Origin of the sequence: Candidatus Enterococcus moelleringii (genome assembly GCF_017377575.1) — a bacterium.
Classification (GTDB): domain Bacteria; phylum Bacillota; class Bacilli; order Lactobacillales; family Enterococcaceae; genus Enterococcus_A; species Enterococcus_A moelleringii.
In genome coordinates, this window is sequence record NZ_JAFREM010000008.1 from 57672 (window position 1) to 115342 (window position 57671).

Here is a 57671-nt window from a genome sequence, read left to right on the forward strand (position 1 = left end):
TTTGCGCAAATGCATGATTGGTCAATGTTGGAAGCAGCGCAAAATGTTGAACTAGCGAATATTTCTGGTAAAGCTGGACGCACGATTGCGGAGTTTGGTGTCATGATGAGCCAATTTCAAGAAATGGTTGTGTATTTACCAGTGACTGAGTTAGTAGATCAAGTACTGGAACGCAGCGGCTATTTAGAGGATTTGAAAAACCAAAAAACGTTGGAAGCCGAATCACGCTTAGAAAACTTGGAAGAATTCCGTACTGTAACTCAAGAGTTCGATAAACGAGATGCAGAACAAGATGACGAAGAGGCGGAAGCTCCTGAAGACAAACTGGCGATATTCTTAAATGACTTGGCCTTGGTCTCAGATCTAGATGATTACCAAGAGGATACAGCGCAAGTTACGTTAATGACTCTTCATGCAGCGAAAGGCTTAGAGTTTCCAATTGTATTTTTAATTGGAATGGAAGAAAATCTTTTTCCGCTTTCCCGATCGTTAATGGAAGAATCTGACTTAGAAGAAGAACGCCGTTTGGCCTATGTAGGAATTACTCGAGCTGAAGAAACCTTATACTTAACTAATGCATTCTCCCGCACGCTATATGGTAAGACGCAATACAATCAGCCATCTCGGTTTGTCGCAGAAATTGATGATGCACTAGTCAATCCAGAAGGCATGCAGCCGCAAAAAGCTGCAGCATCAAATCCGTTTTCAAAAGCACGACCGTTAACAGAGGCAAAATATCAGCACGCAACTCGTGAACCAGTCAGCAGCAAAACGGCTTCAGGTGGAGAAAAAGAAAGCTGGAATCCCGGCGATAAAGTGAAGCATAAAAAATGGGGAACTGGAACAGTCGTAAAAGTTTCTGGTAATGCTAACGATGTTGAGTTAGATATTGCCTTTCCACAGCAGGGTGTAAAACGCCTGCTGGCAGCATTTGCCCCGATTGAAAAAATTTAGGAGGGATCGAAGTGGAACAACTGTCATTTCAAGAAGCGCAGCAACAAGTAGAAGCGCTGCGCACCGAATTGAATCAGTATGCCTATGAATATTATGTGAACGATCAACCTTCCGTGGAAGATTATGTTTATGATAAAAAGTATCAGGAGCTAGTCAATTTAGAAACTGAATATCCTGATTTGATCACTATTGATTCACCTACTCAGCGGGTAGGGGGAAAAGTATTGGATGGTTTTGAAAAAGTCGTTCACGATACACCTTTATATAGTTTAAATGATGTTTTTAGCAAGGAAGAGCTGATTGCTTTTGACGAACGAGTAAAAAAAGCGGTAGGTCATGCGGTTTCTTATTGTTGTGAATTAAAAATTGATGGATTATCCATTTCTCTAAAATACGAAAATGGACTGTTTGTTCAAGGTGCCACTCGTGGCGACGGCAGTGTGGGTGAAAACATCACAGAAAACCTGAAAACTGTTAAGTCCATTCCAATGCGTTTAACAGAGCCTTTATCGATCGAAGTTCGCGGAGAGTGCTACATGCCTAAAACTTCTTTTGTTAAATTAAACGAACGCCGTGAAGAAGAAGGTAAAGAAGTATTTGCCAATCCTCGCAATGCGGCAGCCGGAAGTTTACGACAATTGGATTCAAAAGTGACAGCTCACCGGAATTTGAGCACCTTTTTATATACATTGGCTGATTTTGGTCCGCTAGAAGCGACTACTCAAGATCAAGCCTTAAACGAGTTAGCACGTTTAGGTTTCCGCACGAATGACGAAAGAAAATTATGCGAAACCATTGATGAAGTTTGGGAATACATTGAAGCTTTCCACGAAAAACGCAGCCAGCTTTCCTATGATATTGATGGGATCGTAGTAAAAGTAAACGAGTTCGCCTTACAAGACGAATTAGGCTTTACCGTTAAGGCGCCTCGCTGGGCCGCTGCTTACAAGTTTCCGCCAGAAGAGGCAGAAACTGTGATTGAGGATATCGAATGGACGGTTGGTCGTACAGGAGTCATCACTCCAACTGCTATTATGAATCCAGTTCGTTTGGCCGGGACGACTGTTGGTCGAGCAAGTCTGCATAACAGCGACTACATTGAAAAGAAAGATATTCGTTTGAAGGATACTGTTTTAGTCTATAAAGCTGGCGACATTATTCCAGAAGTTGCTCAGGTAATTGTCGATAAACGTCCGGAAGATAGTACACCTTATGCGATCCCGACTCACTGCCCAATTTGTAACAGTGAGCTGGTTCATTTGGATGAAGAAGTTGCTTTGCGTTGTATTAATCCTAAATGTCCTGCTCAAATCAAAGAAGGCTTGAATCATTTTGTCTCAAGAAATGCTATGAATATCGATGGATTAGGTCCTAGAGTTTTGGCTCAGATGTATGATAAGCATTTAGTAGGTGATGTAGCGGATCTGTACGCATTGGAAAAGGAACAACTTTTGACACTGGATAAGATTAAAGACAAATCGGCCGAAAATATTCTGCAGGCAATTACAGCCAGCCGTGATAATTCAGTTGAGCGACTATTATTCGGTTTAGGTATTCGTCATGTAGGGTCTAAAGCAGCGCGGATATTAGCAGAGCACTTTGGCAGTTTGCAGGATTTAAGTCAGGCGACTAAAGAAGAAATCATTGAGCTAAATACTATGGGCGAAACAATTGCTGATAGCGTGGTTACTTACTTTGAAAACGATGAAGTCCATGATCTGATGAAAGAACTAGCTGATCGTGGCGTTAATCTAGTTTATAAAGGCTTAAGAACAAGTCAGTTAGAAGAAGTCGAGTCACCATTTAAAGGTAAAACAGTGGTGTTAACTGGGAAGCTTTTTGACTACACCCGGGAAGATGCTAAAGAGAAGATCGAAAACTTAGGCGGTAAGGTTACTGGCAGTGTTTCAAAGAAAACCGATATTGTTGTTGCAGGTGAAGATGCCGGCAGTAAACTAACCAAGGCACAATCGTTAGGAATCGATGTTTGGGATGAAACACAAATGATTCAAGCGATTGAAGCTAGTCATGTGGATGAATAAAGTGAAATCAGCAGTTGACGCGGTTCATAGAAAACGAGTATTATAAAAAGGCATGTGTCTCTATAGAAAAAAGTGGGGTAAAAAAGCGTAGTTGCGAAGAAAAAATGCTCGAAAACCCGCGCATTCTGAAAGAGATATGATAAAATGATGAAAATTGGCAAAATTGCCGATAGAAAGTAGGGATAATATGGCAATCAGTGAAGAACAAGTCAAGCACGTTGCAAAGCTTGCAAAGCTTTCTTTTTCTGATGACGAACTGACCGGTTTTACCGATCAGCTTGGGAAAATCATCGATATGGTTGAACAATTAAGTGAAGCAGATACAGAAGGAGTACCATTTACTTCTAATGTAATAGACACAGTTAACGTTATGCGTGAAGACGTAGCAACTGAAGGCTGGTCACGGGATGAACTAATGAAGAACGTACCTGAAAGTGAAGATGGCTTCATTAAAGTTCCAGCAATTATTGATAACGGAGAGGCGGGTGCATAATGGAAAGATTATACGATAAAACAATCGAAGAATTACACAGCCTGCTTGTTTCAAAAGAAATCACAGCAACTGACCTAACGCAAGATACATTCAAACGCATCAATGAAACTGAAGGTGAAATGGAAGCCTTCATTACATTAAATGAAGAAAATGCAGTAGCTGCAGCTAAAGCGATTGATGAAAAAGGTATCACTGAATCTAATCCATTAGCTGGTATTCCGATCGGGATCAAAGACAACATCGTAACTAAAGGCTTGCTGACAACAGCAGCTTCAAAAATCTTGTCTAACTTCAATCCGATTTACGATGCATCGGTTATGGAAAAAGTTTACAGTTCAGACATGATCAATGTCGGTAAGTTGAACATGGATGAATTTGCTATGGGCGGCTCAACTGAAACTTCTTACTTTAAGAAAACCAAAAACGCATGGGACCATACGAAAGTTCCGGGCGGTTCTTCAGGTGGCTCAGCTGCGGCTGTTGCTGCGGGTCAAGTGCCAGTTTCTTTAGGGAGCGATACAGGCGGAAGTATTCGTCAACCTGCTGCTTTTAACGGTGTTGTAGGGATGAAACCAACTTACGGACGGGTGTCTCGTTTTGGTTTAATCGCTTTTGCTTCTTCATTGGATCAAATTGGACCGTTCACTCGGACAGTTAAAGACAATGCTTTAGCATTAAGCGCAATTAGTGGTTATGATGCGAAAGACGGCACTTCTGCTGGAGTTGAAGTACCTGATTTTGCTGCTGGTTTGACTGGCGATATCAAAGGCATGAAAATTGCTTTGCCAAAAGAATTTCTAGGTGAAGGCGTAGATGCTGGCGTTAAAGAAGCAATTCTGAAGGCTGTTGAAACCTTCAAAGCTTTAGGTGCCACTGTAGAAGAAGTCAGCCTGCCTCATTCAAAATATGGCGTACAAGTTTACTATATTATTGCCTCTTCTGAAGCAAGTTCTAACTTGCAGCGTTTTGACGGCATCCGTTATGGCTTCCGTTCAGAAAACGTACAAAGCTTAGAAGATGTGTATGTTAATACTCGAACTGAAGGCTTCGGTGAAGAAGTAAAACGTCGGATTATGCTAGGAACGTTCTCTTTATCTGCCGGCTATTACGATGCTTACTTCAAAAAAGCTGGACAAGTTCGTACCTTAATTATGCAAGACTTCCAAAAAGTATTTGCTGATTACGACTTAATCATTGGCCCAACTTCACCAACTGTCGCTTACGGTATTGGTGAAAACATCAATGATCCAATTACTATGTATCAAAGTGATATTTTAACGATTCCAGTAAACTTAGCAGGTTTGCCAGGTATGTCTATTCCTGCAGGGTTGTCTGATGGTTTACCAGTTGGGTTACAATTAATCGGTAACCACTTCGATGAATCAACTATGTACAAAGCAGCGTATGCTTTTGAACAAGCAACCGATCATCACAAGCAAAAACCAGTGATTTTAGGGGGGAACAAGTAATGAATTTAGAAACAGTCATCGGGCTTGAGGTCCACGTGGAGCTGAAAACCAACTCTAAAATCTTTTCTCCTGCACCCGCTCACTTTGGGGCAGAGGCAAATACGAATACCAACATTATTGACTGGGGTTATCCAGGTGTTTTACCAGTCATGAATAAAGCTGCAGTGGAATTTGGTATGAAAGCAGCGTTAGCTTTAAATTGCCAAGTTTCAAAAAACATGCACTTTGACCGCAAAAACTATTTCTATCCTGATAATCCCAAAGCTTATCAAATTTCTCAATTTGATGAACCAATTGGACATGACGGCTGGATTGAAATTGATGTGAACGGCAAGAAGAAAACCATCAGAATTGAACGGGTTCATTTAGAAGAAGATGCTGGTAAAAATATGCACGGTATCGGCGGTTATTCCTATGTCGATTTAAACCGTCAAGGCACTCCTTTGATCGAAATCGTATCTGAAGCAGACATGCGTTCACCGGATGAAGCTTATGCGTACCTTGAAGCGTTGCGCTCAATTATTCAATTTACTGATGTTAGTGATGTGAAATTGGAAGAAGGCTCAATGCGTTGTGATGCCAATATTTCATTACGTCCTTATGGTCAAGAAGAATTTGGAACGAAGACAGAATTGAAAAACTTGAACTCCATGAGCTTTGTACGTAAAGGCTTGGTATATGAAGTTCAGCGCCAAACGAAAGTCCTTCTTTCTGGCGGCACAATTCAACAAGAAACGCGTCGTTATGACGAATCAACTAATAAAACCATTTTGATGCGGGTTAAGGAAGGCTCAAGTGACTACCGCTACTTCCCAGAACCAGATATTCCACGCTTTGTTATTGATGATGAGTGGATTGAAAAGGTTCGTGCGGAATTGCCTGAATTACCAGCTTCGAGAAGAGAACGTTACGTGAACGAACTAGGCTTGCCTGAGTACGATTCAATGGTATTGACGCTAAGCAAAGAAATGTCTGATTTCTTTGAAAGTACCCTAAAAGAAGGCGCCGATGCTAAACAAGCATCTAACTGGTTAATGGGTGAAGTATCAGCTTACTTGAACAGTGAAAAACTTGAGTTAGCTGAAACAAAACTAACACCAACGAACTTAGCTGGAATGATCAAATTAATCAACGACGGCACAATTAGTTCTAAAATTGCTAAGAAGGTTTTCCGTGAGTTAATTGAAAACGGCGGCGACGCTAAAGAAGTGGTTGAAGCTAAAGGATTGGTTCAATTATCTGATCCGGCACAATTGTTGCCAATGATCAACGAAATTTTAGATAATAATCAACAATCAGTTGATGATTTCAAAAATGGGAAAGAGCGGGCAGTCGGCTTCCTAGTTGGTCAAATCATGAAAGCTACTAAAGGTAAAGCCAACCCTGGCGTGGTCAATAAGTTATTGCAAGAGGAATTAGCGAAACGCTAGAAGGAGTCCTATTGTGAAAAAAGCACGATTAATCTATAATCCGGTATCCGGCAAAGAAATTATGCGCAACAATCTGGCAGATATTCTAGACGCGATTGAAAAAGCAGGGTATGAAACCAGTGCTTTTGCAACAACACCGGAACCAGATTGTGCAAAAAATGAAGCAAAACGAGCGGCTGAGGCTGGTTTTGATCTAATTGTGGCAGCTGGTGGCGATGGTACGATCAATGAAGTTGTGAATGGAATTGCACCTTTGGAAAATCGTCCGAAGATGGCAATTATTCCGGCTGGAACAACCAATGACTATGCACGAGCTTTAAAAATTCCTAGAAGCAATGTAAAAGCTGCAGCTGAAGTCATTCAAAAGCAGCAGACTGTGAAAATGGACATTGGTAAAGCTCGGGATAACTATTTCATCAATATTGCGGCTGGTGGATATTTAACTGAACTGACTTATGAAGTGCCGTCTGAATTGAAAAGCATTTTCGGCTACTTGGCTTACTTAGCTAAGGGAGCTGAAATGCTGCCACGGATTAAGCCAATTAAGATGCGATTGAAGTATGAAAATGGCGAATATGAGGGAAATGCCTCCATGTTTTTCTTAGGATTGACCAACTCTATTGGCGGTTTTGAAACAATTGCCCCGGATGCTATGTTAGATGATGGGAAATTCTCATTGATTGTTGTAAAGACAGCCAATTTATTTGAAATCGTACGTTTGATTACTTTAGTTCTGAATGGTGGCAAACATGTCAACGATCCAAAAGTATTATACGTGAAAACTAATTTCTTGGAAGCATCTACCTTAGATGAAAACAAGCAAATGATGATCAATCTCGACGGCGAGTACGGCGGCGATGCACCAATGCGTTTTGAAAACTTGCATCAGCATATTGAATTTTATGCCAACACCGACGAAATTTCGAACGATGCAATTCAAGGAATTGAATTAGAAGAAAAAGAAGCCGGAGAAGAGTTAGTTAAAGAGTACCAAAAACTGGAAGAGCAAGAGGAACAAGAATAGCGACGGAAGGTATTTCTGCTTGTTAGCGGAAATACCTTTTTAAGTTGTCATTAGAAGTATTGCTTTTTCGAGGTTTATTCTATAAACTAAGCAAAGCACTTCCTTAAGGAGGAAACTATGGAAACTATTAAAAAAAATCAAACTTACACGGTCACGATCGATGATTTGACCCACGAAGGACTTGGAGTCGCTCATATTGACCGTTTTCCAATATTTATTGAAAATGCTTTGCCAGAAGAAGAAGTTGAAATCCTGATTGTTAAAACCGGGAAGAAATTTGCGTATGGTAAAGTCACAGAACGGAAAAACGAAAGTTCTCATCGGACTCCTGTTAAGGATATGGACCTATTAAGAAGCGGAATCGCTCCAATCAGCCATATGAAGTATGAGTATCAGTTGGAGTTCAAACAAGAACAAGTGAAGCGCGTAATGAACAAAATTGCTCATATGCCAGAAGTACCGGTTTTGCCGACGTTTGGCATGGAGAAGCCTTATGCTTACCGCAATAAAGCACAAATCCCAGTTAGAAAATTAGATGATCAATTAGCAACTGGTTTTTACCGCAAAAACTCCCATGAGTTGCTGCCGATTGAAGATTACTTTATCCAAGATCCAGAAATTGATAAAGCAATTTTAGTTGTTCGGGATATTTTACAGCGTTTTAAAATCAAACCTTACAATGAAGAAGAAAATACCGGCTTTATGCGTCATATCGTCATTCGCAGAGCTCATTATTCTCACGAAATGATGGTGGTTCTAGTTACTCGCACTGCAAAATTCTTCCAAGCGCATCGAATTGCTGAAGCAATCCAAAATGAATTACCAGAAGTTGTATCTGTCGTTCAAAATGTGAACAGCGAAAAGACTAACGTTATTCTGGGCAAAGAAGATATCTTGATCGCTGGTAAAGAAAGTATACAAGACCAGTTATTAGGCAAGACTTACCGTATTTCACCTCAATCTTTCTATCAGGTGAATACACAACAGGCAGAAGTTTTGTATAAAACGGCGATTGACTTTGCACAATTAACGTCAGATGATGTAGTGATCGACGCGTATTGTGGTATTGGAACAATTGGCTTGTCCTTTGCTGATAAAGTAAAACACGTTTATGGTGTAGAGGTTGTTCCTCAAGCAATTGAAGATGCTGAATTTAATGCCAAGAGCAATGGGGCAACGAATGTAACTTATCAAACAGGCAAAGCCGAAAAAGTGATGAAGCAGTGGGCTCAGCTGGGTATTCAACCAAGTGTGATTTTTGTTGATCCGCCGAGAAAAGGCTTAGCTGAAGAATTTATTGCTGCCTCTGCTGAGTTGAATCCAGATCGGATTGTTTACATTTCATGTAACCCTGCTACTTTAGCTCGGGACTTGGAACGTTTTGGCGAGCTTGGTTATCAAGCCGAAAAAGTACAGCCAGTCGATTTGTTCCCACAAACTTACCATATCGAAGCAGTTGTACTGTTAACAAAGGCGGTGTAGAAATTGAATTCAAAAGAAAAAATGATGGAATTAATCAAGAAGAAACAAGCTGGCGGCGGCAGATCAAAACAAATGGGCGCCCCTAAAAATGATCGTAAAAACATGCGTAAAGGACCAAAAATTTACAATAAGTAGTCACATAGAAAATAGAGTTGAAGGAGAATTGGATGCAAGGAATTTGGATGCAGCGTTTACTTAAACTTTATCAAAAATATGCTCAATTTATGCGTGGGCGCTACGGCAGATGGGACACGTTAAATAAGGTGCTGGTAATTACCGGTTTGGTCGTCTCGCTTTTCAGCCGATGGATTCCTTATTACATCGGAGATCTTTTAGTCATTGCTTTAGTCGGTTTAGCATTGTATCGCTTTCTATCAAAGCGAATCTATCCACGAAGCAATGAAAACCAAAAATTTTCACAGATAATCACCAAAATCAAGCAGAGGGATTTTAAGATTGACCGTACGTATCGCCAGTTTAAATGTCCCTCTTGCAAACAAAAGATGCGGGCACCTCGCGGCAAAGGTAAGATCAAAGTGACGTGTAAAAATTGTCATACTCAATTTATCAAGAAGGTCTAGTTTGGTTTACTAGGCCTTTTCTGCTATGCTGAATGAGAGGTGATGACGTGAAATTAATACTTATTCGACACGGAGAAAGCGAAGCTAACTTTGCAAATTACTGGACAGGCTGGTTAGATGTAGACTTGACTGAAAAAGGGGTTCAACAAGCTCGCGAAGCCGGAAGACGGATAAAAAAAGCTAATCTTGCCATCGATTGTGCCTATGAATCAATGTTGAAACGTTCTATCAAAACAGCACAGCTCGTTTTGGAGGAAGCAGAAGCTAGTTTTGTTCCTGAGTTTAAAACTTGGCGGCTGAATGAACGTCATTATGGAGCTTTAGTTGGTAAAAATAAGACGGAAATGACGCAGCAGTTTGGTAAGGAACAGGTTCAAAAATGGCGTAGAGGTTTTGATGAAGTTCCGCCTTTAGCAAAAGAAAACTATTTTGATCGAAGATACGATGGATTTGACAGGCGACTTCTTCCTAAAGGTGAGAGTCTGAGGATGACTTCAGAACGAGTTTTGACTCTCTGGCAGGATCAAATTGTGCCACGGCTGAAATCAGGGCAGACTGTTCTTGTTTGTGGGCACGGTAACAGCTTGCGGGCTCTTATACAATATTTGGAACAGATTCCAGTAGATAAGGTAGATGAAATTGATGTGCCTAATGCTACACCGATCCTGTATACGTTTGATTCGTTACTTCGGATTGAACGCCGGATAGAATTATAAATTTATTATGTAAACAGAGGAAGTGATGAGTGTGTGAAAAATTTTATTTGGGATTTTGACGGAACCTTATATGATACGTATCCTGTGATGATGGATGCACTAATGCAAGCATTAAATGATTTTAGGTTTGAAACTGAACGTGAATCAATTTATCGAACAATCAAAATGGAATCGATTCGTCATTTGGTTAAAAAATTAGATTTGCCAGAAGAAGATTTCAATCGTGTGTTTCATCAGTATGAAAATCGTATCTTAACTGATTCATTTCCCTTTGAAGATACGAAAGAAACTTTATGGGAATTGAAAGAAAAGGGTGGTCAACATTTTATTTTGACGCATCGTACAGTTGACTCTACTTGGCAATTTCTGCAGCGAGACGGGGTGCAAGATACCATTACAGCCATTATCGGCAGCGATTCTGGCTACCCCCGTAAACCTGATCCAACTTCTTTGAACGCGTTAATTGATAAATACGATTTGAATAAAGAAGAGACTGTCATGATTGGTGATCGCAAATTAGATATGAAGGCAGGGAGAAACGCCCAAGTAGCTACCTGCTTTTATGATATAGACCACTTTAATCAAAAGGTAAGTGCTGATTGGACAATTCATCATTTAAAAGAAATAACCTCTCTTTTTCCCAGATAGTTTGTGTTATAATTTTTAAGGGGGTGCGAGATGGAAATATTACGCGATAAAGAGATCGTGGAAGCTTTTAACTATGGCTTGCCGCCACGAGATCAAGAGGTAAATCAAAAAATCCAAATCGGTTTCAGTCCGTTAGAATCAACGGATCCAAATTATCCAAAAGAGAATAGCATTATGGGAGTTCGTTTTGAATTTGTCCTGCCATTTGATGCGTTCATCGTTAGCGGAACGGTATCACAGGTTAACCACGTAGTTAATCGTCAAATTAGAAACCAGAGTGATATGAATGAGACGGAGGCCAATGAAATGGTGAAGCCGCTCTTTCGTTTGGTGGAACGTATGATTTACGAGATAACTGAAATTGCCTTGGATCAGCCAGGTATCAAAATTAATTTTGCTTCACCAACTGCTCAATAGAACTTTCCCATAGCGGAAGGTTCTTTTTTTCGAGCTGTTAAGAAAGACAGAAAGCACGATGTAGGTTATAATGATACAGTCACTAAAAATTTCAAGTTTCGCGCACTTATTTTTAGGGTGGGATATTGAAGAATATTCCCCGGGAACCTTTACTTCCTTTGACAGACTTGTCATTCTAAATGTTTTTTTAAGGAGGAATACAATGACAACTCTGCTCACTGTATTAGTGGTTGCGATTTTTGTTGCCATGCTTGTAGGCTTCTACCAAATGCAACGAAAACATGTGAAGTTTTCCACGCGGGTATTTACCGGCTTGGGATTAGGTATTGTTTTCGGTGGTATTTTACAATTGCTTTTGGGAAATGGAAGCCCAGTTATCACGCAAGCGATGGACTGGATCGGAATCGTTGGTAATGGTTATGTATCATTATTACAAATGTTAGTTATGCCATTAGTATTTATTTCAATTGTTGGAGCTTTCACTAAGATGAAATCCAGCAGCAAACTAGGAAAAATCAGTGCAAATGTTTTGTTTGTTTTATTAGCTACTACCGCAATTGCCGCGTTAATCGGGATTGCCGCTGTTCTGATCTTTAACTTAGATGGAGCAACCTTCACTCGAGGTGCTGCTGAATCAGCTCGGATCAGTGAATTAGCTGAAAGACAAGAAACCGTTCAGAACTTCTCAATTCCACAGCAAATTTTAGCATTTATTCCAACTAACGTGTTTGCTGACTTTGCTGGAACAAGACCAACAAGTACTATTGGTGTCGTTATCTTTGCAGCATTCGTCGGTGTCGCTTATCTTGGTGTTAAAAGAAAAGCACCAAAAGAAGCCGAATTTTTTGCTAATTTAATTGACAGCTTATACAAAATCATCATGCGTATTGTGACGCTGGTTCTGCGCTTAACTCCGTACGGGGTTCTGGCATTAATGACCAATGTACTAGCAACAAGTGATTTTGAAGCGATTGTCAATTTAGGCGTATTCATTGTTGCCTCATACGCAGCGCTGATTGCTGTTTTATTGGTTCACTCGTTGCTGTTGATTTTAGTTAAAGTCAGCCCAGTGAACTTTTTCAAAAAAGCTTTCCCAGCCTTAAGTTTTGCATTTACTTCTCGTTCAAGTGCTGGTACTTTGCCAATGAACATTGAGACGCAAACAAAAGCTTTAGGTGTTGATGAAGCAACTGCCAACTTTGCCGGAAGCTTTGGTATTTCAATTGGTCAAAACGGTTGTGCAGGTGTTTACCCAGCCATGCTTGCAACGATTGTTGCGCCGACTGTTGGTATCAATGTGTTTGATTTACAATTTATCATTATGTTGGTAGCTATCGTAACAATTAGTTCATTTGGTGTGGCTGGTGTCGGCGGCGGTGCAACCTTTGCATCATTGATCGTACTAGGTGCCATGAACTTGCCGGTAGCAATCGTTGGTTTGGTTATTTCAGTTGAACCATTGATTGATATGGCTCGTACTGCTGTCAACGTAAGCGGCAGTATGGTTGCAGGTGTTGTAACCAGTGAACGAATCCATGAATTGGATCGAGAAGTTTTACAGGATAAAAATGCATCAATCGAAACGAATTAATTAATCAAAGAATCTGAAGGCTTGGCTAGCGCGACCAAGTCTTTTTTGGTACACTTTTTTAGAGGTGAATGGAATGTTTAATAATCAAGTAAAAGTAATTTTATACGCACAAGATGTAAAAAAAGCCAGTGAATTTTGGCAAACGCTAGGTTTTGTTCTAATAAGTTTAGATGAGATTGATGGATCATTGGTTGCAGAAGTAGCAATGACTGAGACCAGTGATACTCATTTAGTCATTTATGATCGGCAATTTGTCGAAAATAATTCGGGTGAAGCTGTCGAACCTTCTCCAGCTTTAATATTCAGCAGTGATGATGTAGTCGCTCTGTATAAAGAACTAAAAGATAAGGGAATTCAAGTCGGGGAGATCGCCCAAATCGGGGAAGAATTTGTTTTCAATTTTGTTGATGCAGATGGTAATTACTTTGTAGTGTCTGGACAATAGAAGTTCTCTTTTCAGGAAGGGAGTAAGAAAATGGAGCAAGTATTTGTTATCGGGGATGTTCATGGGGAATTGGACCTGTTCAAAAAGATGTTGGAATATTTTGATCCGCAAACCCAGCAGCTGATCTTAATCGGAGATCTTAACGATCGCGGACCTAAGAGTAAAGACTGCTGGCTACTCGGTAAGCAGTTAGTTGAAGAGCAGCAGGCCATTTATCTGCGTGGAAACCATGAAGAGTACTTTTTACAGTTTTTGAAAAAGCCTGAGGATTGGTTTGAAAGCTACAAATATAATGGTGGAAAAGAAACCATTGAAAGCTTGCTGCATCCAGGGGCTTGTGAGGAATATTCACCAACTGAAATTGCAATGTTCATTCTGGGACGCTACAAAGAATTGGTGGAGTTTCTGATCGAACGTCCTTTTTATTACGAATGGCAGCACTATGTATTCGTTCATGCTGGTGTGGACTTAAATAAAGCCGATTGGCGTAAAACGGATCTACACGATTTTTTGTGGATTCGCGAACCTTTCCACACTGGAAAAAACGAGACTGGCAAGGTAATCGTTTTTGGTCACACGATCACGCCGATGCTCTATGGTGATATGGAAACAACTGCTCTATGGCAAATGGATAACAAGATAGGCATTGATGGCGGTGCGGTGTTCGGCGGTTCGCTGCATGGCGTACTTTTTGATAAGCAAGGTATCGTGGAGGATCACGAACTCCCTAATACGAAGGGGCCGTGGCAGCCAACATTTTAAGAGAGCTATAAATCTGGCAGGTGATGCCAGATTTTTTTTGCGAAAAACCTAGTGATTCCTCATTTTTTGTGGCATAGTTAATTGTTGAACATGGACTGGAGGTAGAACATGGAGAAAAATCTGCAAGGACATTTAGCGGCGATTGTTACGGTAATTATTTGGGCTTCAACCTTTATTTCTACAAAAGTGCTGCTAAACGCTTTTTTACCAATTGAGATTTTATTTATTCGTTTTCTTTTAGGGTTAGTTGTGCTTTTGGTAGTTTCGCCTAAACTGCTTCCGTTTTCCAGCTGGAAAGAAGAAGGTTATTTTGCTTTAGCAGGAATATTTGGTGTTTTTCTTTATTATTATTTAGAGAATGTGGCCTTAACGTATACTTTAGCAATGAATGTTGGCATTATTGGTTCAATTAGTCCTTTTGTGACTGCTTTACTTAGTCGCTTTGTTTTGAAGGAAGGTAAGATATACCCTCTGTTTGTATTAGGGTTTGTTTGTTCGATTATCGGAATTTGCTTCATTAGTCTAACGGGAACCTTGAACGTGAATCCAATTGGTGATGGGTTGGCTTTCTTCGCTACCTTCTTTTGGGCCGGCTATTCTCTATTTGTAAAAAAGATCGGCCAATTTGGATACTCCACCATCGCGGTTACTCAACGGATTTTTATTTATGGGCTAATTTTTATGGCACCAGTTTTCTTCTATTCGATTGACGGATTTGATATGGCTCGTTTGTTTGATTTTAAGAATTTAGCCAACTTATTGTTTTTAGGTATTGGCGCTTCTGCCTTGTGTTTTGTAACTTGGAATTTCTCGGTGAGACAGTTAGGTGCAGTCAGAGCAGCGATCTATATTTATTCGATTCCGATGCTGACAACGCTGGCTTCCGTTGTTTTACTGGGAGAACAGCTAACAGTTAAAACCTGTATCGGGATTGTATTGACTTTATTCGGCTTGTTTTTGTCGGAATGGCAAAATATCGTTGTGCAGCGAAGAATCAACCCACATTAGAAATTACGGTTCAACAAATGTAGTGGTTGTGTTAAAATAGACAAGATTTTGAAGAAACGAGGAATGATCATGAGTATCAATCAAGAAATCGTCCAATTATTAAACAAAGAACTGATTGGCTATCGGCCGCAACAGACGCAAATTGTCTTAGAGTTATTAGATGAAGGAAATACGGTTCCTTTTATTGCCCGCTATCGTAAAGAACGCACCGGCAGTTTAGATGAAGTTCAAATTCGTGAAATCGAAGAACGTTACCATTATCTTGAAGGGCTGGAAAAACGTAAACAAGAGGTTCTTCGTCTGATTGAAGAACAAGGCAAATTGACTGAAGAATTGGCCCAAGAAATTCAAGCAGCTGTCAAGATGCAAAAAGTTGAGGATTTATACCGCCCGTATAAACAAAAGCGTCGGACTAAAGCGACAATTGCCAAAGAAAATGGGTTAGAACCTTTGGCTGAATACTTATTGAGTTTTCCGGTCAGCGGTGATGTTTACGCTGAAGCGGCGAATTATATAAATGAAGAAGTTCCAAGTGCTGAAGCAGCCTTACAAGGCGCCCACGAAATTGTAGCGGAACAAGTCAGCGATCATCCTGATTTCCGTACATGGATTCGTGATTACACGAAAAATTATGGTTTGTATCAAAGCAAAGTCAAAGATGCTGAAAAAGACGAAAAAGAAGTCTATGGCATGTATTATGATTTTGTTGAGCCGATTAAAAAAATGGTTTCCCACCGCGTATTGGCTTCCAATCGTGGGGAAAAAGAAGAAGTATTAAAAGTTGAAATCATAGTGGATGAAGAAAAAATCTTTTCCTATTTAGAAAGAAAGCTGATCTCAAACAATCAATCTGTGACAGCTGATTTTATTCGTGAAGCATACAAGGACAGCTACAAGCGATTCATTGGTCCAGCAATTGAACGGGAGATTCGTAATGAACTAACCGAGCAAGCAGACGAACAGGCAATTGCGATTTTTGGCGAAAATTTACGAAACCTATTATTGCAGCCGCCTTTGAAGGGGAAAGTTGTCTTAGGCTTTGACCCAGCTTATCGAACGGGTTGTAAGCTGGCAGTTGTTGACGCAACTGGAAAAGTTTTAGCGATTGAGGTCATCTATCCACATAAACCTGCTTCACAAGCTAAACGTCAAGCCGCTGGACCAGCCTTGCGAGCATTAATTGAAAAGTTTGATGTGGAAATGGTTGCTATCGGAAATGGAACAGCCAGCCGTGAATCAGAATTATTTGTAGCTGAACAAATAAAACAAGTGAATAAGGAAGTCTTTTATGTAATTGTTAATGAAGCTGGAGCATCAGTTTATTCAGCTAGTACGATTGCCCGTAAAGAGTTTCCTGATTTACAAGTAGAAGAGCGTAGTGCGGTCAGCATTGCTCGTCGTTTGCAGGACCCGTTAGCTGAGCTGGTAAAAATTGACCCTAAAGCAGTAGGTGTTGGACAATATCAGCACGATGTTTCCCAAAAACGTTTATCAGAACAGTTGGATTTTGTGGTAGAAACCGCAGTTAACCAAGTGGGTGTTGATGTGAATACCGCCAGTCCTCAATTACTGCAATATGTTTCTGGTTTAAACAAAACAACGGCTCAAAATATTGTTACTTATCGGGATGAGAACGGTGGATTTACTTCACGTCCACAACTGAAGAAAGTACCACGCTTAGGACCTAAAGCTTACGAACAAGCGATTGGTTTCTTGCGAATTCCGGATGGAAAAAATGTCTTAGACAATACCTCTATTCACCCAGAAAGTTATAATAGTGCCAAAGAGATTTTGAATCAGGCAAATGTATCTTTGAAAGAATTAGGAACAGAAGCAGCAACTGAACAACTAAAAGGTCTAACAGTAAACCAACTAAGCCAAACGTTGGAAATCGGTAAAGAAACAATCAAAGATGTTCTGCAAGCTTTGTTGCAGCCCGGTCGCGACATGCGGGATGAAATGACCGCGCCGTTACTACGCCAAGACGTATTAAGTATGGAAGACTTGAAACCGGGTATGGAATTGCAAGGAACGGTTCGCAACGTGATCGATTTTGGGGCTTTCGTGGATATCGGAGTAAAACAAGATGGATTAGTTCATATATCTAAATTGAGTAATAAATTTGTGAAGCATCCTACTGATGTAGTTTCAGTTGGGGATGTGGTGACCGTTTGGGTTGAAGCCATTGATGTGAAGAAGGACCGGATCAGCTTAACTATGATTCCGATGACAGTAAATGACTAAAGAGGAATTACAGCAATTGGTTGAAAAGATATCGTTGGAATCTTTTCAACAACCTTTTGTCCATCAAGCCAGTTTTAATCGCAGGTTGAAGACCACCGGCGGTCGTTACCATTTGAATAACCATAATCTCGACTTCAATCCCTTACTTTTTGAACGTTATGGGATCGAAGAACTGATTAAAGTGATTAAACATGAGCTATGTCATTATCATCTGCATCTAGCAGGTAAAGGATATCAGCATAAGGATCGAGAATTTAAAGAATTGCTTCAACAAACTGGCGGATCACGATATGCTCCGCGGCTAGCCGCATCAACGATTCAACACTATCGTTGTCAAAACTGCGGAAAAAAGATTCAACGGCGCAGAAAGATTGATACGGAGCGTTATGTCTGTGGTAATTGTCATGGTAAACTACTATTTGTAAGGACAGAGAAAGCTTCTTCTTAAGCTGTTAATTGAGCTTTTCCTTTCCGTAAGAGAAGAAAAAATTGCTATTTTAGCGTTTTTATACGATAATGTGAATCGAACAAAACGTACCAAAGAAGAGGATAGAGGGATAAGATGAATAACAAGGATACGCTTTATCATTTTGTTGGAATCAAGGGCTCAGGAATGAGTTCACTGGCATTGGTTTTATTTGAAAAAGGCTACCAAGTGCAAGGATCAGATGTTGAGAAGTATTTCTTTACCCAACGTGATTTGGAAAAAGCTGGAATCAAGATTCTGCCTTTCGATGAAGAAAATATTCAACCAGGAATGAAAGTTATTGCAGGAAATGCTTTTCCGGACACCCATGAAGAAGTCGTTCGTGCGAAAGAATTAGGTCTAGAAATCATTCGTTACCATGATTTTATTGGACAGTTCATTCAACCATATACCAGCATTGCGGTTACCGGTTCACATGGTAAGACCAGCACGACTGGGTTATTGTCTCATGTGCTTAGCGGAATCGCACCAACTAGCTATTTAATTGGTGATGGTACCGGACATGGCGTTCCTGATGCGAAGTTCTTTTCATTTGAAGCGTGCGAATATCAGCGTCATTTTCTAGCGTATTCTCCTGATTATGCCATCATGACCAATATTGACTTTGATCATCCTGATTACTTCAAGAGTATTGACGATGTATTTGAAGCTTTCCAAACATTGACATCACAAGTGAAAAAAGGGATTTTTGCCTATGGTGATGACGATTATTTACGTAAATTAGAGTCAGATGTGCCAATTTATTTCTACGGCTTGTCGGATAATGATGATATTCAAGCTCGCAATATCGTTCGAACAACTAAAGGCTCAGCTTTTGATGTGTATCACAAAGACTGCTTTATCGGCCGTTTCTCTGTGCCATCATTTGGCAAACACAATATTTTAAATGCACTATCTGTCATAGCAGTTGCTTACTTTGAAGGTTTAGACATGGAAAAGGTAAAGGAAGAAATGATGACCTTCTCTGGAGTAAAACGTCGTTTCAGCGAAAAGAAGGTTGCTGATATGATTATTGTTGATGATTATGCTCACCATCCAGCTGAAATTACAGCAACGATTGATGCTGCTCGTCAAAAATATCCAGAAAAAGAATTAATTGCGGTTTTCCAACCACATACTTTCAGTCGCACAATTGCGTTAATTGATGAATTTGCCGAAGCTTTAGACAAAGCGGATCATGTCTATCTATTAGATATCTTTTCTTCTGCTCGCGAAACCAGTGGAGAAGTGAAGATTGAAGATCTAGGCAACAAAGTTCAAAAAGGTGGTTTGGTCATGCAAGAAGACAATATGTCTCCATTACTAGACTACGAAAACGGTGTGGTCATCTTTATGGGTGCCGGCGACGTACAACGCTTTGAACGCGCTTATGAAAACCTATTAAGCAATACAACTAGAAACGTACTATAAATTTATAAAATACTAATTGGAAGGACTGATTTAATCGCGGATTAGATCAGTCCTTTCTGTTTTTGAAAAAACATTTGAGAAATTGCCTATTTCTTACATTTATCTTGTAAGGAAATGAACCAGCTTGTGTTTTTACGGCATTCTGATAAAATATGAATAAGATTAACCAACGGAGGGAAAAGATTTGTATAATATGAAGGCGAGAAAAATTGGAAAGACGATTGATGAAATCGAAGAGGGGGACTCGTTATCCTTAACTGAATCAATCGAAGACAATCAGCTGCTCTTATATTTGGGATTAACCAATGATGCAAATCCACTATATATTCAACACGATTTTGTCAAAGACACAGAATATGAACGTCCAGTTGTACCGTCAATTATGCTGATGGGTATTATTACTAGTGCAATTTCGAAGCACTTGCCGGGCCCGGGCTCACATGTTGTGAACTTTTCAATCAATTTTATTGATCCAGTCTATCATTATGAAACCTTAACCTTTGAATTCGAAGTGATTAAAGTGGATAAAATGAAAGACGTCGTTACTATTTCAGTAGAAGCGGCGAATAGTGACGAAAAAAGAATTTTAGATGCGGTTGTTATGGTAAAACCGCCAACGTTTAAACTAGAGGAGGAAACAAATGAATAATCAACAAGCAATTACCGGATTAAATCGATTTTACGGAAAGATTTATGGGTATTTAGCCCTAGGAATCGGGATTAGTGCGATTATCTCATACCTAGCGTTAGGACCGATGGCCTATCAAGTTGGTCAATTTATTGATGGATTTCCGCTAGGCTTTTTCGGCTTATGGATCGTAGAAATTATCTTGGTCATCATGTTAGGTGCTAAGGCGCAGACAAATCCTAGTCTTGCAATTGGCGGGTTTATCGCTTATTCAATGCTGAATGGGTTGACCTTAGCGGTTACTCTGGCGATGTATGAAATTGGGACAGTAACGCAAGCTTTCGTTACAGCTTCTGTAACGTTTGTAGCGATGTCGTTAGTTGGTACATTTACTAAACGTGATTTGTCAGGTATTGGTCGAGCAGCCTTAAGTTGCTTAATCGGGATTATCATTGCAATGCTACTAAATATTTTCATTTTGCACAGTGGTGTAGTGGATCTATTTATTTCTATTTTGATGGTGGTGATTATGTCAGCAATTACTGCATATGACAATCAAATGATCCGTCGAATTTATCAACAGACAAATGGTCAAGCAGGTTCAGGAGTTGCAGTATTTATGGCCTTGCAACTGTATCTTGATTTCATCAACTTGTTTATCTCATTCTTACGTATCTTCGGCAACAATAACTAAAAGGCGAGCAATCGCCTTTTTTTGATGGTTAAGCTTCTCAAATCAGCCTTATACTCGCGTGCTGGCTTGAGAAGTCTTTTTTGTGACTTGGATGCTTTCCAATTTAGGCTATACTTTGTTAAAATAAAGCGTAAAGGAGTCGAGGAAATGGCTAAAAATAAAATATTACTAGTAGATGGAAACAGTGTCGCCTTCCGTGCATTTTTTGCTTTACATAATTCACTGGAACGGTTTAAAAATAAGAATGGACTGCACACGAATGCAATCTATGCTTTTAACAACATGTTTGAGAATGTAATGGATCGGGAAAAACCGACCCACGTTTTGGTAGCTTTTGATGCAGGAAAAACGACATTTCGAACGGAAATGTATGGGGACTACAAAGGTGGACGCTCGAAAACCCCCGGTGAGTTTCGTGAACAGATGCCTTATATTCGCGAACTACTGCAAGGCTTAGGTGTCAAACATTATGAGTTGGCTAACTATGAAGCAGATGATATTATCGGTACCTTGGCTAAGCAAGCGTCAGAGGCGGACTTTGATGTAGTTGTACTTTCTGGAGACCGAGACTTAACTCAATTAGCCAGCGATAAAGTTACCGTAGATATCACAGTGAAGGGCGTTAGTGATATTGAGTCTTACACACCTGAACATGTAGCTGAAAAATATGATGGCTTAACACCTAATCAGATCATCGATATGAAGGGTCTGGCGGGAGATGCATCAGATAATTATCCCGGTGTAACTAAAATCGGTGAAAAAACGGCCATTAAACTGCTGAAAGAATATGGCAGTGTTGAAGGTGTCTATGAGCATGTCGATGAAATGAAACAAAGCAAGATGAAGGAAAACTTGATCAACGATAAAGAGCAAGCCTTCTTGTCTAAAGAATTGGCAACCATCGTGACAGATGCTCCCGTTACGATTTCGTTGGAAGAGCTGGCGTATTTTGGCAAGGACATGGACAAGTTAGTTTCCTTCTATAAAGAAATGGACTTTAAACAGTTCTTAAGCAAGTTGAATGTAGAAGAAGAACAGGTAGAGATGGAAGATATCATTTATCAAGTAGTAAATGAATATGATTCATCAATGTTTTCGCCAGATTCAGCGCTATATGTTGAAATGTTAGAAGATAACTATCACACTGCCGATATCGTTGGTGTTGCTTGGGGGACTAAAAAGAAAGTCTATGTAACAGATGATTTAGCTATTTTTGATAATCCTGATTTCAAAGCTTGGCTGGAAACTTCCGACGGTAAAAAAGTATATGATGCTAAACGGACTTATGTTGCTTTGAATCGATATATCACAAAAACAGAAGGCATCAATTTTGACGTTTTATTGGCAGCTTACTTATTAGATACGAATGACAATAGTAACGACATCGCAGGAGTAGCGCAGCATTATGGCTACACTGAGATTCAATCAGATGAGCAGGTTTATGGGAAAGGCGCCAAAAAAGGATTGCCTGAGGACGAAGAAGTCTTCTACAATCATTTAGCTCGCAAAGTTAATGCCATTCAGTTTTTAAGTGATCACTTAGAAAAAGGTTTGGAAGAAAAGAAACAGGATGAATTGTTCTACAAAATGGAATTGCCATTGTCGCGTATTTTGGCGGAAATGGAAATCATGGGGATTACCGTGGATGCGCAACGTCTGCAAAATATGCGGGGCGAGTTTTCAGCCCGCCTGCAAGATATCGAACAAAGAATCTATGAAGAAGCTGGGGAAGAGTTCAACATCAACTCACCAAAACAACTAGGCGTTATCTTGTTTGAAAAAATGGAGCTGCCGGTTATTAAGAAAACTAAAACCGGTTATTCTACAGCAGTGGATGTTTTAGAACAGCTGCAAGAACAGGCGCCGATTGTGGCTGATATTTTGAATTATCGCCAAATTGCGAAGATTCAATCGACGTATGTTGAAGGTTTGTTGAAAGTAATTCAGTCTGACAACAAGGTGCATACGCGTTACTTGCAGACTTTGACGCAAACTGGGCGTTTAAGCTCGGTTGACCCCAATCTGCAAAATATTCCGATTCGTCTAGAAGAAGGTCGCAAGATTCGGGAAGCCTTTGTACCTAGTAAGAAAGATTGGTTGATTTATTCTTCCGATTATTCACAAATTGAATTGCGGGTATTGGCGCATATTTCTGAGGACAAGCATTTAATCGAAGCCTTTAAAGAAGGTATGGATATTCATTCCAGTACAGCCATGCGGATTTTTGGGGTAGAGAAGGATCAAGTAACACCAAATATGCGCCGGGATGCCAAAGCAGTGAACTTTGGAATTGTTTACGGGATATCTGATTACGGTCTGTCTCAAAACTTAGGCATTTCTCGTAAAGCTGCGCAAGAATATATTGATACGTACTTTGAGAATTATCCTGATGTGAAACGTTATATGGAAGAAAGTGTTCGTGAAGCTAAAGATTTAGGTTATTCAGCTACGCTTTACAATCGTCGCAGATATCTGCCGGATATTAATTCACGGAATTTCAATGTTCGTTCATTTGCGGAACGAACAGCTATCAATACCCCTATTCAAGGAAGTGCCGCTGATATTTTGAAGCTGGCAATGATAGAGTTGGAAAAACGCTTGAAATCTGAAAAACTTCAAGCTAATATGCTTTTACAAGTGCACGATGAGTTGGTGTTTGAAGTGCCTGAAACAGAGTTAGAAACTTTGGATCAGCTGGTAAAGGAAGTAATGGAGAACACGGTTCAATTGGATGTGCCGTTGATTACTGACAGCAGCTGGGGAAAAACTTGGTATGAAGCAAAATAACTAGAAGCTGGAAAATATTTTCCAGCTTTTCTTTTAGGAGTGACAAATAATGCCAGAATTACCAGAAGTCGAAACAGTTCGTCGGGGATTAGTTTCTTTAGTTTTAGGAAAAACCATTCGCGAAGTTGATGTATTGTGGCCAAGGATCATTGAATCACCGGAAGTCGATCAATTTCGCAATGACTTGGTGGGAGAAACGATCGAGTCTGTAGGACGGCGGGGAAAGTATTTGATTTTTCATTTTACTCACTACGATATGGTTTCTCATTTGCGTATGGAAGGAAAATATGAGTATTTTCCGGAGGCAACACCGCTGGATAAGCACAGCCACGTGCGTTTTATTTTTACGGATGGCTCTGAATTGATCTACCATGATGTACGAAAATTTGGTCGTATGAGCTTGATGAAAAAGGATAGCGGCTTAGAATATAAAGGCATTCAACAGCTAGGCCCCGAACCTACTGAGGAAACCTTTGATGTCGATGAGTTTGAACGGCGTTTGAATAAAGCACATACAATGATTAAGCCATTGCTGTTGAATCAAAAAATTGTTGCCGGTTTAGGCAACATTTATGTGGATGAAGTTCTTTGGCTGGCGAAAATCCATCCTGAACAGCCGGCAAATACCTTGAGCAGAGAAGAGATTGAGGTATTGCATCAAGCAATCATTGCTGTGATTGCTAAAGCTAAAGAGGCGGGTGGTACAACAATTCGCACGTATCTGAATGCTCTCGGTGAAGCAGGGCACTTCCAACAGGAGTTGAATGTCTATGGACAAACGGGTCAGCCTTGTCCACGCTGCGGTACTCCGATCGCTAAAATGAAGGTTGCTCAACGCGGCACCCATTATTGTCCCCATTGTCAGCAATTAAAGAGGTGAGAATATGAGCTATGTGTTAGGTGTTACTGGCGGTATTGCCAGCGGTAAATCAACAGTGGTCAAAGTATTCAAAGAAGCAGGGTTTCCAATTGTTGATGGAGATGTCGTCGCTCGTCTAGTAGTCGAACCGGGTACCCCCGGACTGGCCGCTGTGACTGAAGCTTTTAGTAAAGAAATAATTACGCCTGAAGGAACCTTGAACCGCAAAAAATTAGGGAATCTAATTTTTCAAGATCCTAAAGAACGACAAAAACTCAACCATACGTTGGAACCATTTATTCGTGGGGAAATTGATCGACAAATCACCGCAGCTAAGTCAGAGAGTCCGTTAGTTATTGCAGACATACCTTTGTTGTATGAGACACATTATGAGAAACAGATGGATGCTGTCGCGGTAGTGTATGTGGACCAACCCACTCAGCTGCAAAGATTAATGAGGCGAAATGATCTAACGGAAACAGAGGCAACCAATCGTATTAAAAGCCAAATGTCGTTAGAAGAAAAAAGGAACCGAGCTGATCTGGTTTTTGATAATCGCGGAAGTGTAGAAGAAACGACAAATCAGGTGATTCAGTGGTTAAAAAAACAAGACTTCATCGAATAAAGATTTGCAAAATAGCGTAACAAAGCTTTTTTTAGCCATTATTATATGATAAACTCGTGTTACAATAAAATAATATCATCTGAGAGGTGAAAAACATGCGCTGCCCAAGATGTAATCATAATAACTCAAGAGTCATTGATAGTCGTCAAACCGATGATGGCCGGGCTATCCGGAGACGTCGTGAATGTGAAAGCTGCGGCTTCCGCTTTACAACTTTTGAACGGATCGAAGCGACTCCGCTTTTAGTCATTAAACGTAATGGAGATCGGGAAGAATTTAATCGCGATAAAATTTTGCGGGGATTAATTCGTTCTGCTGAAAAGCGCCCAGTTGCAATGGAACAAATGGAACAAATCGTGGATCATGTAGAAAATCGTGTCCGTGGTTTAGGTGAAAATGAAATTTCCACCAGTCAGATTGGTGAATATGTCATGGAAGATTTAATGAATGTTGATGAGATTGCGTATATTCGCTTTGCCAGCGTGTACCGACAGTTCAAGGACATGTCAGTTTTCTTGAAGGAATTGCAGGAGATTGTTGATAAAGCAAAATCTGTTGAAGACAAAGAATAGAGTGTTTTCGTGAAATGCACTGTAAGAATTAAAATTTTAAACAAGGATTTATTTAGGGGGCTAGTTTGTGACATCTGAATTAAAGCCAACGACGATTTATACAGTCTACGGCAGTCCTCAGCTGGATGAAAGCCGCCAGCAAGCGTTGCTTTTTCTATACCAGCCGATTATCGGCGGGGAAGCGTTGAGCCTATATTTAAATTTGTCAGGTGACATCACAGCTGAAGGCAAAAGTCCTCAGCTGATGCATGCTGATTTGTTAGCAGCGATTGATAATGGATTGGCCGCAATGGTAAAAGCTCGAGAAAGGCTTGAAGGCATCGGTCTAATGACTACTTATCAAAAAGAAGATGCTGAACTAGGGGTAGTATTGTATTATCAATTAATGAACCCATTGGCACCAGCAGCTTTTTTTCAGGATGCTCTAATGTGTTATTTGCTGATGGAAAAAATCGGTGAGCGGCGTTTTCAACGGTTAGTTGATCGCTTTCGACCAAAAGCGGTACCGACAGATGGCTTAACTAATATAACCAAACGGTTTCGTGATGTCTATCGTTTTGAAGAAGCGCGTTTTGAAGCAAATGCTGAGTTGTTTGATGACACTCACGACAAATTCATTGCGACTGAATCACCTGCTGCTACCTTTGACTGGAGCTTTTTCAAACAGCAGTTGAAAAAATTCAGTTTGACTTTAGCTGAAGGAGATCAGGAAAAAATTGATGCTTTGCATCAAATGTATGGGATTGACGAGATGGAAATGCTGGATTTTGCTGTCAAATCCAGCGAAAGAAATCAAGTTCAGCTAGGCTATTTGAGAAATTTGATCGTAAAAACAAAGCAAGCTAAGACAGCTCCAGTGGAAGCTCCATTAGAATCCTCAACGGCTACTACGATCTCAGGCGACTTTTCCAAGGCAGAGCTGGAAATTATTCGTCAAAGTGAAACCATTCCACCCATCAAGTATTTGCAGGCAATTAAACAGCAAAAGGGCGGTTACGAAACCAACCAAGAGATTCGTTTGATTGAAGATTTGTTGAGTCGGCATCTATTCCCAAATAGTGTGGTTAATATCTTAATTAATTATATTTTGGTAATCCAAAATCAAGCTGTGATAAATCAGAATTACATGAATGCTATTGCTAATGACTGGGCCCAGAGAAAAATTCAACGACCGGAAGAAGCGATCGTGCATGTGCGGCAAGCAGATCAAAAACTAGTTAAGAAAAATACGACTGGTCGACGGAGTCCTGCAGCACGCAAAAATTATGGCAGAAAAGAAACGCTGCCATCACACATAAAAGAACCGCCAAAAGAAAAACGAATCAGTCCGGAGAAAGAGGCTGAATTGAACCGCAAGCTGGCAGAATATCTGAACAAAGAGGGTGAAAGCTGATGGAAGATGTAGGAAAAGAATTGAACCGAATCATAAAATCTCGCGGTGTGGATGGACGCTATCGGGAAATGATGCAAGAGGTACTGCAGGATACCGATGTGCGCAGTTTCATCGAGTTACACAAAGCGAAGCTGACACAAGACGATATTGAAAAATCCTTTGCTAAGCTGTACGAATTCGTTCAAGAAAAGAAGAAATTTTTAACTAATGATCCTACCATGATTGCTCCTGGCTACGAACCTAAATTGGCGCTTAACTTTCATTTCATTGATGTGACTTATGTACCAACCGATGAATTATTAAAACGCAAAAAAGAAGAAGAAATTCGCAATCGCATCAATTCTGTGGATATGCCAAAAGATGTTCGTCAAGCTTCGATCCGTACTTTTGAAGTGACTTCTGGCAGAAGCGAAGCCTTAGAGGCCGCTTTGGATTTCATCAATCTTTACCATGCAGCGCCAAAGGATTTCCACAAAGCTTTGTACTTAGTAGGAGATTTTGGTGTTGGGAAAACCTATTTATTAGGTGCGATGGCTCATGAATTGGCGGTAAAAGGTCATGAAACCACATTGGTTCATTTTCCGACCTTTGCCAGCGAGATGAAGCAGGCAATTTCTACCGATAAAGTTGGACCGAAGTTAGACAATGTAAAACGGTCAGCTGTTTTAATGATTGACGACATTGGTGCGGACTCTATGAGTGCCTGGATTCGTGATGATATTTTAGGTGTTATTCTTCAATATCGGATGCAGGAACAATTACCGACTTTCTTTTCATCTAATTTTGACATGCTTCAGTTAGAAGAACATTTGTCAGTTACCCAACGCGGTGATGAAGAACCATTGAAGGCGAAACGGATCATGGAACGGATTCGTTATTTAAGCAAAGAGGTCTGGATGATCGGTGAAAATCGTCGGAATGGCTAAAAAAAGAGAATTTACTGTGAAAGAACAGAATGCCCCATTAAAAAGCGAAGTTGATTCGTCTTTTTTTGGGGTGCTTTTTTTGATGAGTGCTATAATTAAAGACAGGAAGTGACTGAATGAACGCAAATGAATTATCGCCACGCTTACAAGTAGTGGCAGATTATGTGCCGAAGGATGCTCGATTAGCAGATATTGGATCGGACCATGCTTATTTACCAGTAGCTTTAGTATTGAACAAAAAAATTCAGTATGCAATTGCTGGTGAAGTGGTTCAAGGACCTTATGAAGCGGCTCAAAGACAAGTAGCCAAAAATGGGCTGGGAGAATCAATTGAAGTTCGCTTAGCAGACGGAATGGAAGCTGTATTTTTGGAAGATCAAGTTGATGCTGTAACGATTTGCGGAATGGGCGGCGTACTGATTCGCGATATTTTAGCTCGCGGAAAAAATCTGCAACGCTTATCGGGTAGCGAAAAATTGATTCTTCAACCTAATGTAGGTGAAAAACAATTAAGAGAGTGGCTGACAGTGGAAGGTTATACGATTACTGCTGAGGAAATTCTAGAAGATCATCGCAAGGTCTATGAAGTGATTGTTGCTGAAAAATTAGAAGCAGCAGCAGAGTATACACCACAGGAATTATTGTTTGGACCATTTTTACTGCAGGAGCGTTCAGCGATATTCTTAGAAAAGTGGCAGCGTCAACTGGAAAAACTGGAAAAAGTACGCGCAAATTTGGCACGAAGCGATCAGCAGCTAGCTGAGAAAATTGCACAGGTAGAACAAGAAATCCAATGGATTCAGGAGGTCTTAGATGAAAGCAAGTAAATTTATTGAGCGTTTCAACCAGTATTGCCCCGAATGGTTAGCCGAGCCCGGTGATCCGGTGGGGTTGCATGTTGGAACCCTGAACAAAGATATTCAGCGGGTGATGATGAGCCTAGATGTGCGTCCAGCGGTAGTAGCTGAGGCCATTGAGAAAAAAATTGATTTACTAGTAGTGAAGCATCCGCCAATTTTTCGTCCGATTGATCGTTTAGTAACCGACGATGTTCAGACCAAGATGTATGCTGATTTATTAAAACATCATATTGCTGTTTACGCGGCTCATACGAATATGGATATTATTCCTAATGGACTAAATGATTGGTTTTGTGAATTATTGGGAGTGGAGGACACGACTTATTTAGTTGAAAGTCATTCGATCCCTATGAAGAAATTAGCAGTTTATGTACCAATGGATCAGGCTAAAGAAATGCGGACAGCGTTAGCGAAAGCAGGTGCTGGTAAACAGGGCAACTATGAAGCAACTTCTTATACTTTATCTGGGACAGGCCGCTTTACTCCAGTTGGAGGTGCAAATCCGACTATTGGTGAAGTGAATCAACCGGAACAGGTTCAAGAAAGTAAAATTGAAGTGATCTTCCCAGAAACAATTGAGAATCAGGTAGTGGCTGCAATGTTGGCTGCTCACCCTTATGAAGAGCCAGCTTATGATGTGTATACATTAGATAACTTACCCCTGAAATATGGAATCGGGCGAATTGGAGAGTTAGCAAAACCTGTTTCAACAGAGGAATTTGTGCAGCAGGTGAAAAAGGCTTTTGATTTAGAAGGACTGCGAGTTGTTTATCCAAAACAAGCAAAAGAAATGATCCAGAAAGTCGCAATTTGCGGCGGCAGTGCTGAGAAATTTTATAAAGATGCTGTTGGCCAAGATGCCGATGTCTATATTACTGGCGATGTTTATTATCATACCGCTCACGATATGCAGGAAACGGGTATGGTAGTGATTGATCCAGGTCACTATATCGAAACCCTGTGCAAAGAAAAAATGGTTGCACTATTTAATCAATGGAAAGACGAAGAGGATTGGAATGTGTCATTCTTTGTCTCAGAAGTCTCAACCAATCCTTTTTCTTTTAAATAAAATTACAGAGGAGAGAAGCAGTATGTACGAAAATTTATTGCCACGTTTTTTACGTTACGTGAAAACTGAAACTCGTTCGGATGCCACCAGCACGACTACTCCAACTACCCAAACTCAAGTAGCCTTTGCTCATGAGTTGATGAAGGAACTTGAAGAAATCGGGATGCAGGATATTATATACAACGAGTCAAATGGGTATGTTATTGCCACTTTGCCAAGTAATATTGATGAAAAGGTTCGTACAATTGGTTTTATTGCCCATATGGATACCGCTGATTTCAATGCTGAAGGTGTCAACCCTCAAATCATTGAAAATTATGACGGTGAATCAACGATCAAATTAGACAAAGACGGAAAATATACTTTGAATACGAAAGATTTTCCTAATTTGAAAAACTATAAAGATCAAACCTTGATTACAACCGACGGCTCAACTCTTTTAGGTGCCGATGATAAATCTGGTATTGCTGAAATTATGACCGCTATGGAATATTTGATTAAGCATCCTGAAATTAAGCATGGCGATATTCGTGTTGGCTTTGGTCCAGACGAAGAAATCGGCATTGGTGCTGATAAATTTGACGTGAAACAGTTCAATACTGATTTTGCTTACACAATGGATGGCGGACCATTAGGTGAATTGCAATTTGAAACCTTCAGTGCGGCACAAGCAACAATTACTTTGGTAGGTAAAAATGTTCATCCTGGTACGGCAAAGAATACGATGGTCAATGCATTGCAACTAGCGATTGATTTCCATAACCAATTACCAGAAGATGAAAGACCGGAAAAAACAGAAGGTCGGGAAGGCTTCTATCATTTATTAGCGATGGACGGTAATGTAGAAGAAGCGAAAATGACCTATATCATTCGGGATCATGATCGGGAAAAATTTGAAGCGCGCAAAGAACAGATTTTAGCGATTCAAAAAGAAATGAACCAACCGTTCGATACAGAACGGGTTGTTGTAGATATGTACGATCAATATTACAACATGGGTGAAGTCATTGAAAAAGATATGACCGTCATTGATTTGGCTAAAGGCGCGATGGAAGAAGTTGACGTAACACCAGTCATCGAACCAATTCGCGGTGGAACAGACGGATCAAAGATTTCCTTCTTGGGAATTCCAACACCAAATATTTTTGCTGGCGGCGAAAATATGCACGGCCGTTTTGAATTTGTTTCCTTGCAAACAATGGAAAAAGCTGTGGATGTGATTGTTAAAATTATCGAAAACAATGCAAAATAGAACAATTTAGCTAGGAAGCCTCTTGCTCGAAATCGTTGAAACGTTTTGTAGATTTTGAGTAAGAAGCTTCTTTTTTGGGTTAGTTCTTTTGCCCCAACGCCAATAGTATGATAGGCTAGAAAAAACAGAAAAATGAGGGTTTACCATGAATCTTTCCCCCAATCGAAAGCTGTTCTTAAACATCTTCTTATTTTTGGTGGTTATTGGGTTAATTATTTTCGTAATCCGTGACTCTTTAGGTGAGATTTTCGAAGAATTAACCACTACACCTTGGCCGATTTTAGCTGGTGTTACCGCTTTGGGAGTATTTAGTCAGTTGATTGAAGGTTATACAATAAAAAACATTGCTGCCGAATACAATCCATCGTTTTCAATTATGGATGGATTCTTTGCGTCTGCCTATGCTACCTTTTATCGGGTAGTGACTTTTGGAACGGGCTCAATTGTGGCTGAAGTTATTTACTATCGTAAAAAGGAATTAAAGCTTTCTCAAGGAACCGGCGTAACTGCTTTGCGAATGGTTACTTATAAAATTGCGGTGATGATCTGGGCAGTAGTTTTTTTGTTTTTAGAGTCTGATGTTCTCCAAGAAGAAGTACCCAACGGTATTATGCTGGTATTAATCGGTATGTCGGTAACTATGGCAATTGTTGCTGTACTGCTTTTATTCAGTCTAAATGTCAGTGCCCAAGTAGTCTTTGTAAAGATTTCTAATCGTATCTTTAAAAAACAGCGCTGGCGGGATCTGGTTGATCGCGCGAATTTGCAATTTTACTCGTTACGGGAGACGATTCAAACTTTCATTCAAAATAAACAGGTAGTTGTTAAAGTATTTGCTTCCAATATGGCAAAATTAGCAGTCTGGTATTTCATTCCTTACTTTATTTTGAGCCAGAGCTATCCAGATTTATCGATGTCTTTATCCATTGCACTTATTAGTTTTACCGTTACTTTAGGAGGGGTCTTACCGGCACCGGGAGGAATTGGCGGTCTAGAATTCGTCTATGTCTTATTATTCAAGCATATCGTGGATGATGTGGATGCAGTGTCGTCATTGCTGCTGTATCGTTACGCTACCTACTTAATGCCTTTTCTTATTGGTATGGTGTATGTGCTGGTGACTAAACAAAAGGAAATAAAAACTGAATTCGATGAAGCCAAAGAAACCAAAAAGGAAGTGGACGAGTAATCGTAGCTTCCTTTTTGGTTTCTTGATGTTGCTAAATGTTAATAGCGAATCACCAATTTGCCAATCATCTGGTTTGTTTCGACCTTTTGATGAGCGTTATAAATGACCTCAGGTGAAAAGCCGTCTATTGTTTCGGTTAAGGTAGATTGAATTTTTTCTTTGGACAAAAGTTGGGTCAGCAGGGTAAGCGCTTGTCCTTGAGATTCGATGTGATAGTCATAATCAGTTTTTGCAAACATGTACTCCCAGACAAAGCTGCCGGATTTTTCTTTTAGTTTTGCCAGATCGTGGTCTTTGGCAGTAGTCACTGTAGAACCTAAGTAGCCAAAAGGACTTAAAAGTTCGGACATTTCATCATAGTATCGGTCGGCAGAATGCAGCACGGCTATGTATGGTAGTGAATCAAACCCTAGTTTGTCTAATTGTTTCGTTAAGTTTTTACGATGGTTGATGACATAATCAGCACCTAAGTTCTCACACCATTGGATGGTTTCAGGTCGTGAAGCTGTAGCGATAACTGTTAATCCAGCCCATTTGGCCAATTGAATCATAACGGATCCGACTCCGCCAGCACCGTTAATAATTAACAGGGCGCCGGTGTTGCTATTTTCTTTGGCACTCAAATCCATTTTTTCAAATAATAATTCATAAGCAGTCAAAAAGGTTAGAGGCATGGCTGCTGCTTTTTCTGCGGAAAGATTTTCTGGTAATTTGGCGGCAATGCGAGAATCGACAATTTGTTTCTCACTGTAGCTGCCATAACGATTGGTCGTACCGGAAAAGATCACTCGGTCACCGGCCACTAGATCAGGGACCTGTTCGCCAACCTGTGTAACAATTCCAACACTGTCAAAGCCTAAAATATGCGGTGCTTTGGTTCCTTTTCCTGACTGACGCAGCTTAGTATCTATAGGATTTATTGAAATCGCAATGTTTTGAACCATCACGTCATGCTCAGTTAATTTGGGCAGCATAATTTCGAAAGTCTCAAAAAAATTTCCATCTGCAAGTTCGAACCCTTTTTCAAAGCCAATTGCTCTAGAAATCATCTACTCAGCTCCTTACTAATAATAATGTATTCTTTGTTACCAATAAATTGTCAAATTTCTTGAATAGCTATTACATCTATACCTTTAAATCGATAATTGACCTTAATCAACTACCTGTATTTTTATCTGGCTAGCAGATAAAAGTAGACCAGTTTTCCTCTCTAATAAAATTGTAGCATTTTCCTTAAAACTCTACGAAAGTTATGCTTTTTATATAGAAAATTTTTGACCAATTTTGACCAAAGGAGTATAATTCTATGTGTGAGGGAAACCTCAAAGGACAAAGGAGGTAATTAAATGAATATTGAAAAAATGACCACCACCTTGCAGGAAGCAATCGCTGAAGCGCAGCAGATCGCGGTAACACGCCAACATCAAGAGATTGATATTGCTCATTTGTGGAAGATATTTTTGCAGCCTAATCATTTTGGACGTAATTTTTACACTGATGCCGGATTAGATGTCGATGCCTTTGAAGCAGAAGTTGATCGAGCGTTGGATGAGTATCCATCTGTTGCTGGTGGAAATGTGCGTTATGGACAAAACCTTAGTCAGAACTTGTTTTCGCTATTAAGTGAAGCAGACAAATTACGTGAGCAATTTCAAGACGAGTACCTGTCGACTGAGATTGTCTTACTTGCCTTAATGAATTTGAAAAACTACCGTTTGACGAAATACTTAAATCAGGTAGGATTAAATAAAAAAGAAGTCCAAAAGAACATAGAAGAAATCAGGGGAGGGGATCGTGTGACTTCTCAAAATCAAGAAGAAACCTATAAAGCACTAGAAAAATACGGGGTTGATTTGGTTCAACAAGTCAAAAACGGCAAGCAAGATCCAATTATTGGCCGGGATGAAGAAATTCGCGATGTGATTCGGATTTTGTCCCGGAAAACAAAAAACAATCCAGTGTTAATCGGCGAACCAGGTGTTGGTAAAACAGCCATCGTCGAAGGTCTGGCTCAACGAATTGTTCGTAAAGATGTGCCAGAAAATCTAAAAGACAAAACTATTTTTTCTTTAGATATGGGATCATTGATTGCCGGTGCAAAATTCCGGGGTGAATTTGAAGAACGGCTAAAATCGGTTCTAAAAGAAGTGAAAAAATCAGATGGGCAAATTTTGTTGTTCATCGACGAAATTCATAACATTGTCGGAGCCGGTAAGACGGAAGGCAGCATGGATGCCGGCAATTTACTGAAGCCGATGCTGGCTCGTGGCGAGCTTCATCTAATCGGAGCAACAACATTAGATGAATACCGCCAATACATGGAAAAAGATAAGGCGTTAGAACGTCGTTTCCAAAAAGTGCTGGTAAAGGAACCAAATGTGCAAGATACGATTAGTATTTTGCGAGGTCTAAAAGAACGGTTTGAAATTCACCACAGTGTAAATATTCACGACAATGCACTGGTAGCTGCGGCTACTTTGTCGGATCGTTATATTACGGATCGTTTCTTACCAGATAAGGCGATTGATTTAGTGGATGAAGCCAGTGCCAGTATTCGGGTGGAAATGAACTCAATGCCTACAGAGCTGGATCAAGTGACTCGCCGTTTAATGCAGCTGGAAATTGAAGAAGCAGCCTTGAAAAAGGAAACGGATGATGCCAGCAAAAAACGGCTAAGCAATTTGCAAGAAGAGCTAGCAGATCTGCGGGAAGAAACCAATGCCATGAAGCTGCAATGGGAAACTGAAAAAGAAGAAGTGAATGTCGTATCTAACAAGCGGGCTGAAATCGATCAAGCCAAGCATGAATTAGAGGATGCGGAAAATAACTATGACTTGGAAAGAGCAGCCGTTTTGCGTCATGGCACGATTCCACAATTAGAAAAAGAATTGGCGGAATTGGAAGCTAAGAATGAAGCCAACGATATCCGCATGGTACAGGAATCGGTAACTGAAAATGAAATCGCCCAAGTAGTCGCTCGTTTAACCGGAATTCCAGTAACAAAACTGGTAGAAGGGGAAAGAGAAAAACTATTGAGCTTGAACAGTACATTGCACCAACGAGTGATTGGACAGGATGAAGCAGTTGATGCTGTCAGCGATGCGGTTTTACGGTCACGAGCGGGATTACAAGATCCAAATCGTCCGTTAGGTTCCTTCTTATTCTTAGGACCGACAGGTGTCGGCAAAACCGAGCTGGCCAAAGCGTTAGCGGAAAACTTATTTGATTCTGAAGATCATATGGTCCGAATCGACATGAGTGAGTACATGGAGAAACATGCAGTGTCACGTTTAGTGGGGGCACCTCCAGGCTATGTTGGTTACGAAGAAGGCGGGCAATTGACGGAAGCGGTACGCCGCAATCCTTATACCATTATCTTACTGGACGAAATCGAAAAAGCTCATCCAGATGTTTTCAATATTTTGCTGCAAGTATTAGATGATGGTCGCCTAACTGATTCCAAGGGTCGAGTGGTTGATTTCAAAAACACAGTGATGATCATGACCAGCAACATCGGTTCACAGTTGCTGTTAGACGGTGTAACCGCCGATGGTGAGATCCCTGAACCGATTCAAGAGCAAGTGATGAACCTGCTGAGAGGACACTTCAAGCCGGAATTCTTGAACCGGATTGACGATACGATTCTGTTCACGCCATTGAGCTTAGAAAACGTCAAAGGGATTGTTGAAAAATTAGTGGCACAGCTTTCGCAGCGTCTAGAAGACCAAGAAATTCAATTAGTGATTACAGATCACGCCAAAGCTTGGATTGCCGAAAATGCTTATGAGCCGCAATACGGAGCAAGACCGTTGAAACGCTTCATTACCCGTGAAGTAGAAACGCCGCTGGCAAAAGAAATCATTGCCGGTCGGGTATTACCGAAAACCAAGGTAACGATTGAGTTGTTGGCCGATCAATTGGCTTTCCAAAACGAACCGATCGAAGACTAGAACATTAGCAAGGCAAGTGAGAATGGTGAATTTGTGATGAAAGTTTTCATGAATGACCATTTTTACTTGCTTTTTTCTTTCAAAATGTGGATAATCTTACTATATTTTTATGCTTATATATCGTCATGATAGGGATGACAGTTTCTACCTTGTGCCGTAAACGCAAGACTATAAGCAAAAATCGTACGTTTGGCGTACCTTTTTTGCTTTTTCGCAGAATGGGTGCGTCTTTTGTTTAAACAAAAGACCACAGAGAGGGAGAGAATCATGAAAGAATTAACAGATCGCATTAAGAAGAATGGACGAGTATTGGCGGAGGGTGTACTGAAAGTGGATGAGTTCGTTACTCACCAAGTAGACCCAGTGTTGATGGAAGCTACTGGCAAACGGTTTGCGGAAGTTTTTGCTGATCAAAAGATTACTAAGGTTGTCACTATCGAAGCATCCGGCATTGCTCCGGCTGTCTACGCTGCGCAAGCATTAGGAGTACCAATGATTTTTGCCCGCAAGTCTAAAAGCTTAACCATGAATGAAGAGCTGTTGACGGCTTCAGTCTATTCATTTACGAAACAAGTAACCAGTACTATTTCAATTTCTCGTAAATTCTTGTCCGACGATGATCGCGTCCTGTTAATTGATGATTTCTTGGCAAACGGCCAAGCAGCGAAAGGCTTAATTGAATTGTGCCAGCAAGCCGGGGCTGAAGTAGCCGGTATTGGTATTCTGATTGAAAAATCTTTCCAAGATGGTCGTCAATTATTAGAAGACATGGGCATCTCTGTGGTTTCCCTGGCTAGAATTGCATCCCTAAATGACGGAAAAGTAGCATTTTTAGAGGAGGATGCATAATTTTGTCAACGCAAGATGGAAATGGAAAGGCCGCTGTCCTAGGGCTGCAACACTTATTGGCGATGTATGCCGGAGCGGTAGCTGTTCCTTTATTGATCGGAACAGGTTTAGGATTTAATGAATCACAAATGACGTATTTGATTTCCATTGATATTTTTATGTGCGGAATTGCTACATTATTGCAGCTGACCGTCAATAAGTTTTTCGGAATCGGACTACCAGTGGTTCTCGGCTGTGCCATTCAAGCAGTAGCTCCATTAATTTTAATCGGTCAAAATAAAGGTATCGGGGCAATTTACGGTTCAATTATTGCAGCCGGAGTCTTCATCGTATTGATTGCTGGCTTTTTCTCTAAGGTGGAAAAATTATTTCCACCAGTTGTAACGGGAACAGTCATTACCACGATTGGCTTAACCTTGATTCCAGTGGCGATTACTAAAATGGGCGGCGGCGATGCAGCGGCAGCTAATTTTGGCAATCCGACCTTGCTAATGCTGGCCTTTGTTACCATTGTACTAATTTTAGTCGTTCAGATTTTTGGTAAAGGCTTCGTACGTTCGATTGCTGTTTTAGTTGGTTTAGTGGGCGGAACACTACTAGCCATGGCATTAGGATTGGTTGATTTTTCGACAATCGGTCACGCTCCCTTAATACATGTGCCACAACCATTTTACTTTGGAACACCTACCTTTGATGTTTCGTCAATTTTGTTAATGATTATTATCTCAATTGTCAGCATGGTGGAATCGACAGGTGTGTACTTTGCATTAGGCGATATTACAGGCCAAAAGGTACAAGAAGATGATTTAAAACGCGGTTACCGAGCTGAAGGCTTGGCAGTTGTGTTAGGTGGAATTTTCAATACATTCCCATATACTGGTTTTTCACAAAATGTCGGCCTAGTTCAGCTATCGGGAATCAAAACCCGGCGACCAATTTACTTCTCAGCCATTTTCTTGATTATTCTAGGGCTGTTTCCGAAAATCGGTGCACTGGCGCAAATTATTCCTGAACCAGTTTTGGGCGGCGGAATGCTGGTAATGTTCGGCATGGTAGCTGTTCAAGGGATGAAGATGCTGTCCAGTGTTGATTTCCATGATGAAAAGAATTTGTTGATCATTGCCATTTCTATCGGCTTTGGCCTTGGCTTTAATGCGATGCCAACTCTATTTAATCAATTGCCAGCGACGGTGCAAATGTTTACCGGTAATGGAATAGTCATGAGCAGCCTTTCGGCAATTGTTTTGAATTTGGTTTTCCATGGGTATCCTCGCAAACTAAAAGCTGTCGCAGAACCAACTAAAGCAACACATTCTCATACGTAAATTTTAGACATGGGTCGAATGCGGCTCATGTTTTTATTTTGATTGGTACTAGTTTAGTACGTGAGACTTAAGTAATTTGTAAGAGGTTAGTGTTAAACACGAACGATAAATGTAAAAATTCATTTATCATTCGAATATTGTTTTGACTTCATTTTGATTGCTTGTTAGAATGTGAATGACAAATGAAAGGAGCAACTTATGAAGCCAGAAGTAGCGATTATCATGGGAAGTACCTCAGATTGGGAAACAATGAAGCACGCTTGCGACAGTTTGGATGAACTTGAGATTTCTTACGAAAAACAGGTAGTATCAGCACATCGTACCCCCGACTTAATGTTCGAATTTGCTGAAAAAGCTCGCGGTAGAGGAATCAAGGTTATTATCGCAGGAGCCGGTGGAGCAGCTCACTTGCCGGGGATGGTTGCGGCTAAAACTACTTTGCCGGTAATCGGAGTGCCAGTTCAATCAAAAGCTCTAAACGGCTTGGATTCTCTTTTATCAATTGTTCAAATGCCTGGCGGTGTTCCGGTAGCCACCACAGCGATTGGAAAAGCTGGTGCAACTAACGCAGGACTACTTGCGGCACAGATGCTTTCAATGTATGATGAAAACATAGCTGAACGTTTAGAAAACAAACGTCAGAAAATGAAAGATACTGTATTGGAAAGTAGTGAACAACTTGGTTAAACCATTACAACCGGGCGCTGCGATTGGAATCGTTGGCGGCGGTCAATTAGGTCGAATGATGGCGATCAGTGCAAAGGAAATGGGTTTTCGGACTGGGATTATTGATCCTACGGAAGACTGCCCGGCTGCTCAAGTATCTGATTGGCATATTGTTGCGCCTTACGATGATCAGGCGGCATTAGAAGAGATGGCACGGCGTACACAAGTAATTACCTATGAATTTGAGAATGTTGACGTGGATACGTTGAATCAGATCATCGATCGTGCCAATATTCCTCAAGGCACCGATTTATTAGCAATTACCCAAGATCGCTTAATGGAAAAAGCATTTCTGGAAGGCAATAATATTGTCATTGCGCCTTATGCGACAATTATTAGTCCCACCGATATTCAAGATGCCATCGATGGCATCGGCTATCCTTGTGTTTTAAAAACCACACGGGGCGGCTATGATGGACATGGGCAATATGTGCTGAAGGGTACTTCTGACTTAGCACCTTCCATGAATTTGCTGCGCTCAGGAACTTGTGTGCTGGAAGCGTGGATACCTTTTGAAAAAGAATTGTCAGTGCTGGTGGCTGGAAACAGCTATGGCGAGTATGTGACATTTCCAGTGGTGGAAAATATCCATCGCAACAATATTTTGCATGAAACGATTGCTCCGGCGCAAATCGACCCAGCAGTGGCCGAAGAAGCAAAACGGATCGCTGAAGTGATTGCTGAGGGTGTAGAACTAGTAGGCACGTTATGTGTCGAAATGTTTTTAACCAAAGCAGGTGCTTTGTATGTAAATGAAATGGCTCCTCGTCCTCATAACTCAGGACACTATACGATTGAAGCTTGTTCCATGAGCCAATTTGATGCTCACATCCGGGGTATTTGCGGTTGGCCGCTGGCTCAGCCAAGATTGCTGTCAGATGCAGTAATGGTCAACGTTTTAGGTGAAAATCTCTTAGGTACTTATGAGATTATTGACGAAAAACCGGACTGGCATTTTCATTATTATGGTAAAGCGATGGCGAAGAGAGGCCGTAAAATGGGGCATATTACCCTGTTGACGGAAGATTTAGATCGAACACTTAAAGAAATTAAAAATACTGAAATCTGGGATTAAAAGGAGAACAACATGATACCTCGTTATACACGACCTGAAATGGGTGAAATTTGGAGCGATGAAAATCGTTACCGTGCTTGGCTGGAAGTTGAAATTTTAGCGGATGAAGCATGGGCTGAACTAGGCGACATTCCAAAAGAAGATGTAAAAAAAATCCGGGAAAATGCTGATTTTGATATTGACCGTATTTTAGAAATTGAACAATCAACAAGACATGATGTGGTGGCTTTCACACGTGCTGTGTCAGAAACATTAGGTGAAGAACGCAAATGGGTTCATTATGGTTTAACTAGTACCGATGTAGTGGATACTGCTTATGGTTATCTTTACAAGCAAGCCAATGATATTTTGCGTAAAGATTTAGCTGACTTTTTAACCATCGTTGGTGAAAAAGCCAAAGAACACAAATATACCGTCATGATGGGACGTACTCACGGTGTACATGCAGAGCCAACGACTTTTGGCTTGAAATTAGCGACTTGGTATTCTGAAATGAAGCGTAACATCGAACGTTTTGATCGCGCAGCAAAAGGGGTCGAAGCTGGGAAAATTTCTGGAGCTGTCGGCACCTTTGCCAATATCCCGCCGTTTGTTGAAGAATATGTTTGCGAACATTTAGGTATTCGCCCACAAGAAATTTCAACACAAGTATTGCCAAGAGATTTACATGCTGAATATTTTTCTGCATTGGCACTGATCGCAACTTCTGTTGAACGCTTTGCCACAGAAATTCGCGGCCTGCAAAAATCAGAAACACGTGAAGTGGAAGAGTTCTTTGCCAAAGGACAAAAAGGTTCATCGGCAATGCCTCATAAACGCAATCCAATCGGCTCAGAAAATATGACTGGTTTGGCGCGCGTAGTTCGTGGGCACATGGTAACAGCCTATGAAGATGTTGCTTTATGGCACGAACGAGACATTTCCCATTCATCAGCTGAGCGAATTATCGTTCCTGACACGACTATTTTAGTGGATTACATGCTGCATCGTTTTGGTAATATCGTTAAGAATCTAACGGTCTTCCCTGAAAACATGAAGCGCAATATGGATGCAACCTATGGCTTGATTTACAGCCAACGAGTATTGTTGAAGCTGATTGACAACGGGATGACTCGTGAAGAAGCTTATGACTTGGTTCAACCGAAAACAGCATACGCTTGGGACAACCAAACAGCTTTCCGTCCATTACTGGAAGCTGACGAAAAAATCACCAGCGTCCTATCTGAAAGTGATTTAAACGATGCTTTTGACTACAACTATCATTTGAAGAACGTTGATCAAGTATTCGAACGGATTGGGATTAAATAGAACAAAAAAGCCCGCATGTTTTTAAACATGCGGGTTTTACTATGCGTAGGATTCCATTTCGATGAAGTAGGTTTGTTTTAAAGAATCTAATAGTGAAGAAATCAACGAATAATCGTAGGAATGATTATTGTACAGGATTTCGATCCGGTAAGAGTTCTTTAAAAATGAATGATCCTTCAATTGGGTTATTACTAATTCATCTTGATGATTGTTTTTAAAATGCAACGATTGCATACATTCTGAACGTTTGGGATTCCAAATTTTCTTCAAGTTGCGATAGGAATAAAAGCTGACATTGCAATTGCACGAATGGGTTTCATTTAAGCCTAATAGTGAATTAAGTAGTAATTGTTGATCGTGCTCAGATAGTGTGGCAATAAATTCTTGAGCAGCAGACTGTGGATCTAACATAATCATTCCCCCGATATCATTCTCTCAAGTAAAATATATCATCCTTACAATCAATTGTAAACGTTCTCTCGTTTAAATTTGTTTTCTCACAAGATCAAGTTAGGTAAAACACGAACGATGACAAGAAAGTTTGGTTACAATATACGATAAAGCGTTGACCCGGAAAATTTACCTTGTTAAACTATAAATGAAAGCAAAACGAACAATTTATGTCAATTTTCAGAGATTGTTCACAAAAAAGGAGCGTTTACGTGTGAAAAAAGAGGCATTGCTCTATGAAGGCAAAGCGAAACAGTTGTTCAAAACCGATGATCCAAAAGTTGTTTGGGTAGAATACTTGAATCAAGCGACTGCTTTAAACGGAGCAAAGAAAGATCAAATTGCTGGTAAAGGCGAACTTAACAATCAGATTACAAGTTTAATTTTTTCTTATCTTCACGAAGTGGGCATTGATAACCATTTTATCAAACAGCTGTCAGAAACAGAACAATTAATCCGTTCTGTTGAAATCATCCCTCTTGAAGTTGTGGTACGCAATGTTGCGGCTGGCAGCTTTGCAAAACGCCTTGCAATTACTGAAGGAACCCCGCTAAAATTTCCAATCGTTGAATTTTACTTCAAAAACGATGCCTTGGACGACCCAATGATCACTGAAGATCACATTAAAGTGCTGGATATCGCAACCGCTGAAGAAATCGAAACGCTGCGTCAAATGGCACTGGACGTCAATGAAGCACTAAAAAAACTGTTTACTGAAATCAAAATAAAACTGGTCGACTTTAAATTAGAATTTGGTCGTACTGAAACTGGTGAAATCCTGTTGGCCGATGAAGTGTCGCCGGATACTTGCCGTTTATGGGACTTAACTACCAACGACCACTTAGATAAAGATATTTACCGCCGTGATTTAGGGGATATCATTCCCGTTTATCAAGAAGTATACAACCGATTAAACCAACGAAAAGGAGCTTAACCCATGTATTTTGTAAAAGTTTATGTCACGTATAAAGAGTCAGTTCTAGATCCTCAAGGAGAAGCCGTAAAAGGAGCCGTTCACCGTTTAGGTTACGAAGAAATCGAAGAAATCCGTATCGGAAAATACTTCGAGATGAAAGTTGCTAAAAGTGATCGTTCAGTGGAAGAAATGATTGAAGAAGTTTGTGACAAGTTATTAGCAAATGTCAACATGGAAACGTATCGTTTTGAGATCCTTGAGATGGAGGAAGTTTAGCATGAAATTTGCTGTCATTGTATTTCCTGGTTCCAACTGCGACATGGATATGTATTGGGCAATGAAAGAGATCATGGGAGCCGATTGCGAATACGTGCGCTATGATGCCGACAGCTTAGAAGACTTCGATGGCGTATTATTGCCGGGAGGGTTTTCTTACGGCGACTATTTACGTTGCGGCGCGATTGCTCGTTTTGCCAACATTATGAATGAAGTCGTTCGTTTTGCTGAAGAAGGCAAGCCTGTCTTTGGTACCTGTAATGGATTCCAAATTTTAACGGAAGCTGGTCTGCTGCCAGGGGCATTGCGCAGAAATGATTCGTTGAAATTTATCAGTAAAATTACGCCATTAAAAGTTGTGAATACCCAAACAAAATTCACTAGTGAATATGCACAAGACGAAGTGATTCAAATTCCAGTGGCTCATGGAGAAGGCAATTACTATTGTGACGAAGAAACCTTGGCGGAATTGAAAGCCAACAATCAAATCGTCTTTACCTATGAAGGAGACAACATCAACGGCAGTATCGAAAACATCGCCGGTATTATTAATAAAGAAGGCAATGTCCTAGGTATGATGCCCCATCCAGAACGGGCAATGGAAGAATTGTTGGGCTCAGAGGATGGCAAAAAATTCTTTGCTTCTATTTTAAACAACTTCGGAAAGGTGACCGCTAACTAATGATAAACGTAGAACCGACACCACAACAGATTAAAGATCAGCGTATTTATGCTGAATGGGGCTTAACCGATGAAGAATACCGCTTAATTTCAGAAGACATTATCGGCCGGATGCCTAACTATACAGAAACAGGTTTGTTTTCTGTAATGTGGAGCGAGCATTGTTCTTACAAAAACTCAAAACCAGTTTTGCGAAAATTCCCAACCGATGGAGAGCAAGTATTGCAAGGACCAGGTGAAGGTGCTGGGATTGTTGATATTGGCGATGGTCAGGCGGTTGTGTTTAAGGCGGAAAGTCATAATCACCCATCTGCGGTAGAGCCTTATGAAGGAGCAGCAACTGGCGTAGGCGGAATTATTCGCGACATCTTCAGTATGGGTGCTCGTCCGATTGCTTGTTTGGATTCCCTGCGTTTTGGTGAATTAGACAATGAACGAACGAAGTATTTATTAGAAGAAGTAGTAGCTGGAATCAGCGGCTACGGCAACTGTATTGGGATTCCAACTGTCGGAGGAGAAGTAGCTTTTGATCCTTGTTATGATGGTAATCCGCTAGTTAATGCGATGTGTGTCGGCTTGATCGACCATAAAGATATTCAAAAAGGCCAGGCTAAGGGCGTGGGCAACTCAATTATGTATGTTGGCGCTAAAACAGGCCGCGATGGTATCCACGGGGCAACTTTTGCTTCAGAAGAATTTGTTGAAGGGGAAGAGCAACAACGTTCAGCTGTTCAAGTGGGCGATCCTTTCATGGAAAAACTATTGCTGGAAGCTTGTCTGGAATTGATTTTGGACCATGCAGATATTTTAGTTGGGATTCAGGACATGGGTGCGGCTGGTTTAGTTTCATCTAGTGCTGAAATGGCTTCAAAAGCTGGATCAGGGTTGAAATTGTACTTGGATGATGTGCCTCAACGGGAAACCAACATGACACCATACGAAATGATGCTGTCTGAATCACAAGAACGGATGCTGATTTGTGTCGAACAAGGACATGAAGAAGAAGTCGTTGAATTGTTTAAAAAATATGAATTAGATGCAGTTACGATCGGTGAAGTAACTGATGATGGTTTGTATCGTTTGTACCATCATGATGTAGAAGTAGCGAATTTGCCAGTTGATGCGCTAGCTGAGGATGCGCCGGTTTATGAAAATGAACGGACTGAACCAGCACGGATTAAAGAATTTGCGACAATGGCTGACTTTGTACCTGAAGTAAGTGATGCAACGGAAACCTTATTAAAATTATTGAAGCAGCCAACGATTGCTTCAAAACGTTCGATTTATGAAACCTACGACTCACAAGTACGTACTAATACTGTGGTTCGTCCGGGAAGCGACGCAGCCGTATTACGGGTGCGCGGTACAAATAAAGCATTGGCTATGACGACGGACTGTAATGCTCGTTTCTTGTATCTAAACCCAGAAATCGGCGGACAAATTGCGGTGGCAGAAGCGGCTCGGAATATCGTAGCTTCAGGTGGACAACCTTTAGCAATTACTGACTGCTTGAACTACGGTTCGCCCGAAAAACCAGAAGTGTTCTGGGAACTATGGACTTCGGCTGACGGTATTTCTGAAGCTTGTCGTGAATTAAACACGCCAGTCATTTCTGGAAATGTTTCTCTTTATAATGAAACAAACGGAAAAGCGATCTATCCAACGCCGATGATCGGTATGGTTGGTTTAATTGAAGACTTGAAGCATATTACCACTCAAGAATTTAAACAAGCTGGCGATTTGGTGTATGTTGTGGGTGAAACTAAAGCAGACTTCAACGGCAGTGAAATTCAAAAAATGCAAATCGGCCGTATTGAAGGTAAAATCATGGACTTTGATTTAGCAGCTGAAAAAGCCAATCAAGAAGCGATGTTAAAAGCGATTAAAGCTGGTTTAGTAGCTAGTTGTCATGATTGCGCTGAAGGCGGCGTAGCTGTGGCAGTTGCCGAGGCAACCTTCAAGAATGAGCTTGGCGTAACTGCCAAATTGAACATGCCAAAAGAAAATCTGTTTGCTGAGACTCAATCACGCTTTGTGGTTTCTGTTTCCAAAGAAAACCAAGCGGCCTTTGAAGAAGCAATGGGAGATAAAGCCCGATTAGTCGGTGAAGTAACCGACAATGGCGAACTAGCAATCCAAGTGGAAGATGCAAAAATTCAAGTGGCAACGAAGCAAGCGGCAGATTTATGGGAGGAAGCTATTCCATGTCTTATGAAGTAAGAAGTTTAAATGAAGAATGTGGCGTATTCGGCATCTGGGGTCACCCAGATGCTTCCCGCGTCACTTATTTTGGTTTGCATAGTCTTCAGCATCGTGGGCAAGAAGGTGCCGGGATTGTTGCAAACGATCAAGGCAAACTGACAGGCTATCGCGGGTTAGGACTATTATCCGAAGTGTTTAAAGATGACGCTCAGCTGTCTAGCTTAACTGGACAAGCAGCGATTGGACACGTCCGCTATGCGACTGCAGGCAATGGCAGTGTAGATAACATTCAACCGTTTTTATTCAAATTTTATGACGGCGACGTAGCTTTAGCCCATAACGGGAATTTGACTAACGCGAAAAGCCTACGAACAGAATTGGAAAAAGATGGAGCGATTCTTCATTCCAACTCTGATACAGAAATTTTAATGCACTTGATTCGCCGGAGTAACAAGGAAACATTCCTTGATCAGTTAAAGGAATCTTTAAACGCTGTAAAAGGCGGCTTTGCCTACTTAATGATGACTGAAGATTCAATGGTTGCTGCTCTAGATGCTAACGGTTTCCGTCCGTTGTCAATTGGTCGCATGGTCAACGGCGCCTATGTGGTTGCTTCAGAGACCTGTGCCTTAGAAGTTGTCGGCGCGGAGTTCATTCAAGATGTGAATCCTGGTGAAATTATCATTATTAATGATGAAGGTCTAACCGTGGATCGTTTTACAGAAGATACCCAGCATGCGATTTGTTCAATGGAATATATTTACTTTGCTCGTCCGGATTCTAATATCGCCGGCGTGAATGTTCATAGTGCCAGAAAGAAAATGGGGAAAACCTTAGCGATGGAAGCACCTATTGATGCCGATATGGTAGTGGGGGTTCCTAACTCTTCCTTATCTGCAGCTAGCGGGTACGCTGAAGCATCAGGGATTCCTTACGAAATGGGCTTGGTGAAAAATCAATATGTCGCTCGGACCTTTATCCAACCGACACAAGAACTTCGGGAACAAGGTGTCCGCATGAAGCTTTCAGCCGTAAGCGGTGTCGTTGAAGGCAAAAAGGTGATTATGGTAGATGATTCCATCGTTCGTGGAACCACTAGCCGCCGGATTGTTAATTTATTGAAGGAAGCAGGAGCCAAAGAGGTACACGTACGAATTGCTTCTCCTCCGTTGCGCTACCCATGTTTTTACGGGATTGATATTCAGACCCGGAAAGAATTAATTGCAGCCAATCATACGGTTGACGAAATTCGCGACTGTATTGAAGCTGATTCTTTAGCCTTTTTAAGTGAAGAAGGCTTGATTCAATCCATCGGCTTGAACTTTGATGCTCCTTATTCTGGTTTGTGTATGGCTTATTTTAACGGCGATTTCCCAACCCCATTGTATGATTATGAAGATCAGTATCAAGCATCACTAAAAGAAAAAACATCTTTCTTTCTAAAATAGAACTAAGCAAGAGGACTAACTTTTAATTAAAAAGGGGCGAATGAAGTGGCAAACGCGTATGCAAAAGCCGGTGTGGATGTAGAAGCTGGTTATGAAGTAGTAGAACGCATCAAAAAGCATGTAAAACGAACAGAACGAATGGGTGTTATGGGAGCCATAGGTGGATTTGGCGGTTGTTTTGATTTGAGTCAATTTGATGTGAAAGAACCAGTTTTGGTTTCTGGTACCGATGGTGTCGGGACTAAATTGATGGTAGCTATTCAAGCGGATCAGCATGATCAAATCGGGATTGATTGTGTGGCCATGTGCGTGAACGATATCGTGGCGCAAGGCGCTGAACCTTTATACTTTTTAGATTATATTGCTACCGGCAAAAATGTTCCAGCTCGTTTGGAACAGGTAGTCGCTGGCGTAGCTGAGGGCTGTGTTCAAGCTGGAGCGGCCTTAATCGGCGGCGAAACGGCTGAAATGCCTGGTATGTATGGTGAAGATGATTATGATTTAGCTGGATTTACCGTGGGTATTGCGGAAAAGAGTCAAATGATTACCGGCGAAAAGATCAAAGCCGGCGATGTATTAATCGGCTTACCTTCTTCCGGTATTCACTCAAATGGCTATTCGTTAGTTCGTAAAATATTCTTTGAGCAAAAAGGTCTAACTGTGGATGCAAAGATTCCAGAATTAAATGATAAAAAGCTGGCTGACGAATTACTGACGCCAACTAGAATCTATGTTTCTGCTGTGTTGCCGTTAGTAAAAAAAGAATTAGTTAACGGGATTGCTCACGTAACGGGTGGCGGTTTTGTGGAAAATATTCCTCGCATGCTGCCGGATAACTTGGCTTGTGAGATTAACTTAGGTTCATGGCCGGTATTGCCGATTTTTGATGTAATGGAAAAATACGGCGAAATCCCAGCTATGGAAATGTATGAAATTTTCAACATGGGTATTGGCATGGTCTTAGCTGTTTCTCCGGAAAAAGCAGCCCAAGTAGAGGAAACTTTGAAAGTGCTAAAAGAAGATTACTATACCATCGGTCAGGTAACTGAACGTCAGGATGAAGCCATCAGCTTTAAAGGAGCCAACTAATGAGATTAGCAGTATTAGCCTCTGGCAATGGGTCAAACTTCGAAGCGATCGCTCAAGCCGTCAAAGCTGGAGATATATCAGCTGAGATCGTGCTGTTGTTTTCCGATCATCGGGATGCTTATGTATTGGAACGGGCAAAAAACAACAATATCCCAGCAGAGGCCTTTGAATTAAAAGAGTTTGAAAACAAAAAGGCTTATGAAGCTGCTTTGCTGGAATTGCTGGCGGAGCATCAAGTGGATTTGATTGTTTTGGCTGGCTATATGCGGATTATCGGGGAAGGCTTATTGGAAGCTTATCCGAATCGGATCGTGAATATTCATCCAGCGTTGCTGCCGAATTTCCCTGGACTGCATGGGATTAAGGATGCTTTCGAAGCGAAGGTCACTGAAACTGGGGTGACGGTTCATTACATCGATAGCGGTGTGGATACTGGTCCGATCATCGCGCAAGAAGCGGTAGCGGTGGATTCAGAGGAAACATTGGAACAATTAGAAGAAAAAATACATCAAGTGGAGCATCAGCTGTATCCACGAGTAATTGCTGAAATTGTAAAGGAGACGTCAAAATGAAACGAGCACTAATCAGTGTATCAGATAAAACAGGAATCGTAGAGTTTACAAAAGGTTTAGTCCAACAAGGAATCGAAATCATTTCTACCGGGGGAACTAAAAAAGCTTTAGACGAAGCTGGAATTGCTACCTTGGCAATTGATGAAGTGACAGGCTTTCCAGAAATGATGGACGGCCGCGTGAAAACTTTGCATCCGAAAATTCATGGCGGTTTGTTAGGTCGCAGAGATTTAGCCAGCCATATGGATGCCATGAAAGAGCACGATATTCAACCGATTGATTTTGTCTGCGTGAATTTGTATCCTTTTAAAGAAACCATCAGCAAAGACGGTGTGACCGAAGAAGAAGCGATTGAAAATATTGACATCGGCGGACCAAGCATGCTGCGTTCAGCTGCTAAAAACTTTGGCGCAGTAACAGTTGTAGTTGATCCAAAAGATTACGAAGTCGTTTTGGGTGAATTGAAGGAAAATAAAGAAACCACTTTAGAAACACGTAAACGTCTGGCAGCTAAGGTGTTCCGTCATACAGCAGCCTACGATGCGTTGATCGCTGATTACTTAACGAAAGCAGTCGATGAAGCTGAACCAGAAAAGTTAACACTGACTTATGATCTGAAGCAGTCATTACGTTATGGTGAAAACAGTCATCAAAAGGCTTCTTTCTATCAATCAGCCTTACCAGTTCCTTTCTCAATTGCCAGCGCTAAGCAATTACACGGCAAAGAATTGTCGTACAACAATATTAAAGATGCGGATGCGGCATTACGGATTGTTCGTGAATTTGAAGAACCGACAGTGGTTGCCTTGAAGCACATGAATCCTTGTGGTATCGGCAGCGGCAAAACTATTGCTGAAGCGTATCAATTTGCTTATGAAGCAGATCCAAAATCAATTTTCGGGGGTATTTTGATCGCGAATCGTCCAATCGATTTACAAACAGCCGAAGAAATGCATAAGCTGTTCTTGGAAATTATCGTAGCTCCTGCCTTTGATCAAGAAGCTTTTGATTTGTTGGCAACCAAGAAAAATCTGCGTCTGATGCAATTAGACTTTGATCAAATGAAAGCAGATCATTCACCAGAAACGGTTTCGGTCTTAGGTGGATTATTGGTACAAGATCAAGACTTAGTGACTGAAGCTAGCGATAGCTGGGAAGTGGTCACTGACCGCACACCGACAGAAGAAGAGCTGAAAGCTTTAAGCTTTGCTTGGAAAGCTGTAAAACACGTAAAATCTAACGCGATTGTGGTAGCAAACGAACGACAAACTGTGGGTATCGGTGCTGGACAAATGAACCGAGTTGGTTCCGTAGAAATTGCTTTAGAACAAGCCAAGGATAAAATGGATGGTGCTGTTTTAGCCAGCGATGCCTATTTCCCAATGGATGATAGTGTGGAATATGCAGCGAATCATGGAATCAAAGCGATCGTTCAACCTGGCGGCAGTATTCGCGACAAAGATTCAATTGCAATGGCCAATAAATACGGCGTGGCAATGGTCTTCACTGGCGGCCGTCACTTCAGACATTAATTAGGAGGAAACAAATGAAGGTATTAATTATCGGCAGCGGTGGACGAGAACACGCAATTGCCAAGAAAATTCTTGCCAGTCCCAAGGTTAGCGATGTTTACTGTGCTATGGGGAATCCCGGGATGGAAAAAGACGGAATTCAAACAGTTGCCATCAAAGAAGATGACCATGCCGAATTGATTAAGTTTGCTAAAGAGCAGCAGATCGCTTGGACATTTGTTGGACCGGAAGTTCCTTTGTTAAATGGTATCGTGGATGATTTTCAAGCGGCTGGCCTGAAGGCATTTGGTCCTAACAAAAAAGCAGCGATGATCGAAGGGTCGAAAGAGTTCGCTAAAGAGATCATGGTGAACAACCAGATTCCAACGGCTGATTACCAAGCTTTTACTGATTATGACGAAGCGGTTGCTTACGTAAATGAAAAAGGTGCACCTATTGTCATTAAAGCTGACGGACTTGCTGCCGGCAAAGGTGTCACTGTAGCCATGACTTTAGATGAAGCTTTGGATGCCTTAAAGGAAATGATGACGGATCTAAAATTTGGAGAAAGCGGCGCTAAAGTCGTAATCGAAGAATTTCTAGAAGGGGAAGAGTTCTCCTTATTGGCTTTTGTTCGTGAGGAAGAAGTCTATCCAATGGTGATTGCGCAAGACCACAAACGAGCGTACGATCAGGACAAAGGTCCCAACACTGGCGGCATGGGTGCTTACTCACCCGTTCCTCAGATTTCTGAAGAGATGGTGCAGCAGGCGATCGACGGCGTTCTCCAGCCAGCAGCCAGCGGCATGATGAAAAATGAGACACCATTTACTGGCATTCTGTATGCGGGGTTAATCGCAACGACAGCTGGTCCTAAGGTGATTGAATTCAACGCTCGCTTTGGTGATCCAGAAACACAGGTCGTTTTGCCGCGAATGGAAAGTGACCTAGCAGAAGTGATTGATGACTTGGTCAACGGCAAAAAGCCGGTATTGACTTGGAAAGATGATGCTGCAGTGGGTGTGGTAGTAGCGGCAGAGGGTTATCCGGCTTCTTATAAGAAAGGTATGCCAATTCCAAGCTTTGAAGGCGACGTTACGGTTTATTATGCTGGAGCGGCTGGTGAAAAAGATCAGCTGACAGCTTCCGGCGGTCGGGTATTCTTAGTAGAGGCTGAAGCTGCTACAATTCAAGAAGCGCAGGATAAAGTTTATCAAGCGCTGAAAAAAGTTGACACTACTGACTTTTTCTATCGTAATGATATTGGTGATAAAAGTAAAAAATAGCTAGTCAAGGCAGGTACTCTGAAAAGAGTATCTGTTTTTTTGTTCCTTGTTTTCTTAAATTATATGAAATAAATTAGCAATTGATGCTTTACAGATCGTCGAATAAGAGCGATAATATTGAAGGTTTGACAGAGAAACTCATTAAATGAAACCTTGATGGGTTTTTAATGGGAATGTTTGGTACATAATAGTGTTGATGTGAAAGCGCTCTTTACCAATTCTTTGCAATTTCGAAAGGATATTGCATTTAAAATGACAGAACCCAAATTAAGTGTTAAACTTATTATGATAAAACGATTAGAAAAATAAAAGGGGATTAGTACATGCGAAAAATCAAATTTGGTTCGACTGACTTAGACGTTTCAGCCGTTATTTTGGGCTGTATGCGAATGAATAAAGCAGAAGACCCTGTTCGTGTCATCGAAACAGCTTACGAGCATGGTATCAATTTCTTTGATCATGCCGATATTTATAGTAAAGGGGAATGCGAAGAAGTCTTTCGCGACGCCTTGAAGAAGACCAGCATCAAACGGGAAGACCTAATTATTCAAAGTAAATGCGGCATTGTTCCTGGTGTCATGTTTGACTTTTCAAAGGAACACATCATTGAAGCTGTCGAAGGCAGTTTGCAGCGTTTAGGAACGGATTATCTGGATGCTATGCTGCTGCACCGTCCTGATGCTCTAGTGGAGCCGGAAGAAGTAGCAGAAGCTTTTTCTAAATTAGAAAAAGAAGGAAAAGTTCGTCATTTTGGTGTAAGCAACCAAAATCCAAGCCAAATCGAATTATTGAAGACGGCAGTGAAACAACCGTTAGTTGCCAATCAATTGCAATTTGGCATTATGCATACCGGTATGATCGATCAAGGTATTCATGTGAATATGACGGATGACCGCAGTGTCGATCATGATGGTGGTTTGATCGAGTATTCTCGCATTAACCAAATGACCATCCAAGCATGGTCACCGTATCAATACGGCTTCTTTGAAGGAGTCTTTATTGATAACCCGAAATTCCCAGAACTAAACGAAAAACTAAAAGAGCTGGCAGCACGTTATGGTACAACGCCAACAGGTTTAGCAAGTGCCTGGATTTTACGTCATCCAGCCAATATGCAAGTCATTGCCGGAACAATGAACGAACAACGCATCAAAGAAATTGCGGAAGCAGCCGAAATCGTATTATCGAGAGAAGATTGGTACAGCATCTATCTCGCTGCGGGGAATGACTTACCTTAGTAATGAAGGAGGCGAGTGATATGGGAAACAAGTGGCAAACATCGCAAATGGAAGCAGCCAAGCCTGATTTAGACCAGTTTATGGACTTTTTACCGAATGCCCATTACTTAAAAATTTTACTTGCGCAGTTGAATCGTCATTACGACCCTGAAATCAAGATTATGTTTCAGAAACGATTTGGCTGGTATATCGAGGTAGTTCAATATGGCGGCATTTTGAGTCGAATTATTATTCACGACGATTACTTTTCTGTGGTGACACCTTTTCCGGAGTTCAGCACAAGCTATTTAAATCCGATGCTGCAGGTGATGTCAGATGAATTCAAGGAACAATACGCTCATGTGACAAAAGATACAAAGCAGTTTGAAATGAATGTGACAACGGAAGCTGAGATGGAGGATGTCATCTATTTAGTCAGTCTTCAGGCGAAAAAATTAAGAGAAACGCAAAAAGTTTGATGGAACGTTCGTGTTTTGCGAACATTAATCAAAAAAAGCTTGCTTTTTATTTTGAATTGTTGTAAATTACATAGGGCTGGAAAGCCCTATGTTTTTTTATGTCATTCAAATTATGGAGGAAACTCATGAAAGTTTTTGATTATGAAGATATCCAATTAATTCCCAATAAGTGTATTGTCAACAGTCGATCAGAGTGTGATACAAGTGTGACTTTAGGCAAGCATACCTTCAAAATGCCGGTGGTTCCTGCCAATATGCAGACAATCGTTGATGAAGAGATCGCTGAATTCTTGGCATCAAACGGCTATTTCTATATTATGCATCGTTTTTATGAAGATCAACGCATTCCTTTTATTAAAAAAATGCGTAATCGCGGCCTTATTAGCTCTATTAGTGTGGGTGTTAAGCATTATGAATACGACTTCGTAAAAGAACTGGCAGAAAAAGGCTTAGCGCCAGACTACATTACGATTGATATTGCTCATGGCCATTCAGAGCCTGTGATTCGCATGATTAAATATATTAAAGAATTGTTGCCGGAAACCTTTGTGATTGCTGGCAATGTTGGTACACCGGAAGCAGTCAGAGAACTGGAGAATGCTGGAGCAGATGCAACTAAAGTCGGCATCGGACCAGGTAAGGTTTGTATCACGAAGATTAAAACTGGATTTGGGACTGGCGGCTGGCAATTAGCGGCCTTATCTTGGTGTGCCAAGGCAGCTCGTAAGCCAATTATCGCAGACGGTGGGATCAGAACTCACGGCGATATCGCCAAATCGGTTCGTTTCGGGGCTTCAATGGTGATGATTGGTTCATTGTTTGCCGGACACGAAGAATCACCTGGTGAAACCATGGTACAAGATGGCGTTGTCTACAAAGAATACTTCGGCAGTGCGTCAGAATTTCAAAAAGGCGAAAAGAAAAACGTCGAAGGCAAGAAAATTTGGATTCCTTACAAAGGCCGCTTGCAGGATACGTTAGTAGAAATGCAGCAGGATTTGCAATCTGCTATTTCTTACGCTGGCGGAAATGATCTAGAAGCGATTCGTACAGTGGATTATGTGGTTGTGAAGAACTCAATTTTTAATGGCGATACGATTTAAGAACTGCTCACTTGAGTGGTTCTTTTTTATTAAAGATTACTTGTCTCTTTATTTCTTTATCGAATTGAAAAAAGTTCGCAGATCAATTATAATTTATACTGAGGTGAAGATCATGAGCATGTACGAAGTTTTAGAGGAAAAACTGTTGGATGATTTTGGTTACAACGAACCAATTATTGTGAAGGAAATCGATTCAGAAAACAATTACCGAATCGACAAAAAATTATTTCGAAAATATCTTTCTAGATTATATGAGAATGATAAATTGCAAAGATACGAAAATGGGGTATATTACTTTCCTGCATTCAATAAGTATTACAATGATTACTCTAAATTAAGTGAAGAAAAGGTAATTGAAAAGAAATTTATCAGCTACTGTGGAGAAGTTTTTGGCTATAAGACGGGCTACAGTTTTGCGAGTTTTTTAGGTTTAACCTTACAAGTTCCTCAAGTTACTGAGATTGCAACAGAAAATATTTCGAAATCGACAGTAGAAGATTTGGGTAAAAAGTATATTATTAAGAAGGCACGTGTAGATGTCACAAAAGAAAACTATAAAATCCTTCAAGTGCTAGATATCCTGACAGATTATTATGATCTAATAGAAGGTGACAAAAGTACGACAAAGAAGAAGCTTGCTGATTATCTGTCAACTACTGAAATAGATGGAGAGTACTTTAAATTATTAATGGGAAAATATCCGGCAAAAACCTCTAAAATTCTATTATCAAAAGGGTACTTAGATATTTTTCACCAAGAGGACAATGCAAATGTACCTGTATGAGAATGAATTGATATTTAGGGATTTTATTGTTGACGCCGCCGAGAGATTTCAACTAAATGAAGAAATTGTTGAGAAAGATTATTTTGTATCGTTGATATTGAAGGTGCTTGCCCATAAGAATTCCAATATTGTCTTTAAGGGCGGGACTTCTTTATCGAAAGCTTATCAGATTATAGAGAGGTTCTCTGAGGATATAGATTTGTCTTATTATGTTGATTCGCATGGTGCTCCAGGTAATAGCAAGAAGAAGCTTCTAAAAAATCAGATTATTGATGCCCTTGTTGAATTAGGATTTGCACTTGAAAATGAAGCTGAAATTCGGTCAAGGCGGTCTTTTAACAGTTATTACTTAAATTATTCTGCTTTATATAATAGCGGCACTGTTTTAAAACCTATGTTGGTCATCGAAACATATTGCCATAATTGTCCATTTCCTGTAGATGAAAAAGAAGTCAGCAACTACATCTATCAATTTTTAAAGGAGAAGAATCTGACAACAGCAATCGATGATTTTCCTGAACTACTGCCATTTAAAATGAGCGTACAAGCTCTTGAAAGAACTTTTGTTGATAAACTATTCGCTATTTGTGATAAGTATTTGCAGAATACTCCTAACAAATACTCAAGGCACTTATACGACTTGGTCTATTTAAGTAAAAGAAACTTATTGGATTTTGCTGTAATCGAGAGTACGTTTAAAGAAGTTCGCAAGTTGCTTAGCAAGGATCCTAAACACAATCCTTCCAGTGGAGATGTACACAACATTCAGCAGCTAGTTATCGACTCACTTGAAGCTGATTTCTTTAAGGAAGACTATGAAAAAAATACTCGATACCTTGCTGCTGAAATTCCGCTATATGAAGACGTAAAATCATCTTTGCTCATTACAATGGATCAATTAACTTTCTTGAAATACTAATTAATAAGCTCTCAATGCCAATTGGCATTGAGAGCTTAAAAACCTTTAGACAGTCACATCAATACCAAAATCACTTAAATACTCCTTCAATGCAGCTAGGTCTTTACGAAAGACAAAGCTTTCCATACCGACTGCTCGGGCACCAGCTACATTCACTGGCAGATCATCCAGGAAGATGCATTGAGCCGGGACTAGCTGGAAATGATGACAAAAAGCGCGATAAACTTCTGCTTCAGGCTTGATGATCTTCCAGTCTGCGGTCACGAAAACACCATCCATATACTTCAAGACAGGAATATCTTCTTCGTATTCATAATAATCCACCGGAGCATTTGAAAGAACATAAAGATGATAACCTTGTTTCTTCAGTTGTTTTACAAAGGCTTCCATTTCCGGTATAGGGATAATCTCTTCATACCAAGTAGCTAAAATATGTTGAATAGTTTCTTCCAATCCAGCAGGGGATTTTTTTAGAACACGCCGGGCAATTTCATCTTTAGTAATCGTTCCCCGATCAAAATCAATCCATTCAGCCGACAAAAAGATGTTTTCCAGTAAAAACTTTTGGTGTTGAGGATTATTGGTAAATTTAGTGATGAACTTTGCCGGTTCATAATTTACCAAAACATTCCCTAAGTCAAAGACAATATTCTTAATCATTTCCATTCCTCGCTTCTATAGGTTCTTCTGTCTATTGTAAAAAAATCACAACAGGATGATCGAAGCTTGCTTCGATTGCAGATAATGTGAATGGACTGAACTCAATTTTTAGGCTTAGTAATCGCTGAATCAAATCCGATGACGCCATCTACTGGAATAGACAAGACGATACCTTGCGCTTCGCTCATCAGGCCGCATTGGTTGCCGATCGCTTTCATGATATCTCGCTTTTTATCTTGGTCCACTAATAAGAAGATCATTTCTTTTTCAGGTTGGACGCTGATGCCCCATTTTTTCATAGTTTCTTTAGAATCCAGTCTGCGGGCATGAAGTACGGTGCCCCCGGCGGACCCAGCTGCGGTAGCTGCTTCCATCACTTCTTCACTATACCCTTGATTGATGGTAACCATTATTAGGCTATGTTTTGCTTCGTTGATCATTCGTTTTTCCTCCTGATGAATATGTTGGTGAAGTTCTTCTTCTAATTCCGAATTAAGTATTTTCAAGATATAGGAGCTGGCTCCGGTAATAGGAAAGGTGAAGGCACAGCCTCTGTTTGGTTTGTGGAGGCACAATTTCTCGCTGAGTTCATCAAAAAGCTCCTGTACGCAATCTTTTAAAACGGGACAGAAAAAGACAGCCTTATCGGTTATTCCTAAACCTAAGAGATCCATAAGCTCACTTCTGGCAGTTCCTTCGCCAGCGCACAAGTACTGAACCGGGGAATAATGGGTTTCCAGAATAGTGTGGGCCTTCTTTAAGTCCTTTTGACCAACAATTAATACCAG

Annotated in this window: 55 protein-coding genes and 1 riboswitch (2 of these 56 cut by a window edge); of the genes, 51 read left to right on the forward strand and 4 right to left on the reverse strand. The window is 40.7% G+C overall.

Annotated features, from left to right (window positions below):
- The 31 genes from pcrA to JZO70_RS04995 form a co-directional block, all read left to right on the forward strand.
- A protein-coding gene (pcrA, locus tag JZO70_RS04850; RefSeq protein WP_207672419.1) for a DNA helicase PcrA crosses the window boundary here: on the forward strand, positions 1-954 show its 3' end. 1290 nt of this gene lie to the left of the window's left edge; only the last 954 of its 2244 coding nucleotides appear in the window; its start codon lies beyond the left edge, outside the window; it ends in the stop codon at positions 952-954.
- A 5-nt stretch (positions 955-959) separates the two neighbouring features.
- Positions 960-2996, forward strand: a complete 2037-nt coding sequence (gene ligA, locus JZO70_RS04855; RefSeq protein ID WP_430748887.1) for an NAD-dependent DNA ligase LigA — start codon at positions 960-962, stop codon at positions 2994-2996.
- A 187-nt stretch (positions 2997-3183) separates the two neighbouring features.
- Complete coding sequence (gene gatC / locus JZO70_RS04860) at positions 3184-3489, forward strand: Asp-tRNA(Asn)/Glu-tRNA(Gln) amidotransferase subunit GatC (RefSeq protein ID WP_010758828.1); 306 nt, start codon at positions 3184-3186, stop codon at positions 3487-3489.
- On the forward strand, positions 3489-4958 hold the full coding sequence (gatA, locus tag JZO70_RS04865) for an Asp-tRNA(Asn)/Glu-tRNA(Gln) amidotransferase subunit GatA (protein ID WP_207672421.1): 1470 nt from the start codon (positions 3489-3491) through the stop codon (positions 4956-4958). Before gatC ends, gatA begins: the two co-directional genes overlap by 1 nt.
- Positions 4958-6388, forward strand: coding sequence for an Asp-tRNA(Asn)/Glu-tRNA(Gln) amidotransferase subunit GatB (gene gatB / locus JZO70_RS04870; RefSeq protein WP_207672422.1), 1431 nt, complete (start codon positions 4958-4960; stop codon positions 6386-6388). The genes gatA and gatB overlap by 1 nt, the downstream gene beginning before the upstream one ends.
- A 13-nt stretch (positions 6389-6401) precedes the next feature.
- Complete coding sequence (locus JZO70_RS04875; RefSeq protein ID WP_207672423.1) at positions 6402-7412, forward strand: diacylglycerol kinase; 1011 nt, start codon at positions 6402-6404, stop codon at positions 7410-7412.
- Positions 7413-7529: 117 nt separating this feature from the next.
- A complete protein-coding gene (gene rlmD / locus JZO70_RS04880; RefSeq protein ID WP_207672424.1) occupies positions 7530-8894 on the forward strand; it encodes a 23S rRNA (uracil(1939)-C(5))-methyltransferase RlmD in 1365 nt (454 codons plus the stop codon).
- Positions 8895-8897: 3 nt separating this feature from the next.
- Positions 8898-9029 carry a hypothetical protein gene (locus tag JZO70_RS22560; protein ID WP_278252586.1) on the forward strand — a complete coding sequence of 44 codons (132 nt, stop codon included), beginning with the start codon at positions 8898-8900 and terminating at the stop codon, positions 9027-9029.
- 32 nt (positions 9030-9061) lie between these two features.
- A complete protein-coding gene (locus JZO70_RS04885; RefSeq protein ID WP_207672425.1) occupies positions 9062-9475 on the forward strand; it encodes a hypothetical protein in 414 nt (137 codons plus the stop codon).
- A 47-nt stretch (positions 9476-9522) separates the two neighbouring features.
- Positions 9523-10191, forward strand: coding sequence for a 2,3-bisphosphoglycerate-dependent phosphoglycerate mutase (locus JZO70_RS04890; RefSeq protein WP_207672426.1), 669 nt, complete (start codon positions 9523-9525; stop codon positions 10189-10191).
- A gap of 33 nt (positions 10192-10224) precedes the next feature.
- Positions 10225-10839, forward strand: a complete 615-nt coding sequence (locus JZO70_RS04895) for an HAD-IA family hydrolase (protein WP_207672427.1) — start codon at positions 10225-10227, stop codon at positions 10837-10839.
- Positions 10840-10869: 30 nt separating this feature from the next.
- Positions 10870-11256, forward strand: coding sequence for a DUF1149 family protein (locus JZO70_RS04900; protein WP_207672428.1), 387 nt, complete (start codon positions 10870-10872; stop codon positions 11254-11256).
- A 202-nt stretch (positions 11257-11458) separates the two neighbouring features.
- Entirely contained in the window at positions 11459-12847 is a 1389-nt protein-coding gene (locus JZO70_RS04905) for an L-cystine transporter (protein WP_207672429.1), read from the forward strand.
- Between the two features lie 73 nt (positions 12848-12920).
- Entirely contained in the window at positions 12921-13292 is a 372-nt protein-coding gene (locus JZO70_RS04910) for a VOC family protein (RefSeq protein WP_207672430.1), read from the forward strand.
- A gap of 30 nt (positions 13293-13322) precedes the next feature.
- A complete protein-coding gene (locus tag JZO70_RS04915) occupies positions 13323-14054 on the forward strand; it encodes a metallophosphoesterase (protein ID WP_207672431.1) in 732 nt (243 codons plus the stop codon).
- Between the two features lie 108 nt (positions 14055-14162).
- Positions 14163-15062 carry a DMT family transporter gene (locus JZO70_RS04920; RefSeq protein ID WP_207672432.1) on the forward strand — a complete coding sequence of 300 codons (900 nt, stop codon included), beginning with the start codon at positions 14163-14165 and terminating at the stop codon, positions 15060-15062.
- Between the two features lie 63 nt (positions 15063-15125).
- The gene (locus tag JZO70_RS04925) at positions 15126-17306 is read left to right on the forward strand and encodes a Tex family protein (RefSeq protein ID WP_207672433.1); all 2181 of its coding nucleotides are present in this window, start codon (positions 15126-15128) and stop codon (positions 17304-17306) included.
- Positions 17299-17754 (forward strand): SprT family protein, encoded by a 456-nt coding sequence (locus tag JZO70_RS04930; protein ID WP_207672434.1) that lies wholly within the window; start codon positions 17299-17301, stop codon positions 17752-17754. Before JZO70_RS04925 ends, JZO70_RS04930 begins: the two co-directional genes overlap by 8 nt.
- A 114-nt stretch (positions 17755-17868) precedes the next feature.
- Positions 17869-19203 (forward strand): UDP-N-acetylmuramate--L-alanine ligase, encoded by a 1335-nt coding sequence (gene murC / locus JZO70_RS04935; protein ID WP_207672435.1) that lies wholly within the window; start codon positions 17869-17871, stop codon positions 19201-19203.
- A 193-nt stretch (positions 19204-19396) separates the two neighbouring features.
- Positions 19397-19852 carry a MaoC family dehydratase gene (locus JZO70_RS04940; protein WP_207672541.1) on the forward strand — a complete coding sequence of 152 codons (456 nt, stop codon included), beginning with the start codon at positions 19397-19399 and terminating at the stop codon, positions 19850-19852.
- Positions 19845-20525, forward strand: a complete 681-nt coding sequence (locus JZO70_RS04945; RefSeq protein ID WP_207672436.1) for a Bax inhibitor-1/YccA family protein — start codon at positions 19845-19847, stop codon at positions 20523-20525. The genes JZO70_RS04940 and JZO70_RS04945 overlap by 8 nt, the downstream gene beginning before the upstream one ends.
- 147 nt (positions 20526-20672) lie before the next feature.
- The gene (polA, locus tag JZO70_RS04950) at positions 20673-23312 is read left to right on the forward strand and encodes a DNA polymerase I (RefSeq protein WP_207672437.1); all 2640 of its coding nucleotides are present in this window, start codon (positions 20673-20675) and stop codon (positions 23310-23312) included.
- Positions 23313-23361: 49 nt separating this feature from the next.
- Positions 23362-24192, forward strand: coding sequence for a DNA-formamidopyrimidine glycosylase (gene mutM / locus JZO70_RS04955; RefSeq protein ID WP_207672438.1), 831 nt, complete (start codon positions 23362-23364; stop codon positions 24190-24192).
- Between the two features lie 4 nt (positions 24193-24196).
- Entirely contained in the window at positions 24197-24796 is a 600-nt protein-coding gene (coaE, locus tag JZO70_RS04960; RefSeq protein ID WP_207672439.1) for a dephospho-CoA kinase, read from the forward strand.
- A 95-nt stretch (positions 24797-24891) separates the two neighbouring features.
- Complete coding sequence (gene nrdR / locus JZO70_RS04965; protein ID WP_207672440.1) at positions 24892-25368, forward strand: transcriptional regulator NrdR; 477 nt, start codon at positions 24892-24894, stop codon at positions 25366-25368.
- Between the two features lie 67 nt (positions 25369-25435).
- Positions 25436-26761 (forward strand): DnaD domain protein, encoded by a 1326-nt coding sequence (locus JZO70_RS04970; RefSeq protein ID WP_207672441.1) that lies wholly within the window; start codon positions 25436-25438, stop codon positions 26759-26761.
- Positions 26761-27687, forward strand: coding sequence for a primosomal protein DnaI (gene dnaI, locus JZO70_RS04975; RefSeq protein ID WP_207672442.1), 927 nt, complete (start codon positions 26761-26763; stop codon positions 27685-27687). The genes JZO70_RS04970 and dnaI overlap by 1 nt, the downstream gene beginning before the upstream one ends.
- Positions 27688-27803: 116 nt before the next feature.
- On the forward strand, positions 27804-28514 hold the full coding sequence (locus tag JZO70_RS04980) for a tRNA (adenine(22)-N(1))-methyltransferase (protein ID WP_207672443.1): 711 nt from the start codon (positions 27804-27806) through the stop codon (positions 28512-28514).
- Complete coding sequence (locus JZO70_RS04985) at positions 28501-29616, forward strand: Nif3-like dinuclear metal center hexameric protein (protein ID WP_207672444.1); 1116 nt, start codon at positions 28501-28503, stop codon at positions 29614-29616. The genes JZO70_RS04980 and JZO70_RS04985 overlap by 14 nt, the downstream gene beginning before the upstream one ends.
- A gap of 22 nt (positions 29617-29638) precedes the next feature.
- Positions 29639-30868 carry a peptidase T gene (gene pepT / locus JZO70_RS04990; RefSeq protein ID WP_207672445.1) on the forward strand — a complete coding sequence of 410 codons (1230 nt, stop codon included), beginning with the start codon at positions 29639-29641 and terminating at the stop codon, positions 30866-30868.
- A 145-nt stretch (positions 30869-31013) separates the two neighbouring features.
- Positions 31014-32057, forward strand: a complete 1044-nt coding sequence (locus tag JZO70_RS04995; RefSeq protein ID WP_207672446.1) for a lysylphosphatidylglycerol synthase transmembrane domain-containing protein — start codon at positions 31014-31016, stop codon at positions 32055-32057.
- 38 nt (positions 32058-32095) lie between these two features.
- Here the strand turns inward: JZO70_RS04995 and JZO70_RS05000 are convergent, their stop codons facing one another.
- Positions 32096-33106 carry a zinc-binding alcohol dehydrogenase family protein gene (locus JZO70_RS05000; RefSeq protein ID WP_207672447.1) on the reverse strand — a complete coding sequence of 337 codons (1011 nt, stop codon included), beginning with the start codon at positions 33104-33106 and terminating at the stop codon, positions 32096-32098.
- A 297-nt stretch (positions 33107-33403) separates the two neighbouring features.
- On the opposite strand from JZO70_RS05000, the gene clpB reads away from it, so the two are divergent.
- From clpB to purB, 6 genes are all read left to right on the forward strand, one after another.
- Positions 33404-36007: an ATP-dependent chaperone ClpB gene (gene clpB, locus JZO70_RS05005; RefSeq protein WP_207672448.1), complete on the forward strand. Its 2604-nt coding sequence runs from the start codon at positions 33404-33406 to the stop codon at positions 36005-36007.
- Between the two features lie 93 nt (positions 36008-36100).
- Positions 36101-36198, forward strand: a riboswitch (purine riboswitch).
- Positions 36199-36274: 76 nt separating this feature from the next.
- On the forward strand, positions 36275-36856 hold the full coding sequence (locus JZO70_RS05010; protein WP_207672449.1) for a xanthine phosphoribosyltransferase: 582 nt from the start codon (positions 36275-36277) through the stop codon (positions 36854-36856).
- On the forward strand, positions 36853-38181 hold the full coding sequence (locus JZO70_RS05015) for a nucleobase:cation symporter-2 family protein (protein WP_430748888.1): 1329 nt from the start codon (positions 36853-36855) through the stop codon (positions 38179-38181). The genes JZO70_RS05010 and JZO70_RS05015 overlap by 4 nt, the downstream gene beginning before the upstream one ends.
- Positions 38182-38379: 198 nt before the next feature.
- On the forward strand, positions 38380-38868 hold the full coding sequence (purE, locus tag JZO70_RS05020) for a 5-(carboxyamino)imidazole ribonucleotide mutase (protein WP_207672451.1): 489 nt from the start codon (positions 38380-38382) through the stop codon (positions 38866-38868).
- Complete coding sequence (gene purK, locus JZO70_RS05025) at positions 38861-39982, forward strand: 5-(carboxyamino)imidazole ribonucleotide synthase (RefSeq protein ID WP_207672452.1); 1122 nt, start codon at positions 38861-38863, stop codon at positions 39980-39982. The genes purE and purK overlap by 8 nt, the downstream gene beginning before the upstream one ends.
- 12 nt (positions 39983-39994) lie before the next feature.
- The gene (gene purB, locus JZO70_RS05030; RefSeq protein WP_207672453.1) at positions 39995-41290 is read left to right on the forward strand and encodes an adenylosuccinate lyase; all 1296 of its coding nucleotides are present in this window, start codon (positions 39995-39997) and stop codon (positions 41288-41290) included.
- Between the two features lie 39 nt (positions 41291-41329).
- On the opposite strand, the gene JZO70_RS05035 is transcribed toward purB, so the two are convergent.
- Positions 41330-41701, reverse strand: a complete 372-nt coding sequence (locus tag JZO70_RS05035; RefSeq protein WP_207672454.1) for a hypothetical protein — start codon at positions 41699-41701, stop codon at positions 41330-41332.
- A gap of 253 nt (positions 41702-41954) precedes the next feature.
- Between JZO70_RS05035 and purC the strand changes: the two genes are divergently transcribed.
- The 14 genes from purC (at position 41955) to JZO70_RS05105 (ending at position 56223) form a co-directional block, all read left to right on the forward strand.
- On the forward strand, positions 41955-42674 hold the full coding sequence (purC, locus tag JZO70_RS05040) for a phosphoribosylaminoimidazolesuccinocarboxamide synthase (RefSeq protein ID WP_207672455.1): 720 nt from the start codon (positions 41955-41957) through the stop codon (positions 42672-42674).
- A 3-nt stretch (positions 42675-42677) separates the two neighbouring features.
- Positions 42678-42932 carry a phosphoribosylformylglycinamidine synthase subunit PurS gene (gene purS, locus JZO70_RS05045; RefSeq protein WP_207672456.1) on the forward strand — a complete coding sequence of 85 codons (255 nt, stop codon included), beginning with the start codon at positions 42678-42680 and terminating at the stop codon, positions 42930-42932.
- A gap of 1 nt (position 42933) precedes the next feature.
- Positions 42934-43614, forward strand: coding sequence for a phosphoribosylformylglycinamidine synthase subunit PurQ (purQ, locus tag JZO70_RS05050; RefSeq protein WP_207672457.1), 681 nt, complete (start codon positions 42934-42936; stop codon positions 43612-43614).
- Positions 43614-45833, forward strand: coding sequence for a phosphoribosylformylglycinamidine synthase subunit PurL (gene purL / locus JZO70_RS05055; RefSeq protein WP_207672458.1), 2220 nt, complete (start codon positions 43614-43616; stop codon positions 45831-45833). The genes purQ and purL overlap by 1 nt, the downstream gene beginning before the upstream one ends.
- On the forward strand, positions 45818-47263 hold the full coding sequence (gene purF / locus JZO70_RS05060) for an amidophosphoribosyltransferase (RefSeq protein WP_207672459.1): 1446 nt from the start codon (positions 45818-45820) through the stop codon (positions 47261-47263). Before purL ends, purF begins: the two co-directional genes overlap by 16 nt.
- 45 nt (positions 47264-47308) lie before the next feature.
- Positions 47309-48352: a phosphoribosylformylglycinamidine cyclo-ligase gene (gene purM, locus JZO70_RS05065; protein ID WP_207672460.1), complete on the forward strand. Its 1044-nt coding sequence runs from the start codon at positions 47309-47311 to the stop codon at positions 48350-48352.
- Positions 48352-48924 carry a phosphoribosylglycinamide formyltransferase gene (gene purN, locus JZO70_RS05070; protein WP_207672461.1) on the forward strand — a complete coding sequence of 191 codons (573 nt, stop codon included), beginning with the start codon at positions 48352-48354 and terminating at the stop codon, positions 48922-48924. Before purM ends, purN begins: the two co-directional genes overlap by 1 nt.
- The gene (gene purH, locus JZO70_RS05075; RefSeq protein WP_207672462.1) at positions 48921-50456 is read left to right on the forward strand and encodes a bifunctional phosphoribosylaminoimidazolecarboxamide formyltransferase/IMP cyclohydrolase; all 1536 of its coding nucleotides are present in this window, start codon (positions 48921-48923) and stop codon (positions 50454-50456) included. The genes purN and purH overlap by 4 nt, the downstream gene beginning before the upstream one ends.
- 14 nt (positions 50457-50470) lie before the next feature.
- On the forward strand, positions 50471-51721 hold the full coding sequence (gene purD / locus JZO70_RS05080; protein WP_207672463.1) for a phosphoribosylamine--glycine ligase: 1251 nt from the start codon (positions 50471-50473) through the stop codon (positions 51719-51721).
- Positions 51722-52044: 323 nt separating this feature from the next.
- Positions 52045-52959, forward strand: a complete 915-nt coding sequence (locus JZO70_RS05085; protein ID WP_207672464.1) for an aldo/keto reductase — start codon at positions 52045-52047, stop codon at positions 52957-52959.
- Between the two features lie 20 nt (positions 52960-52979).
- Complete coding sequence (locus JZO70_RS05090; protein WP_242703780.1) at positions 52980-53417, forward strand: DUF3788 family protein; 438 nt, start codon at positions 52980-52982, stop codon at positions 53415-53417.
- 125 nt (positions 53418-53542) lie between these two features.
- The gene (gene guaC / locus JZO70_RS05095) at positions 53543-54520 is read left to right on the forward strand and encodes a GMP reductase (RefSeq protein WP_207672466.1); all 978 of its coding nucleotides are present in this window, start codon (positions 53543-53545) and stop codon (positions 54518-54520) included.
- A 112-nt stretch (positions 54521-54632) separates the two neighbouring features.
- Complete coding sequence (locus tag JZO70_RS05100) at positions 54633-55304, forward strand: hypothetical protein (protein ID WP_207672467.1); 672 nt, start codon at positions 54633-54635, stop codon at positions 55302-55304.
- Entirely contained in the window at positions 55291-56223 is a 933-nt protein-coding gene (locus tag JZO70_RS05105) for a nucleotidyl transferase AbiEii/AbiGii toxin family protein (RefSeq protein WP_207672468.1), read from the forward strand. Before JZO70_RS05100 ends, JZO70_RS05105 begins: the two co-directional genes overlap by 14 nt.
- 45 nt (positions 56224-56268) lie before the next feature.
- Here the strand turns inward: JZO70_RS05105 and JZO70_RS05110 are convergent, their stop codons facing one another.
- Both JZO70_RS05110 and JZO70_RS05115 read right to left on the reverse strand, forming a co-directional pair.
- Positions 56269-56883, reverse strand: a complete 615-nt coding sequence (locus JZO70_RS05110; protein ID WP_207672469.1) for an HAD family hydrolase — start codon at positions 56881-56883, stop codon at positions 56269-56271.
- 101 nt (positions 56884-56984) lie between these two features.
- A protein-coding gene (locus tag JZO70_RS05115) for a transposase (protein WP_207672470.1) crosses the window boundary here: on the reverse strand, positions 56985-57671 show its 3' portion. 39 nt of this gene lie beyond the right edge of the window; 687 of the gene's 726 nt are visible here — the last part of the coding sequence; its start codon lies beyond the right edge, outside the window; it ends in the stop codon at positions 56985-56987.

Bases quoted from the DNA above. Each gene is read 5' to 3' on its own strand.
- gatC (WP_010758828.1), top strand. From the start codon at position 3,184: ATGGCAATCAGTGAAGAACAAGTCAAGCACGTTGCAAAGCTTGCAAAG.
- gatA (WP_207672421.1), top strand. From the start codon at position 3,489: ATGGAAAGATTATACGATAAAACAATCGAAGAATTACACAGCCTGCTT.
- gatB (WP_207672422.1), top strand. From the start codon at position 4,958: ATGAATTTAGAAACAGTCATCGGGCTTGAGGTCCACGTGGAGCTGAAA.
- rlmD (WP_207672424.1), top strand. From the start codon at position 7,530: ATGGAAACTATTAAAAAAAATCAAACTTACACGGTCACGATCGATGAT.
- JZO70_RS04885 (WP_207672425.1), top strand. From the start codon at position 9,062: ATGCAAGGAATTTGGATGCAGCGTTTACTTAAACTTTATCAAAAATAT.
- JZO70_RS04900 (WP_207672428.1), top strand. From the start codon at position 10,870: ATGGAAATATTACGCGATAAAGAGATCGTGGAAGCTTTTAACTATGGC.
- JZO70_RS04905 (WP_207672429.1), top strand. From the start codon at position 11,459: ATGACAACTCTGCTCACTGTATTAGTGGTTGCGATTTTTGTTGCCATG.
- JZO70_RS04910 (WP_207672430.1), top strand. From the start codon at position 12,921: ATGTTTAATAATCAAGTAAAAGTAATTTTATACGCACAAGATGTAAAA.
- JZO70_RS04915 (WP_207672431.1), top strand. From the start codon at position 13,323: ATGGAGCAAGTATTTGTTATCGGGGATGTTCATGGGGAATTGGACCTG.
- JZO70_RS04920 (WP_207672432.1), top strand. From the start codon at position 14,163: ATGGAGAAAAATCTGCAAGGACATTTAGCGGCGATTGTTACGGTAATT.
- JZO70_RS04925 (WP_207672433.1), top strand. From the start codon at position 15,126: ATGATCATGAGTATCAATCAAGAAATCGTCCAATTATTAAACAAAGAA.
- JZO70_RS04930 (WP_207672434.1), top strand. From the start codon at position 17,299: ATGACTAAAGAGGAATTACAGCAATTGGTTGAAAAGATATCGTTGGAA.
- murC (WP_207672435.1), top strand. From the start codon at position 17,869: ATGAATAACAAGGATACGCTTTATCATTTTGTTGGAATCAAGGGCTCA.
- JZO70_RS04940 (WP_207672541.1), top strand. From the start codon at position 19,397: ATGAAGGCGAGAAAAATTGGAAAGACGATTGATGAAATCGAAGAGGGG.
- JZO70_RS04945 (WP_207672436.1), top strand. From the start codon at position 19,845: ATGAATAATCAACAAGCAATTACCGGATTAAATCGATTTTACGGAAAG.
- polA (WP_207672437.1), top strand. From the start codon at position 20,673: ATGGCTAAAAATAAAATATTACTAGTAGATGGAAACAGTGTCGCCTTC.
- mutM (WP_207672438.1), top strand. From the start codon at position 23,362: ATGCCAGAATTACCAGAAGTCGAAACAGTTCGTCGGGGATTAGTTTCT.
- coaE (WP_207672439.1), top strand. From the start codon at position 24,197: ATGAGCTATGTGTTAGGTGTTACTGGCGGTATTGCCAGCGGTAAATCA.
- nrdR (WP_207672440.1), top strand. From the start codon at position 24,892: ATGCGCTGCCCAAGATGTAATCATAATAACTCAAGAGTCATTGATAGT.
- dnaI (WP_207672442.1), top strand. From the start codon at position 26,761: ATGGAAGATGTAGGAAAAGAATTGAACCGAATCATAAAATCTCGCGGT.
- JZO70_RS04980 (WP_207672443.1), top strand. From the start codon at position 27,804: ATGAACGCAAATGAATTATCGCCACGCTTACAAGTAGTGGCAGATTAT.
- JZO70_RS04985 (WP_207672444.1), top strand. From the start codon at position 28,501: ATGAAAGCAAGTAAATTTATTGAGCGTTTCAACCAGTATTGCCCCGAA.
- pepT (WP_207672445.1), top strand. From the start codon at position 29,639: ATGTACGAAAATTTATTGCCACGTTTTTTACGTTACGTGAAAACTGAA.
- JZO70_RS04995 (WP_207672446.1), top strand. From the start codon at position 31,014: ATGAATCTTTCCCCCAATCGAAAGCTGTTCTTAAACATCTTCTTATTT.
- JZO70_RS05000 (WP_207672447.1), bottom strand. From the start codon at position 33,106: ATGATTTCTAGAGCAATTGGCTTTGAAAAAGGGTTCGAACTTGCAGAT.
- clpB (WP_207672448.1), top strand. From the start codon at position 33,404: ATGAATATTGAAAAAATGACCACCACCTTGCAGGAAGCAATCGCTGAA.
- JZO70_RS05010 (WP_207672449.1), top strand. From the start codon at position 36,275: ATGAAAGAATTAACAGATCGCATTAAGAAGAATGGACGAGTATTGGCG.
- purE (WP_207672451.1), top strand. From the start codon at position 38,380: ATGAAGCCAGAAGTAGCGATTATCATGGGAAGTACCTCAGATTGGGAA.
- purB (WP_207672453.1), top strand. From the start codon at position 39,995: ATGATACCTCGTTATACACGACCTGAAATGGGTGAAATTTGGAGCGAT.
- JZO70_RS05035 (WP_207672454.1), bottom strand. From the start codon at position 41,701: ATGTTAGATCCACAGTCTGCTGCTCAAGAATTTATTGCCACACTATCT.
- purS (WP_207672456.1), top strand. From the start codon at position 42,678: ATGTATTTTGTAAAAGTTTATGTCACGTATAAAGAGTCAGTTCTAGAT.
- purQ (WP_207672457.1), top strand. From the start codon at position 42,934: ATGAAATTTGCTGTCATTGTATTTCCTGGTTCCAACTGCGACATGGAT.
- purL (WP_207672458.1), top strand. From the start codon at position 43,614: ATGATAAACGTAGAACCGACACCACAACAGATTAAAGATCAGCGTATT.
- purF (WP_207672459.1), top strand. From the start codon at position 45,818: ATGTCTTATGAAGTAAGAAGTTTAAATGAAGAATGTGGCGTATTCGGC.
- purN (WP_207672461.1), top strand. From the start codon at position 48,352: ATGAGATTAGCAGTATTAGCCTCTGGCAATGGGTCAAACTTCGAAGCG.
- purH (WP_207672462.1), top strand. From the start codon at position 48,921: ATGAAACGAGCACTAATCAGTGTATCAGATAAAACAGGAATCGTAGAG.
- purD (WP_207672463.1), top strand. From the start codon at position 50,471: ATGAAGGTATTAATTATCGGCAGCGGTGGACGAGAACACGCAATTGCC.
- JZO70_RS05085 (WP_207672464.1), top strand. From the start codon at position 52,045: ATGCGAAAAATCAAATTTGGTTCGACTGACTTAGACGTTTCAGCCGTT.
- JZO70_RS05090 (WP_242703780.1), top strand. From the start codon at position 52,980: ATGGGAAACAAGTGGCAAACATCGCAAATGGAAGCAGCCAAGCCTGAT.
- guaC (WP_207672466.1), top strand. From the start codon at position 53,543: ATGAAAGTTTTTGATTATGAAGATATCCAATTAATTCCCAATAAGTGT.
- JZO70_RS05100 (WP_207672467.1), top strand. From the start codon at position 54,633: ATGAGCATGTACGAAGTTTTAGAGGAAAAACTGTTGGATGATTTTGGT.
- JZO70_RS05105 (WP_207672468.1), top strand. From the start codon at position 55,291: ATGTACCTGTATGAGAATGAATTGATATTTAGGGATTTTATTGTTGAC.
- JZO70_RS05110 (WP_207672469.1), bottom strand. From the start codon at position 56,883: ATGATTAAGAATATTGTCTTTGACTTAGGGAATGTTTTGGTAAATTAT.